The following is a 55,389-nucleotide window of genomic DNA, read 5'->3' as shown; positions in this document are numbered from 1 at the left end:
CGACAAGACCGCCGAGTCCTACCAAGCAGCCGTCACCCTCGCATCGCTCCTGATGTGGGCCTGACATTTGAAGACAACTCCTAGGCGTCGCGCTGCTTCAGGACGATCCAGCCCGCGATGAGCGCGGCCAGCGTCCAGGCGACCATGATGGCCAGCCCCTCGTAGGGCCCGTACGGGCGGTTCAGCGACTCGGGCACGACGGCCGTCACCGTCTTCCCCGCCTGGTCCGGCAGGTACTGCGCGTACTTCTTCGTCGCCTCGACGGTCCCCAGGATGTTGGAGATGAGGAAGAAGAACGGCATCAGGATGGCGAACGCCAGGAGCGGGCTGCGCAGCACGAAGCTCAGTCCCATCGCGAACAGCGCGATGAGCGTCATGTAGACCCCGCCGCCGAGCACCGCCCGCAGCACGCCTTCGTCCTCGATCGAGACGCTTCGCTCCCCGAGGAGCGCCTGCCCGATGAAGAACGCCAGGAAGCTCGTCGCCATGCCCACCACGAGGACGAGCGTCCCGGCGACGAACACCTTCGAGAGGAGGAAGACGGTGCGCTGCGGCACGGCGGCGAGCGAGCTGCGGATCATGCCGGTGCTGTACTCGCCGGCGACGACCATCACGCCGAACGCGATCATCGCGAGCTGTCCCAGGCCGGAGCCCGAGAAGCTCGTCTGCACGGCGTCGAACGTGAGTTGCTCCTGCTTGGTCAGCTTGTCGAACTGGGAGGCGGTGAACGCGCAGATGAGGGCGGAGAGGCCGACCGTGACCGTCAGGGCCGTCGCCAGCGTCCACAGCGTGGAGCGCACGGAGCGGATCTTGGTCCACTCCGACCGTAGAACCCGGGTGGTGTGCGGCATGGTTAGCGCCTCCTCCTGCCGGCCTGGCCGTTCCGCCCGTCGGGCGTGGGGCCCTGCTCATGCGCGTGATATTCCACGGACCCCGCCGTCAGCTGCATGAACGCCTCTTCCAACGACGCCTTCTGCGGGCTCAGTTCATGCAGGACGACCCTGTACCAGGCGGCCATCTCGCCGATCTGGGCGGGCGCCATCCCCTCCACCTGCATCGCACCGTCCTGCTCGAAGACGGGCCTGATGCCGACGCTCGCCAGGACGTCCCGCATCCGCTCCGGCTCCGGCGTGCGCACCCGTACGAAGGTGCGCGAGTTCTCGGCGATGAAGTCGGCCATCGAGGTGTCCGCGAGCAGCTTGCCGCGGCCGATGACCACCAGATGCTCGGCGGTCAGCGACATCTCGCTCATCAAGTGCGACGAGACGAAGACGGTGCGCCCCTCGGAGGCGAGGTGCTTCATCAGATTGCGGATCCAGTGGATGCCCTCGGGGTCGAGCCCGTTGACGGGTTCGTCGAACATCAGGATCTTCGGATCTCCGAGCAGCGCGGCCGCGATGCCCAGGCGCTGCCCCATGCCGAGCGAGAAGCCCTTGGGGCGCTTCTTGGCGACCTCCTTCAGGCCGACCAGGTCCAGCACGGCGTCGATGCGCTTCTTCGGGACGTTGTTGGACTGCGCCATGCACAGAAGGTGGTTGTAGGCGGTACGGCCGCCGTGCACCGCCTTCGCCTCCAGCAGGGCCCCGATGTACTGAAGAGGGTCGCGCAGTTGGTCGTAGCGCTTGCCGTTGATACGGACGTCCCCGCTGGTGGGCTTGTCCAGGCCGAGCATCATGCGCATCGTCGTCGACTTGCCCGCTCCGTTGGGCCCCAGGAAGCCGGTGACGATGCCGGGGCGCACGCTGAACGTGAGACGGTCGACCGCTGTCTTGTCTCCGTACCTCTTCGTCAGCTCGCGCAGCTCAATCATGCACCGACGCTATGCGTGCGCACGCCCCTCCGCCAGTCCGTTTGACGGCTCCGTACGAATCGTTTCCCGCAGACCAGGGGCGCTTCCACACGTTACGGGCCCTCCCGGCGAGGAGCCCGTACAGGGACGGAAACGCGCGATACAGGACGGGCGGTGGCAGCCGCGGCCCGGCCACACTCCGGAGGCATAAGTTCCGCATGTGGGCCGCGCAGCCCGGGGCCTGCGGCGGACGCGTCCCCGGACGGTGCTCCCGGGGCCCAACGGGAAGGGCCCGGCACCCCTGGGTGCCGGGCCCTGAACCCTGCCGCTGTGGCGGACGCGTCGCCCGGTCACAAGGGACGGGCGGCGCCCGTCAGCGGGACTGCTGCGCGGGAACGCCGCGCGTGGCGGAGTCCTCGTCGGTCTCCGTGTCGTCCGCGCCCTGGCCCGCGGCCGCGACCGCGGCACCGGTGAGGGTGGCCAGCATCTCGCGCACGTTGGTGAGCTGCGCGTTGATGCTGTCACGGCGGTTGGTGAGGGCGGCGAGCTCGCGCTCCGACTCGCTGCGGACGCGGTCGGCCTTGGCGTTGGCGTCGGCCACGATGTCCTCGGCCTGGCGCTGGGCGGTCTCCACCGTCTGACGGGCACGGCGCTCCGCGTCCGTCCGCAGCTTCTCCGCCTCCAGGCGCAGCTGCTCGGCACGGTGCTCGATCTCCGCCAGCCGCTTCTCCGCCTTCGCCTGACGGGACGCGAGGTCACGCTCGGACTGCTCGCGGCGCTTGGCGAGGTTCGTCTCGAAGTCGGCCGCCGCCTGGGCGGCCTTGGCGCGGGTGTCCTCGAACAGCGAGTCGGCTTCCTCGCGCTTGGACTGCGCGTCCTTCTCCGCCTCCGAACGGAGAACGCCCGCCTCGCCCTTGGCCTTCTCGACGATGCGTGCGCCCTCGTCCTCGGCCTTGGCCTTGCGGTCGGAAGCGAACGCCTCGGCGTCGTTGCGCACCTGCTGCGCGGCGGCCTCGGCGAGCTCGCGGTGCTGGTCGGCGGCCTTACGGGCCTCGTCCCGCAGGTCCTTGGCCTCCTCCTCGGCGAGGCGGAGGATCTTCTCGACACGGGCGCCGAGCCCCGCGTAGGACGGCTCGGCGTCGTTTACCTGTGCCTGGGCGTTCTGCGTCTCGAGGTGGAGCTCCTCGATGCGCTTTTCCAGAGAGGTGATGCGGGCCAGTGCGCTGTCACGGTCGGCGACGAGCTTCGTGATGCGGTCGTCCACCTGCCCGCGGTCGTAGCCACGCCGCACGAGCTCGAAGCCGAAGGGGGAGGAAGTGTCGCTCATGGGGTTCCTGTCGAGTCAGACGGGTTATCAGACGGGGAGTGTTAGGGGAATCCTAGGGGCCAAGACGGCGTGTCATCGAGCCATTGCGGGTTTGATCTGGAGAATGTGCGCTCGTTCGAGTGGCTAGCTCCCGGAATCCTTGCCACCGGACCGAGTCGTACCTGCACCAACTCCCGCCGCAACGCCGTTGGTTGATCCGGCATCGCCGGCGCCCTTCTTGCCGCCGCCTTCACCGCCGGCCCCGGGAGTCTCGAATGACTCCAGCGCCTCCAGGACGTCCTGCACGCGGGAGATCTCGGCGTTGATGTTCTCCTGACGCCGCTCCAGCACCTCCAGTTCGCGCTGGCCGGACTCCACCGTACGCTCCGCCTCGGCTTCGGCCTCCGCCCGGACCTGTTCGGCCTCGCGCAGGATGTCGGACTTGCGCGCCTCGGCGTCCTTCAGCAGTCCCTCGGCCTTCTTCACCGCGGCGATACGGACGTTGCTCGCCTCGTTGTCAGCCTCCCGCACCATCCGGGACGCCTTCTCCTCGGCGTCCCGCAGCTGCTCCTGGGCGGCCTTGACCAGCTTGTCGCAGCGCTCGCCAGCCGTCTGCAGAGCCTCCGAGGACTCCCGGCGGGCACGCTCGTGCAGGTTCTCGATGTCGCGTTCGACGCGGACGCGCTGCTCCTCCGTCCGCTCCCGGATCGCGGCGGCGTCGCTGCGGGCCTCCTCCAGCATGGTGTTGGAGTCCGTGCGCGCCCTCTCCACCAGGTCGCGGCTCTCGTCGCGCGCCTCGCTGATCAGGCGGTCCGACTCGCGGCGGGCGGCGCCCACCATGCTGTCGGCCTGCTCCTCGGCGCTGGTCTGCGTACGGCGGGCCTCTTCGCGGGCCTCCGCCAGCAGCCGGTCGGCCTGCGCGGCGGCGTCGTTCCGCCGGCGGGAAGCCTCCTCGCGCGCCTCGTCGAGGAGCCGGTCGGACTCGGCACGCGCACGCTCCGACTCCTCCAATGCCTCCGCGACCGTCGTCTCCGCCATCGCCTTGGCGGCCTCGGTCTCCTCCTGCGCCTCCTGGCGCAGCTCCGCGGCCGCCCGCTCCGCCGAGAGGCGCTTGCGCGCGATGTCCTCCTCGGCGCGCTCGTGCAGCCCGGCGACCGAGTCGCGTACCTGCTGGGCCGTCTCCTCGGCGGCGGCGACCATGTCCGACGCGCGCCGCTCCGCCTCGTCCACGAGGCGGGCCGCCTCGGTCTGGGCGTCCTCGACGCGCTGACGGGCCGCGGCCAGCAACTCGTCGCTCTGCTCGCGTGCTTCGCGGCGCTCGCGGTGCGCCTCCTCGCGGGCCTCCGAGAGGAGCTGCGCGGCCTCGCGGCGCCGGCGCTCCGCCTCCTCCCGCGCGGCGGAGAGAGCCTCCGCGGCCTCCGCGTTCGTACGCTCCGCCGCCGCGTTGGCCTCCGACCTGATGCGGTCGGCGGTGTCCTGCGCCTCGGCACGGAGTCGCTCGGCCTCGGACGCCGCGTCGCTGCGCAGCTGCACGGCCAGGGCCTCGCCCTCGGCCCGGGCCTGCGAGGCGTCCGCGTGCGCTTCGGAGCGCAGCCGCTCCGCGTCCTCCTCGGCCTGCGCCTGCAGGGCGCGGAGGCGTTCCGCGGACTCCGTCCGCAGCCGCTCGGTCTCGGTACGGGCCTCCTCGCGGAGCCGCTCCGCCTCGGCGCGGGCCTCGGACAGCTCGCGCTCGGCGTTGCGGAGCTTCGCCTCGGCCTCCTCGTGGAGCCGCTCCAGCTCGTCGGCGGCCTCCGCCTTGCGGTCGCGGGCCGCCTGCTCGGCCTCCTCGCGGATGCGGCGCCCCGCCTCGTCGGCGTCCGTACGCGTCTGGTGCGCCTGCTCCTCGGCGGTGGAACGCAGCTCCTCCGCCTCGGAGTTGGCGCGCTCCAGCGCCTCGTCCGCCTGGCGGCGCAGCGTCGTCGCCCGCTCGATGGCCTCCGTGCGGACCCGCTCGCTCTCGGTGGCGGCGTCGCTGCGGGTGTCCTCCGCGTCGGCCTTCGCCTTGATCAGCAGCTCTTCCGCGCGGTTCGCGGCCTCCTCGATCTGCTGGACGGCGTCGCGGCGGGCCTCGCTGCGGATGCGCTCGCCCTCTTCGATCGCCTCCGCACGGAGCTGCTCCGCCTCGTCCCGCAGCCGCCGGGCCTCCTCCTGGAGCTCGACGGTCTTCTCGCGGTACTCCTTCGTGTCGTCCTTGGCGGCGCCCTCGAGCTCCTCGACGAGCCTGCTCGCCTCGTTGCGCAGCCGGGCGGCCTCCTCCTCGGCTTCGTGCCGGACGCGTTCGGCCTCCTCGGTGGCCGAACGCGTCGTGGCCTTCGCCTCCTCGGACGCCTTGTCCAGTACGTCCTCGGCCGTGCGGGCCGCCTCCGCGAGCCTGTTGGCGGACTCCTCGGCCGACCTCGACCTGGCTTCCTCCTTGGCCTCGGCGATGAGCTGCTCCGCCTCGGCCTTGGCCTCCTCGCGCAGCCGCTCGGCCTCGGCCTTGATGGCCTCGGAGTCCTTGGTGGCCTCGCTGACCATCCGGGCGACTTCGCCCTTCGCGGTCCGGGTGCGCTGCTCGGTGTCCGCTTCGGCGTCGGCGATCTGCTTCGCCGCGGCGTCCGCCGCCTCGTTGAGCTTGCGGTCCGCCTCGGCGCGCGCCTCGCGCAGCGCGGCCTCGGCCTCCTGCATCCGCTCGCCGGCGCGCCGTACCAGGTCGGCGGCCTCGCGGCGGGACGACTCGGACTCGCTGGTGGTCGAGCTGCGGATCTGCTCGGCGTGCTCGCTTGCCTCCTGCGCCTGCGTGGACGCGGCGCTGAGGAGCCGCTCGGCCTCCGCGCGGGCCCGGCGCAGGATCGCGTCGGCCTCGGTGCGGGCCTGGTCGGCCTCGGAGGTGAGCCTGTTGCGGGTCTCCTCCGCGTGGCGCTGGGCCTCCTCGCGGGCCTGGGCGAGGGCGCGCTCCGTCTCGGCGCGCGTCTCCTCCATGAGCCGCTGCGCCTGCTGTTCGGTACGGGCGCGGAGCTGCTCCGCCCAGGCGACGTTCTCGTTGACGTGGGACTCGACGGTGGAGCGGCGCTCCGAGAGCTCCTGGTCGAGCTGCTGCCGGCGGCGTACGGCTTCGGCGTGCAGCTCCGACTCCAGCCGGGACTGCTGCTCGGCGCGCTCCTGCAGGAGCCGCTGCGTCTCCAGCCGGGCGTCCCGCAGCTCGCGTTCGGCGTCCGCGCGCATCTGGTCGGCCTGCAACTGGGCGTTGCGGAGGAGCGCCTCGGCCTGCTGGGAGAGGTTGTCGTATCCGGCTGGGCGCGTGGCAAGAGCGCGGCGCGCCTCGTGCAGCTTGGCGCGCAGCACTTCGACCTGATAGCCGAGGTCGTCGGCATGGTCGACGGCCTTCTCCCGCTCCTTCTTCAGCCGCTCCATCTCGGCCTCGAACTGCGAGAGGTGGTCGTCAGCCTCGTAGCGGTCGTAGCCCCGCACTGCGCGGTCCCATCCGTCCCCTGGTCGTCTTGGTGAACTGACCCCTCGTGGAATGGTGTCAGATCATCGGCGGAAAAAGGGCCGGACTGCCAGCCCGATCCTCCCGCGGGAGGCGTGAAGGCCCCGCCCCGGCCGAGTGGTCACTCTACCGGGCTGAGAAGCGGGCGTCAGTGGTCCGTGGATGCCGGGGGGACGGAGGAGGCGGATGAGCCCGCAGCGGTCACCAACTCCGTGAGGACTCCGTGGCAGTCCTTCGGGTGCAGGAAGGTGATGCGGGAGCCCATCGAACCCGTGCGCGGCTCGTCGTACAGGACGCGGACGCCGCGTTCCCGTGCCGCCTCCGCGTCGGCGTCCACATCCGCGGTGCCGAAGGCGATGTGGTGGACGCCCTCGCCGTTCTTCGCCAGCCACTTGGCGACGGCCGAGTCCTCCCGCACCGGCTCCAGGAGCTGGATGTAGGAGGAGCCGCCGTCGTCCGTACCGTTGATGCGGAGCATGGCCTCACGCACGCCCTGCTCCTCGTTGACCTCGGTGTGGAAGACCTCGAAGCCGTACGTGGCACGGTAGAAGTCGACGGTCCGGTCAAGGTCGAAGCAGGCGATCCCGATGTGGTCGATACGCGTCAGCATTTCCCCAGTGCAGCGCCTCACCGCATGGTTACGCAACGTGCGCACGGTCACACCCGCAGACCGGTGACCGGGGACAGTACCGCTCAGTACATTGGCGGTGGCCCCTTAACCCTCGTTAACTTCCCCCTCTGCACACGGCGATCCGGGGGACTCGCCCCGGGAGCCACGGGCCCCGGAGGGACCCTCAGGAAGGGATCTGAACTTCATGACTGGTACGGCAGCACGTACGTCCGGCACCTCCGTGATCGTCGCCGGCGCGCGCACGCCCATGGGGCGGCTGCTCGGCTCCCTCAAGTCCTTCTCGGGCGCCGACCTCGGCGGGTTCGCCATCAAGGCGGCCCTGGACCGCGCGGGGATCAGCGGCGACCAGGTCGAGTACGTGATCATGGGACAGGTGCTCCAGGCCGGGGCCGGGCAGATCCCGGCGCGCCAGGCCGCGGTGAAGGCCGGCATCCCGATGAACGTGCCGGCTCTGACCGTCAACAAGGTCTGCCTCTCGGGCCTCGACGCGATCGCGCTGGCCGACCAGCTCGTCCGCGCCGGGGAGTTCGACATCGTGGTCGCCGGCGGCCAGGAGTCGATGACGAACGCCCCGCACCTGCTGCCGAAGTCCCGTGAGGGGTACAAGTACGGCGCCGTCCAGATGCTCGACGCCATGGCCCACGACGGGCTGACCGACTCCTTCGAGAACGTCGCCATGGGTGAGTCCACCGAGAAGCACAACACCAGGCTCGGCATCGCCCGCCCCGAGCAGGACGAGATCGCGGCGCTGTCCCACCAGCGCGCCGCCGCCGCGCAGAAGAACGGCCTCTTCGACGCCGAGATCACCCCCGTCGAGATCCCGCAGCGCAAGGGCGACCCGGTGGTCTTCAGCCAGGACGAGGGCATCCGGGGCGAGACGACCACCGAGTCGTTGGGCAAGCTGCGTCCCGCGTTCGCCAAGGACGGCACCATCACGGCCGGTTCGGCCTCCCAGATCTCCGACGGCGCCGCCGCCGTCGTCGTCATGAGCAAGGCCAAGGCCGAGGAGCTGGGCCTGGAGTGGCTCGCCGAGATCGGGGCGCACGGGAACGTGGCCGGTCCGGACAACTCGCTCCAGTCGCAGCCCTCCAGGGCGATCCAGCACGCACTCTCGAAGGAGGAGGGCGGACTGGGCGCCGCGGACCTCGACCTGATCGAGATCAACGAGGCCTTCGCCGCCGTCGCGGTGCAGTCAATGAAGGACCTCGGCGTGAGCACCGAAAAGGTGAACGTCAACGGCGGCGCGATCGCTCTCGGGCACCCCATCGGCATGTCCGGCGCCCGTATCGTCCTCCACCTGGCGCTGGAACTGCGCCGCAGGGGCGGCGGAACCGGCGCCGCGGCGCTGTGCGGCGGAGGCGGCCAGGGCGACGCGCTGGTGATCCGGGTCCCCCGCAGGTAAGCGAGACGGAAGGCGGCCCGGCGGCCCGCCCCTGAAGGGGCGCGGCAGCCGGGCGCCCGGCCGGGACACGGCAGCCGGGAACCGCGGGTCGCGGCACGGGTCTCACGGATGGCGGCACGAGAAGCGAGGAGCGCGAACGGCATGGCGGCAGACGTCCCCACGCTGGTGGAGCAGGCGAGAGAGGGAAGACCGCGGGCGGTGGCCCGGCTGATCTCCCTCGTGGAGGGGGCGTCGCCGCAGCTGCGCGAGGTGATGGCGGCGCTGGCTCCGCTCTGCGGCAACGCCTACGTCGTGGGCCTCACCGGTTCGCCCGGCGTCGGCAAGTCCACGTCGACGTCGGCGCTGGTCGGCGCGTACCGGCGGGCGGGGAAGCGGGTGGGCATCCTCGCCGTCGACCCCTCGTCGCCCTTCTCCGGCGGTGCGCTGCTAGGCGACCGGGTGCGGATGGGCGAGCACGCCTCCGACCCGGGCGTCTACATCCGCTCGATGGCCACGCGCGGCCACCTGGGCGGACTCGCCTGGGCGGCGCCGCAGGCCATCCGCGTACTGGACGCGGCAGGGTGCGACGTCGTCCTCGTCGAGACGGTCGGCGTGGGCCAGAGCGAGGTGGAGATCGCGGCTCAGGCCGACACGAGCGTCGTGCTGCTGGCCCCGGGGATGGGGGACGGGATCCAGGCCGCGAAGGCGGGCATCCTCGAGATCGGCGACGTGTACGTCGTCAACAAAGCGGACCGCGACGGCGCCGACGCCACGGTCCGCGAGCTCAACCACATGCTGGGCCTGGGAGAGGCGCGGTCGCCCGGCGACTGGCGTCCGCCCATCGTCCGGACGGTCGCGGCGCGGGGCGAGGGCGTGGACGAGGTCGTCGAGGCCCTGGAGAAGCACCGCGCGTGGATGGAAGAGCGCGGCGTGCTGGCGGAGCGGCGTTCGCGGCGCGCGGCGCACGAGATCGAGACGATCGCGGTGACGGCGCTGCGGGAGCGGATGGGGGAACTCCGCGGAGGGCAGCGGCTCGACGCGCTGGCCGAGAGGGTCGTCGGGGGCTCCCTCGACCCGTACGCGGCCGCGGACGAGCTGGTCGCCGGTGTGGCGGGCGCCGCGGAGGGCGGCGACGGCTGACCCGCGGGGCGTGCGCGCCGGAGCGAGCGCGCGGGATCGACGGAAGGCGCCGGGGCTGTCGCAGCCCCGGCGCCTTTCACTTGGGAGCTCCCAAGTGCGCGGACTCCCGGCCGCCGCAGCGGACGGCCGCACGGACGGTCAGTCCTCGTCGCCGTCCTTGTCGTCCTTGTCGTCGCGGTCGTCGTCCTGGTCATCACGGTCGTCGTCGGCGTCGTCGTCCGACTTCTGCTGGGTGACCTCGCCCGACTGCGCGTCGACGGCCAGTTCGGCCTCCTTCCCGTCCTTGCCGGTCACCTCGACCTCCCAGGAACGGTCGCCGTCGTCGTCGAAGTCCACAGAGGTGACGGTGCCCTGGGCGGCGGCCTTCTCCGCCGCGTCGGCAGCGGAGAGCTTCAGGCCGGAGGGAACGGTGTCGTCCGTGCTCTCCTCGCCGTCCTTGCTGTCGTCGAGCACCTTCCCGTTCCTGGCGTCGAGCGTGACCTCGTGGGAGGAGCCCTTCCCGGCGACGTCGACCTCCCAGACCGGGCCGTTCCTGCCGTCGTCCAGGTCGATACCTGTCACGGCGCCGGGCGCGGACTTCAGGGCCGCGGCCGCCGCTTCCGCGGCGTCGACGCGAGCGGAGGCGGCCTCACGCCTGTCGTCGTCCTTGCCGTCCTTGTCGTCCCGGTCGTCGCGGTCGTCGTCCTTGCCGTCCCGGTCGTCCTTGTCGTCCCGGTCCTGGACCTGGACGGTGCTCGCGGAGCGCTGCTGCTCGCCGTCGTCCGCGATGGCCGCGGCGGAGAGCGTGCCCGTACCGATGAGGGCGGCGGCGGTGACCGTGGCGATGGCGATCTTGCGCTTCATGGCTGTTCCTCCCGAGTGGGTTCCGATGTGAGTCCCACAGTGGGGTGCGGACCCTGAACGCAGCCTGAAGCCACCTGAAGATCACTTCAGGTGGCATGGGGGAGAGTGGACCCATGCGCTTGCTGATCGTGGAGGACGAGCAGCGGCTCGCCCGGTCGCTCGCCAAGGGGCTCACTGCCGAGGGTTTCGCCGTCGACGTCGTGCACGACGGCGCCGAAGGGCTGCACATCGCCACTCAGGGCGAGTACGACCTGATCGTGCTCGACATCATGCTTCCCGGCATGAACGGCTACCGCGTCTGCGGCGCGCTGCGCGCGGCGGGCGACGAGACCCCCGTACTGATGCTGACCGCCAAGGACGGCGAGTACGACGAGGCCGAGGGGCTGGACACCGGAGCCGACGACTACCTGACCAAGCCCTTCTCCTACGTCGTGCTGCTCGCCCGGGTACGGGCCCTGCTGCGCAGGCGCACGCGGGGCGCGCGGACCGTCCTGCGGCTGGGCTCCCTGACCGTCGACCCCGGAAGCCGGCAGGTCGCGGTGGGCGAGCGGCACGTGGAGGTCACCGCGAAGGAGTTCGCCGTGCTCGAGCATCTCGCCGTACGTGCGGGGGAGGTCGTCTCGAAGGCGGAGATCCTGGAGCACGTCTGGGACTTCGCCTACGAGGGCGACGTCAACATCGTCGAGGTCTACATCAGCGCGCTGCGCCGCAAACTCGGACCGGCGTGGATCACCACGGTGCGCGGCGCCGGATACCGGCTGGTGGACGCCGGTGCGTAGGGGATCGGTGCGGACGCGTGCGGCGCTGGGCGCGACCCTCGTGGTCGCGGTCGCGCTGGTGGCCGCGGGCGTCGCCGTGGTGGCGGTGCTGCGCGGCGGGCTCGCCGACAACGCCCGTCTGCAGGCCGAATCCAGGGCACGCCAGGTCGCGGCGCAGGTCTCGGGCGTCGACGCCCGGCAGGTGCGCGAACTCGACGGGCTCGACGACGAGAAGGACGAGCCGGTGCAGGTCGTCGCGCCGGGCGGGAAGGTCCTCGGGGCGGGCGAGACGCTCCAGGGGCGCGGCCCGGTGGCCGGCTTCGACCGCCCCGAGGCCGACGACGCCGAGGACGCGGAAGACGCCGGAACCGACGGCGACGTCGAGGAGCGGACGCTGCGGCTCCCCGTCGACGAGGACACCTCGGAGACGGGGGAGTTCACCGTCGTCGCCGTACAGACCCTCACCCGGGACCGCACGCCCGTCACGGTGTACGCCGGCTCGTCCCTCAAGGACCAGCAGGAGGCCGTCTCGTCCGTCACGCAGTCGATGCTCCTCGGGCTGCCCGGGCTGCTGCTCGTCGTCGGCGGCGTGACGTGGCTGGTGACGAGGCGCGCGCTGCGTCCCGTCGAGGGCATCCGCAAGGAGATGGCCGGGATCACCGCCAGCACGGACCTCTCCCGCCGGGTTCCGGAACCGGACACCGGCGACGAGGTGGCCCGGCTGGCCCGTACCACGAACGAGACGCTCGCCGCCCTGGAGTCGTCGGTGGAGCGCCAGCGCCAGTTCGTCGCCGACGTGTCGCACGAGCTGCGCAGCCCCATCGCCTCGCTCCGCACGCAGCTCGAGGTGGGCGCGGCGCACCCCGATCTGCTGGACGTCGACGGCGCGGTCCAGGACACCGTGCGGCTGCAGGACCTGGCGACCGACCTGCTGCTGCTGGCCCGCCTCGACGCCGGGGAGCGCCCGGGCGACCACCGGATCGCGCTGGACGCACTCGTACGGGAGGAGCTGGCGCAGCAGGGGCACGGGCCGCACCCCGTCCGGCTGGAGGAGACGGCCGAGGGCGAAGTCGTCGGTTCGCGCGGCCAGTTGACGCGGGTCGTCGTCAACCTCCTGCAGAACGCGCAGCGCCACGCCGCTTCACAGGTGTCCGTGGCCGTGCGGGAGACGCGGCGGGACGGGCGCCGCTGGATGGAGCTGGAGGTCTCCGACGACGGGCCCGGCGTCCCCGAGTCCGAACGGGAGCGGATCTTCGAGCGGTTCGTGCGGCTGGACGACGCCCGCAGCCGCGACGAGGGCGGCGCCGGCCTCGGCCTCGCCATCGCCCGCGACGTGGCGACCCGGCACGGGGGAACCCTCACCGTCTCCGGGGGCTCCCGTTTCGTGCTGCGGCTCCCGGCGGCCGGGAGCTGAGGCCGGCCGGCCGTGCCCGGCTCGTGACAGCCCGCGCCGGCCGCGCAGACGATCGACAACGCAGTGAGGACGCGTGCCGGACACCGCCAACCAGGCGGGATTTGTCAGACAGAGCCTAGGGACGGCCCCGCTCGTTGCGCAGCTTCTCGGCGACCGGGCGCAGGGTCTCGTAGAGGTGCTCCAGGTCCGCGGGGGCCATCTGGTCGATGAAGTGCCGCCGCACCGAGGCGACATGGTGGGGGGCGACGCCGCGCATCGTCTCCCAACCCTCCTCGGTGAGCACGGCGAACAGCCCGCGCTTGTCCGACTCGCAGCTCTCCCGGCGCACCAGGTTCGCTTTCTCCATGCGCGTGATCTGGTGGGACAGCCGGCTCTTGGACTGGAGCGTCGCGGCCGCCAGGTCGCTCATCCTCATCCGGTGCTCGTCGGACTCGGAGAGGTTGACCAGAATCTCGTAGTCGTTCATGGTCAGGCCGAACGGCTGGAGGTCGCGCTCCAGCTGGTACATGAGCAGGCGGCTGACGTCCAGGTGGATGCGCCACGCACGCTGCTCGTCCCCGGTGAGCCAACGGGTGCCGTTGTCGGTGTCCATACCAGGAGACTTTACCCAGGGCTTGTCCGAAGACCGCACGGATGTGCTCATAGCCCGAACCTTCTCTGCAGGTTGCCGAGCTGGCCCGGCATCTGCGGGCTCTGGCCGCCCTGCCCTCCGCCGTGCTGACCGCCGCCCGGCACGCCCGCCTCGTGCGGGACGGCGCCCGTGGCCTGCTCGGCCATCAGCACCTCGGTGGACTGGATCAGCACCGTGCCCGCCCCCACGAACTCGAACTGGTGCTCCTCGCCGGACGCGCCGCCGATGCCGGTCATGGCGCGGATGCCGCCGAGTACGCCCTTGAGGTAGCCGTGGTCGTAGTGGTGGCAGGGGGAGGGGCAGTCGGCCCAGCCGACGAGGGCCTGCGGATCGACGCGCACCGGCGGTTCGACGAAGTGCACCTCGCCGTTGGACGCGGCCACGAACTTCCCCGTGCCGATGAGCGTGACGAACCCCGGGATGATCGACTGCTTCAGGGACAGCGACGGCTCGAAGGCCAGCAGGTTCCCGGAGCGCACGGTCAGGTTGCCGTCTTCCAGGTCGTAGGAGTTGACGTCGAAGGCACGGTCGGCGAGCAGCATCTTGCCGTTGCCCTCGGCGACGACCCACTCCCCGGCGTGCAGCGGCGAGTGGAAGCTGGTGGCGACGAGCCGGTCGAGGTGGCCGTGGCCGACGCCGTTGAAGTCGATCTGCCCGTAGTAGGCGATCATCTTGCCCTTCTGCAGGAACCACTGCCCGTCGAGGTCGACGCAGAAGGTGTAGCTGTTGACGTTGTCGTTGGAAGGCAGCGTGGTGACGTCCAGGACCTGCGGTGCGGTGGTCACAGCTTCTCCTCACTCGCCTGTACGAACACTGCCCCGTTTCCGGACAGTTCGAGCTGGAAGGCCTCGCCGGAGCCGCGGCCCACCATGTCGCGCCAGCCCAGCGCGGTCGACAGCTTGTTGCGTACGTCGCCGTGGTGCGCGACGTACGCCTGCGGGTCGACGTGGACGGATGCCCCGGGGGTGACGGGGAGCTGGATGATGCCGCCGTGTGCCATCACCGCCACGGCGCCCTTGCCCTTGAGCGTCGTCGTGAACAGGCCCTGGCCGCTGACCTGGCCGCGGACCATGCCCATCACGCCGCCGTCGGAGCCGAGGAAGAGCGTGCCCTGCTCCAGGGTGCCGTCGAAGGCCAGCAGCCTGTCGGCCTCGACGCAGAGGGTGTCGCCGTCGAGTTCGATCACCTCGACGTGGTGCCCGCCGTGGCCGAACATGACGGTGCCCTGTCCTTCGACGGTCATCAGCGGTGTCGCCTCGTTGGCCACGCGCCGGCCGATCATGCTCATCAGCCCGCCCTGCCCGCCCTGCATGTTGGGGGTGAAGCGGACGTCCCCCTTGTAGGCGATCATGGCGCCGCGCTGGCTGAACATCCGCTGCCCGGGCATCACCTGGGCCTCGACCATCTTCGAGCTGATCTCGCGGAACGGCATCAGACTTCTCCTCCCAGCGTGTTGCGCTCGCTGGGCTGCACGTAGACCAGCCCGTCTCCCTCGAAGCGGATCTGGAAGGACTCCCCGGAGCCCTCGCCCATGAGGGTGCGGAAGTTGACACCGGTCTGGAAGTCCTGCCGCAGGTTGCCCTGGTGCGCGATGTACGCCCCGGGGTCGACCTGCAGCGGCATCCCCTGTGCGACGCGCAGCACGACCGCGGTGCCGTCGGACATCAGCGCCGCCTGGCCCGTGCCCTCGACCGTCGTCGTGAACAGCCCGTTGCCCTGGGAGGCGCCGCGGAGCCCGGTGAAGCTCGTGCCGGTCCGCAGGCCGGAGTCCGTGGCGAGCAGGTTGCTGGCCTCCACGTGCAGGGTCTCGCCGTCGAGCTGGACCAGGTTGATGTCGGCGGCGCGGTCCGCGAAGTAACAGGTGCCCTGCCCCTTCACCTCCATGAGCGTCATCTGCTCACCGGTGAGACGCCGGGTCACCATCCCGCGCAGCCCCTCGCCGCCGCCGGACAGTTTCTTGAAGGCCATCTGGCCGTCGTAGGCGACCATCGACCCGTTCTTTGCCTTTACGGCATCGCCGTTCATCGTCACGGCGAGCACCTTGGCGCTGTGAAGTCGGAACTGAGCCACAGGCGAAACCTACCCTGGGCTGGGCGGGTGAGGGCAGGGGCTGCCACAATGGCGAGCGCTTGTGCTTCCCTTCACAAACGATCGAGGATCTGCCGTGGCCATCCTGGAAAACCCCACCGGTCTCCCGCCCAAGTCGGTCTCCGCCCTGCGCCGCCTCCGCCTGGTATCGACGCCCGAGGCGATCTCCTTCCTGCTGCTCCTCGTGGCTTCGGTGGTCAAGCGGATCCCCGAACTGGGCCTCAACCCCGTACCGGTCCTCGGGGCCGTGCACGGTGCGCTCTTCGTCCTGTACATGCTGTTCTGGGCGGACGCGTGGAACCGCGTGCGCTGGCCGCTCGGCCGCGCCGCCTGGATGTTCCTCATGGCCGTGCTGCCGACCGGCGGCTTCTTCGCGGAGAAGCAGCTCCGCCGCGAGGAGGAGGCCGGCGTCATCGCCGCCCGCGCCCGCAAGGAGCAGGACGCGGGTGCGGCCGAGTCATGATCGTCGCTTTCTCCGTGACACCGATAGGGGTGGGCGAGGACGTGGGCGAGTACGTCGCCGACGCCGTCCGCGTCGTCCGCGAGTCCGGCCTTCCGCACCGCACCGACGCCATGTTCACGTCGCTGGAAGGCGACTGGGACGAGTGCATGGAGGTCGTGCGGAAGGCGGTCGCGGTCGTGGAGGAGCGCGCGCCGCGGGTGTCGCTCGTGCTCAAGGCCGACATCCGGCAGGGCGTGACGGACGGGCTCACCTCGAAGGTGGACTCCGTGGAGCGTCATCTCTCGGGCTGAGCCCTCCCCGTCACCCCTCGGGTTCCGCGCCCCCGGAGAGGAGCGCGATGCCCAGCGCCGTGCGCTCGTACAGCACTTGGTGACGTACGCGGCGCGACGTCAGCAGCCCGGCGTCGCGCAGTGACGTGAGGTGCGCGGAGACGGACGAGGGCGCGAGCCCGAGGCGGGCGGCCAGTGCCGTCGTCGACGCGGGGCCGTCCAGCGCGCCCAGTACGGCGGCGCGGTTGGCGCCGAGCAGCCGCGACAGGGCCTGCTCGGCGCCCGCGGTGGGCCGCTGCCACAGATTGCCCACGCCGCGGGCGGGGTAGAGCACGGCCGGCTGCCAGGGCGGGGAGAACCCGCTCGCCACGTCCGGCCAGACGAAGACGCTGGGCGTCAGCAGTACCCCGCGTCCCCGCAGCTCCTGCACTTGCTGCGCCTCCTGCCCGACGCCGCCGCGCACGGACAGCGTGCCCCGGCTCCACGAGAGCCGCGGATGCAGGTCCGCGAACAGCCGCTCCAGGCCTCCTTCGGCCAGCTGCTGGGCGCGGTGGGCGATGTCGGCCTCCAGCAGGCTGCGCAGCCGGGACCAGTCCGGGGCGATCAGGGCGTGCCACGCGCGTTCGGTCAGGTCGGCCAGCTCCCGCACTGCTCGGGCGGGGTCGTCCAGCATGGCCCGCCCGGCGGCGGACGCGGCGGCGCCGGGCGTGCACGCCAGCGAGCGGCGCAGCTCCGCGCCGACGAGGGAAGGGTCGGTGCCGCGGACGCGCTCCAGCTCGTCCGCGATGTCCGCCGGGGCGCCGCCGGACTCCGGGGCGGGCGGGCTGAGGAAGTCCGGGGTGTAGCCGCCGTGCCGCGGCATCAGCAGCCACAGCGGCGAGAGGTCGAGTTCGCGTACGGCGGAGTGGATTCTGCGGAGCCACGGCAGGTGGCAGGCGTGCGCGTCGGCGCGCCTCAGCGTCCGCACCGCCCCGTGCGTCTCGCACAGGGGTGAGAAGGCGAACCGGCAGCGCAGCAGGTCGTCGGTGCCGAACCGGAGATGCACTGGCATGACGTCCCCCGGGAGCCGTGATCCGCCCAGTGCCGAAAGGCCAGGGCGGGTCGTTTGGATCTTCGTAGCCGGCGTCGTGGGCCCACGGAGAAGCACACGACACGGCCTGGAGGGGCGTGGCAGGCGGCGACAGGCTTCCGGCACGCCCTCCCCGTGAACAGCGTTCGCGTCCCACCCCGCTACCGCGCTACCCCGGCTGCCCCGTCATCCGGCCATCCCGGCCTCAGACCGGCCGTATTGTCCGCCGCGCACGGAAGAACGGGAAAGGGGCCCTGACTCAACGGGCCGGAGCGGCGGGCAGGGTCGTCTCCCACGTTTCGGCGGAGAAGTGGAGCGTCATCCCGTGGGCGGCGTAGAGGCGCAGCGCGCCCGTCGCGTTTCCGGTGTCCACGCCGAGGCCGATCCTCTCCCGGCCGCGGGCCGCGTAGACGCCGAAGGCGTGCCGCAGCAGACGACCGCCGAGGCCCTGACCCCTGGCGGAGTCCCGGACGCCCAGGTTGTGGATCCAGGCCGTGGCCGAGCGGTCGTCGCGGGTGAGGAGCACGGCCACGCCCCCCCCCGGCCCTCCAGCGCGGCGATCCACACGAGCGACCAGTCCATGCCCTGTCCCAGGTCGTCCAGCCAGTCCTCGTAGCGGCGCGGATGGTGGTCGTAGTGGTCGGCGAAGGTCTCCTCGACGAGTTCGTGGGCGCGGCGACGGTCGGCCTCGTCCCGGCAGTCTCGGAGAGCCAGCCCGCCGAGGGGAGGGGGAGGGGTGTCCTCGGTGGCGGACAGGACGCGGGTGAGGACGTCGTGGCGGCGTACGGTCCGCCAGCCGCGGCTCCTCAGCTCGCCGGTGTCCACGGTGGTGCGGCTCGCCAGAGTCAGATGGACGACGGCACGGTCCGAGCCCGCCTCCGCCGCGTTCTCCGCGGCACGCGCCTCCATCAGCGGGAGGAGCCGCCCGCCGGCGTCCTCGTGGCCAGGCTGGACGTAGAGGTCGACGTCGACGCGTTCGGCCCCGGAGTCGTTCCACAGCAGCCCGTACGCGACCAGCTCGCCGCTCCGGAACGCGAGCCAGGAGTTGCGGGCCAGGTCCGCCTGCGGGTGTTCGAGGTCGCTCGCGACCGTGTGCGGATCGGTCCCGGTGCTGCCGGTCTCGGCGGCGTAGGCGGTGTTGAGCAGCTCGCATACCCCAGCCGCGTCCCCCGGGGCGGCCGGTCTCACATGGAGAGGCGTGGGCATGGCGTAACTCTCCGTGCGGCCGTGAGCAGGCACAAGTGCTTTTCGCCGCGGCACGGAGTGCGGTGAGCGGCCCGTCTTGTGAGACGGCTATGGCCGCCATGTGGGCGCAGACTAGGGTCTATGGCGTGTCCAAGCCGCTCAGCCTGACGTTCGATCCCATCGCCCGCGCCGACGAGCTGTGGAAGCAGCGGTGGGGGTCGGTCCCGTCCATGGCCGCGATCACCTCGATCATGCGTGCCCAGCAGATCCTGCTCGCGCAGGTCGACGCGGTCGTCAAGCCGTACGGACTGACCTTCGCCCGCTACGAGGCGCTCGTGCTGCTGACCTTCTCCCGGGCGGGAGAGCTGCCGATGTCCAAGATCGGCGAGCGTCTGATGGTGCACCCCACCTCGGTCACCAACACCGTCGACCGGCTGCAGAAGTCGGGCCTCGTCGCGAAGCGCCCCAACCCGGAGGACGGCCGCGGGATCCTCGCCTCCATCACGGACAGGGGCCGCGAGGTGTGCGAGGCGGCGACGCGCGAACTCATGGCCGTGGACTTCGGGCTGAGCGTGTACGACGCGGAGGAGTGCGGCGAGATCTTCTCGATGCTCAGGCCGCTGCGGATCGCCGCCGAGGATTTCTCCAGCGGGACCGGCGGGACCGGCGAGAGCTCCGGAGGCCGCCGCGCCGCCGACCGCCCCTCCGGCTCCGCCGGGGAGTAGGGCTCAGCACCCGGCGGGGGAGCGGGACCGGGGCGCCGTGAGGACCCGGCGGGCCCACCGCTACGCTCGTCCCATGAAGAAGTCCGTGCTGACCCGCTACCGCGTGATGGCGTACGTCACCGCCGTCATGCTGCTCGTCCTGTGCACCTGCATGATCTTCAAGTACGGCTTCGGCACCGGCGAGGAGATCACGTTCATGGTCTCCCAGGCGCACGGCCTGCTGTACATCCTGTACCTGGTCTTCGCCTTCGACCTGGGACAGAAGGCCCGGTGGCCGTTCGGCAAGCTGCTCTGGATCCTGCTCTCCGGGACGATTCCGACCGCTGCCTTCTTCGTCGAGCGCAAGGTCGTGCGCGAGGTCGCGCCGCTGGTCGAGGAGGACCGGGACGGGCGCACGTCCCCCGCGAAGGCGTAGGGCGGCAAGCCCGCACGGCGCCCTCCCCGGCGGTCTCAGCTGCCCCCCTTGTCCCACCTGTCAGCCTGAGCGGTCGGTCGACAATTACTAGGACGTCCAAGTAAATTCGAAGACATGGACGCACACGAGATTGAAGAGGGCCGGCGCCGCTGGCAGTCCCGGTACGACGCCGCCCGGAAGCGGGACGCCGACTTCACCACGCTGAGCGGCGACCCCGTCGACCCCGTGTACGGTCCGCGCTCCGGCGACGCGGTCGAGGGCTTCGAGCGGATCGGCTGGCCCGGCGAGTATCCGTTCACGCGCGGTCTGTATCCGACCGGATACCGCGGACGCACCTGGACGATCCGCCAGTTCGCCGGGTTCGGGAACGCCGAGCAGACCAACGAGCGCTACAAGATGATCCTGGAGGCGGGCGGCGGCGGCCTGTCCGTCGCGTTCGACATGCCGACGCTCATGGGCCGCGACTCCGACGACCCCCGCTCGCTCGGCGAGGTCGGGCACTGCGGTGTCGCCATCGACTCCGCCGCCGACATGGACGTGCTCTTCTCCGGTATCCCCCTGGGCGACGTCACCACGTCGATGACGATCTCCGGCCCGGCGGTGCCCGTCTTCTGCATGTACCTCGTGGCCGCCGAGCGGCAGGGCGTCGACCCGGGCGTGCTCAACGGCACCCTGCAGACGGACATCTTCAAGGAGTACATCGCGCAGAAGGAGTGGCTCTTCCAGCCCGAGCCCCATCTGCGGCTGATCGGCGACCTGATGGAGCACTGCAGCCGCGACATCCCCGCGTACAAGCCGCTTTCGGTCTCCGGCTACCACATCCGCGAGGCGGGTTCCACGGCCGCGCAGGAGCTGGCGTACACCCTCGCGGACGGCTTCGGCTACGTCGAACTCGGCCTCAGCCGCGGCCTGGACGTCGACACCTTCGCGCCCGGTCTGTCCTTCTTCTTCGACGCCCACGTCGACTTCTTCGAGGAGATCGCCAAGTTCCGCGCCGCGCGCAGGATCTGGGCGCGCTGGATGCGCGACGAGTACGGCGCGGTGACCGAGAAGGCGCAGTGGCTGCGCTTCCACACCCAGACCGCCGGTGTCTCGCTCACCGCGCAGCAGCCGTACAACAACGTCGTCCGCACCGCGGTCGAGGCACTGGCGGCCGTGCTGGGCGGCACCAACTCCCTGCACACCAACGCGCTGGACGAGACGCTGGCCCTGCCCAGCGAGCAGGCCGCGGAAATCGCCCTGCGCACCCAGCAGGTGCTCATGGAGGAGACCGGCGTCACCAACGTCGCCGACCCGCTGGGCGGTTCCTGGTACATCGAGGCGCTGACCGACCGTATCGAGGCCGACGCGGAGAAGATCTTCGAGCAGATCAAGGAGCGCGGCCGTCGGGCCGTCCCGGACGGCAACCACGCCATCGGCCCCATCACTTCGGGCATCCTGCGCGGCATCGAGGACGGGTGGTTCACAGGCGAGATCGCCGAGGCCGCCTTCACCTACCAGCGTGCGCTGGAGAAGGAGGACAAGAAGGTCGTCGGGGTCAACTGCCACCACGGCTCGGTCACCGGCGACCTGGAGATCCTGCGGGTGAGCCACGAGGTGGAGCACGAGCAGGTGCGCGCGCTCACCGCCCGCCGCGAGAAGCGCGACGACGCCGCCGTCTCCGCGGCGCTCGGCAGGATGATGGAGGCGGCGCGCGGCGACGCCAACATGATCGAGCCGATGCTCGACGCGGTGCGGGCCGAGGCCACTCTCGGAGAGATCTGCGACGCGCTGCGCGACGAGTGGGGCGTCTACACGGAGCCGCCGGTCTTCTGACCGAGGGCCCTGCTCCCTCCCGATCCGCCGCCCCCACCGCGGCCGCTCCGGCCCGGGGGCGGCCTCCGCGAGCGGTGCTCCCCGTCAGAATGGCCGGGAGCACCGCCGATCTGTATGCGTGAGGAGCGGCCATGAGGGACTCGTCGGGCGGCTCCGAGCGGGGAGAGCCGCGGCTGCGGCGGGAGTTGGGCGTTCTCGACGCCGTCGTGGTCGGCCTGGGGGCCATGCTCGGCGCGGGGATCTTCGCCGTGCTCTCTCCCGCGTCCGCCGCCGCGGGGTCCGGTCTGCTGTGGGGCCTGGCGGCGGCCGCGCTGGTGGCGTACTGCAACGCGACGTCCTCGGCGCGGCTGGCGGCGCGCTATCCGGCCGCGGGCGGTACGTACGTCTACGGCCGGGAGCGGCTCGGGGAGTTCTGGGGCTATCTGGCGGGGTGCGCGTTCGTCGTGGGCAAGTCGGCGTCGTGCGCGGCGATGGCGCTGACCGTCGGCTACTACGCCTGGCCCGGCCAGGCGCCCGCGGTCGCCTGCGGCGTCGTGGTCGCCGTGACCGCGGTGAACTACGCGGGCGTACAGAAGTCCGCCTGGTTCATCCGTGCCGTCGTCGCCGTCGTCCTCGCCGTGCTCGCGGCGGTCGTGGCCGCTTCGCTCGCCTCCGGGCAGGCCGACGCGGCACGGCTGGGCGGCGGCACCGACGGCGGTCCCGCCGGCGTCCTCCAGGCCGCCGGACTCCTCTTCTTCGCCTTCGGGGGGTACGCCCGGATCACCACACTCGGTGAGGAGGTCCGCGACCCCGCGCGCACCATCCCGCGCGCCGTTCCGCTGGCGCTGGGCATCGCGCTCGGCGTCTACGCGGCCGTCGCCCTGACCGTGCTGGCGGTGCTGGGGCCCGCGGAGGCGGCCCGTACGGCCGCGCCGCTCGGCGAGGCGGCCCTCGCGTCGGGAGTGCCGGGGCTGCCGCAGGCCGTACGCGCCGGCGCCGTGGTGGCCGCGCTCGGTGCGCTGCTCGCTCTGGTCCTGGGCGTCTCGCGGACAGTGATGGCGATGGCCCGCGACGGGCATCTGCCGCGGGCGCTGGCCGCGGTGCACCCGCGCTTCCGGGTACCGCACCGCGCGGACCTGGTCGTCGGGGCGGTGGTGGCCGTGCTCGCGGCGACGGTGGACGTGCGGGGCGCGATCGCGCTGTCGTCGTTCGGGGTGCTCGTCTATTACGCGGTCGCCAACGCCTCTGCCTGGACGCTCACTTCCGCGGAGGGACGCCCCCGCCGTGCCGTCCCCGCCGTGGGCCTGGCCGGATGCCTGCTGCTGGCCTTCTCCCTGCCATGGCCCGCGATCGTCGCGGGGAGCGCCGTCCTGGCCCTGCTCGCCGCCGTGCACGGAGCGCGGCGCGCACTGGCGGACCGCGGCTGAGAAGGCCGGACGTGGCCGCACGGGCCCGTCCCGGAGGCCGGACCGAGGGCGAGGACCCTCAGCCGGGGCCGCCGCCCTCCGCGTGTCCGCCGGAGCCGGACGAAGGATCGGAGCCGGGACCGGAACCGTCCTCCGCGTCGGGCCCGGGAGCGGAGACGGCGACCAGACCGTGCAGCAGGAGCGTCGTGAACGCCTCCGCCCACTGCTGGTCCACCGGCTCGGCGCTGACCAGCGTCCGGTGCACCACCGCTCCTGCGACGGCGTCGAAGATCAGGTCGACGAACCGCTCGTTCTCCTCCGGGTCCGCGGAGTCAGGCGGCAGTTCCCCGCGCGCCTGCGCCCGCTCGCGCCCCTGCACGACGAGGAGCTTCTGCCGGTCGACGATCGCTTCCCTGATGAGGTCCCGCAGCAGCGGGTCGTGGGTGGACTCGGCGACGACGGCCATCAGCGAGGCGTTGGTCTCGGGCCGCTGGAGCATCTTGGCGAAGGAGACCACGACGCCCTGGATGTCCGCGCGCAGGCTGCCCCGGTCCGGCAGCTCCAGCTCGTCGAAGAGGGCGGCGACCGCGTGCACGACGAGCTCGCCCTTGCTCTGCCAGCGCCGGTAGAGGGTGGTCTTGGCGACTCCGGCACGTGCGGCGACGTACCCCATGGTGAGCTTGCCCCACCCGACCTCGACGAGCGCCGCACGCGTGGCGTCCATGATGGCGGCGTCTGCCTGCGCGCTGCGCGGCCTGCCGACGCGGCGGGGTGTGGGGGCGGAGGACGGCATGCCGACAGACCATATCGGCCGGAATTGCCGCGGGGGACAACGGGAGCCTCCAGGGGGACTTGCATCACCCGGGGGCGCAACCGATACGCTACGGAACGTATCGGAACGGGGAACTTCCGGTGCGACGACCAGCCGCCGGGTGGGGACCCGGCACACAGCACCGCGCGGAAGGGGGAGACTGGACTCATGCAGCCACGCAACATGTCCATGAGCGGAGCGGTCGACCTCTCCGCGGTGAAGGCGGCCGGTGAGGCCAAGCAGAAGGCGGAGCAGGCGAGGGCCGCTGCCGCCGAACGGGGCGGAGCCGACGCCCCGGCGAGTCTGGTGATCGACGTCGACGAGGCGGGTTTCGAGGCGGAGGTGCTGCAGCGCTCCGCCGAGGTTCCCGTCGTCATCGACTTCTGGGCCGAGTGGTGCGAGCCGTGCAAGCAGCTCTCGCCCGTGCTGGAGCGGCTGACGCGGGAGTACGCGGGGCGCGTGCTGCTCGCGAAGATCGACGCCGACAAGAACCAGATGCTGATGCAGCAGTTCGGCGTCCAGGGCATTCCCGCGGTCTTCGCCGTGGTCGCCGGCCAGGCGCTGCCCCTCTTCCAGGGCGCCGCTCCGGAGGCCCAGATCCGCCAGACGCTCGACCAGTTGATCCAGGTCTCCGAGCAGCGCTTCGGCATCACCGGCCTGCAAGGAGTCGCCGAGGGCGACGGGGAGCAGGCGGCCGAGGAGCCCGCCGCGCCGGAGGACCCCGCGCTCGTCGCTGCCCAGCAGGCCCTGGACACCGGCGACTTGAACGGCGCCGTCCAGGCGTACCGGAACGTCCTGGCGGACGACCCCGGCAACGTCGAGGCGCGGGTCGGTCTGGCCATGGCCGAACTGCTGGGCCGGGTGCAGGGGCTGGACGCGCAGCAGGTGCGCAAGGACGCTGCCGACCGCCCCGGCGACGTCGAGGCCCAACTGCGCGCGGCGGACCTGGACATGGCGGGCGGTCACGTCGAGGACGCGTTCGGCCGCCTCGTCGAGACGGTGAAGAGGACGGCGGGTGACGACCGGGAGGCCGCGCGAGTCCGCCTTCTTGACTTGTTCGAGGTGATCGGTGCGGAAGACCCGCGTGTGGTCACTGCGCGTAGCGCACTGGCCCGCGTGCTGTTCTGAACGGCACGCCCCGTCACATACGCACCGTCACGACACATGGTTTTAGCGACATCAGCGGCTGTGTTTTACCAAGTTTTGGTAATCGCAGCCGCTGTTACTCGTAGTAAGTGATCAGGCGGCCTTTGGTCGTTGATGTCCGGGTTGATTCCAGGCCAGGCGCCCAGAGGGTGACGACCCTGTGTGTCTGCTCTATGCTGATCGGCCGCCGTCCGGTTATCTGGCCGTTACTCGCTGGTAACGCACCCCCTTGTGCGCAGCCTTCGGATGGACCACGATCGGCCAAGCTCGGTCCATTGCCCGCAGCCCGGCAACCATTCGGCGCACCGCTGGCATTGGATCCCCACCGAGCAGACCGGCAAGCAAGCTTGAGCCCCATCCAGTACCACCGCCGGTCTTCCGGGCAGGGGGGTCTCCGCCGAACTGGCGGAGCCTGTCCGAACAAAGCAGGTTGCGCGTGAGCGTGGCCAGTGGTTGTCGCTCGGGGGTGATCGCCGACAGCTCGGACATGGCGTACCCGGTACGCCAGTCGATGACGGCGCTCTCCTTCCCGAGGACGTAGCACTTCTCCCATCCCAGGTCAGGGAGCGGGCCGTTTCAGGAGCGGTCCGTCCAGGCCGGAGATGTACGTCCGAGAAGGAGGAAAGTCATGGAGTCCCTGGCTCGTGGCGGGACCAGATGGAAGCGGTTCGCCGTCGTCATGGTGCCGAGTGTCGCTGCGACCGCAGCGATAGGCGTCGCCCTCTCGCAGGGCGCGCTGGCGGCGTCGTTCAGCGTTTCGGGGCAGCAGTTCAAGATTGCTGCCGACAAGCTCGAAGGCACCGGGTTCGTTCAGTACGGAGCCGTCGACTCGACGAAGGCCGGTAAGAAGGCCGTCGCGGTTGTCGGTTTCAACTCGGCGAAGATCAGGAACCTTTGCCAGTCCGTCGTCGTGCCGGTCCCGGCGTTCGGCGACGTGACGATGAAGCTGGGCGCCGGTGCTGCCGGCGGCCCGGAGGTCGAGGCGAAGAAGCTCTACGTCGACGCCGACGACATAGCCGCCAACGCGGAGTTCAAGAACGTCGACATCGGCGTCGCCGCGGACGAGACCACCAAGGGTCCCGGTCCGAACAAGGGCGACAAGTACCTGCCCGGCTCGTTCGCGCAGCAGGCCGACACTGCGACATTCACGGATGTCAAGCAGCGCGCCTGGGCGACGACTGCCGGCACGTTCAAGCTCAGCGGCCTGAAGATGAACGTGAAGAAGGGCAAGAACGAGTGCTACTGACGGGCACTCACTGACCGCACGAGTGCGGAGCGGCTGCTCCTTGCCGCTCCGCGCCCGTCGGTCGGCTCCACCACCGCAAGCTTTGTGCCAGTCCCGAGGAGCTGTACGACATGAGCGCCGAGACGCGACAAAGGCCGACTTCCGGATTCGGCCAGAAGCGCAGTTCGTTCCGGGCGTGGCGTGGACAGCGCCCGTTCTGGGGCGGGTTGCTGACGCTCCTCGCCGGTATCCCCATCATGTACATCCCGTACCAGAACTTCACTCTGGGTTCGCTGACCATCCGGATGTCCACGACGGCAGGCGCCGGCTCGCTGATCATCGGTGTGCTGCTGGTCGTACTCGGGCTGACGATGTGGTTCCAGCCGCAGTCGCGGGTGTTCGCCGGGATCGCGGCGATCCTGCTGTCGCTGGTCTCTCTGGTCGTGTCGAACGTGGGCGCCTTCATGATCGGCTTCCTGCTGGGGCTGCTCGGCGGCGCCCTGGGAGTCGCGTGGGCGCCGGGGAAACCGCCGGCCGGGCGTGAGAGCGCCGCGGAAGGACCCCAGGGCGCGGGCACGACGGAGACGGGGCTCACGGGCCCCGCAGCCTCCTCGGAGTCCGGTTCAGCAGGCGGGGAGGGCAAGGAGACGGGCTCGGGCGCACGCCTTACGGGCACGGCCCAGGACGACCTTTCAGTCTTTGGAACGGCTCCCTCGTCCGGAGCCGATGCGAACCACGGGAACGGGAGGCACCGTGCCGGGTGACGAGGTGCATGAGGAGGCGGGTTCGTCGGCGCAAGCAGCGCCCGACGCCGGCCGCGGGAGAACCGGACCGCGCCACGCGGCTCCGAGGAAGCCGCTGCTGACCCGTCTGCATGTCCCCGCGGGCAAGGCGATAGCCATCGCGGCGATGCCGTCCGCGGTCCTTATGGGCATGGGGCTCACCCCCCAGCTGGCGAACGCCAAGCCGCTGCCCAAGAACCCCTTCAAGCCCGGCCCCTGCGTCTCCCAGCCCGACAAGGACGACGCCGAGGACGAGAAGAAGGACGAGGCCGGCAAGGGCCAGGACCAGGACGGCGGCGCGGACGCGCCCGGCGGCGACGCCGGCACGGACGAGCCCGGTTCGGGTTCCGGGTCCGAGAAGCCTGAGCCCGATCCGTCCGAGCCTCCCGCCTCCGGCGGTGGCAGCGGTGGCAGCGGCGGCGGCTCCGAGGAGCCCGAGCCCTCGCCGAGCCCGTCGGACCCCGAGGAAGGGGACGACGAGGACGAGGGCGAGGACGACGGCGGTTTCCTCGGCGGCATCGGCGACGCGATCGGCGACATCCTCAGCCCCAAGGAGAAGAAGGAGAAGGAGAAGGAGGAGGCCGAGAAGGAGAAGGCCGAGAAGGAGGCGGAGGAGAAGGCTGCGAGCCCCTCGCCGTCCGACTCGGGATCCTCCTCGTCCAAGTCCGGCTCCAAGCCCGTCGAGGACACCGTCGGCAAGGTGGGCGACGGGCTGAAGGACACGACCGACAAGCTGGGCGAGGCCGCGAAGGGTGCCGAGGACGGGCTGTCCGGCGGCAAGGCGGAGTCCGGCAAGGCGGGCGCGGACGGCAAGAAGGCCTTCCCCTGCGTCGAGGCGAAGAAGGACAAGGGCGAGGACGAGCAGACCCCCGCCACGCTGCCCAACGACCCCTGGACGCTGGAGGCGAGCTCCCTCGGGCTGCACGGCCTCGACTACAAGGGCGTGGTCAACCTCCGTACCGCGAACGGCAAGACGAAGCAGGCCCTGAAGTTCACGGCCGAGAGCGTCGACATCGGCGACCTGCACCAGATCGTCGAGGCTGCCGACGGCACGACGTACCACGTCCGCGCGGCCAAGGGCTCGACGTCCACCATCCGCGACGGCCAGGTGACGATGTACACGGAGCGGCTGAAGGGGAACCTCTTCGGGCTGATCCCGATCACCTTCGACCCGGAGCACCCGCCGCCGCTGAACATCCCGGAGGCGTACTTCACCAACGTCGAGGTCAGCCAGGCCGGCCAGTTCGGCGGCAACCTGACCGTTCCGGGGCTGAAGCAGAGCATCGACTGACCGGAGCGCCGGCGAAGCCCGGCGGCACCGGCAGGCAGACGAAAGGGCCCGCGACCTCACCGAGGTCGCGGGCACTTTCGTCGCTGCGGGAAGGTGCCGCCGCGCCGGGTGCCGCGGGCGTGCGGCACCCGGGGCGGGCGTCAGTCCTGCGTGCCGCCGAGGTGGTGGACCCGCACCATGTTGGTGGTGCCGGGTACGCCGGGGGGCGAGCCGGCGGTGATGAGCATGGTGTCGCCGGCGTCGTACCGCTGGAGCTTCAGCAGCTCCGCGTCGACGAGTTCGACCATCTCGTCGGTGTGCTCCACGTGCGGAACGACGTAGGTCTCGACGCCCCAGCTGAGCGTGAGCTGGTTGCGCGTCTCGGGCTCCGTGGTGAAGGCGAGGATGGGCTGGCAGGCCCGGTAGCGGGAGAGCCGCCGCGCGGTGTCGCCGGACTTCGTGAAGGCCACCAGAGCCTTGCCGTTGAGGAAGTCCGCCATCTCCGCGGCGGCGCGTGCCACCGAACCGCCCTGCGTGCGGGGCTTCTTGCCCGGCACGAGCGGCTGGAGGCCGCGGCTGAGCAGCTCCTCCTCGGCGGCCTCGACGATCTTCGACATCGTCTTGACCGTCTCGACGGGGTACTGCCCGACCGAGGACTCGGCGGAGAGCATCACCGCGTCCGCCCCGTCGAGGATCGCGTTGGCCACGTCGGACGCCTCGGCGCGCGTGGGACGGGAGTTGGTGATCATCGACTCCATCATCTGCGTCGCCACGATCACCGGCTTGGCGTTGCGGCGGCACATCTCGATGAGGCGCTTCTGCACCATCGGCACCCGCTCCAGCGGATACTCGACCGCCAGGTCGCCGCGCGCGACCATCACGCCGTCGAAGGCCATGACGACGTCTTCCATGTTCGCGACGGCCTGGGGCTTCTCCACCTTGGCGATCAGCGGGACCCGGCGCCCGACCTCGTCCATGATGCGGTGTACGTCGCGGACGTCCGTCGCGTCCCGGACGAAGGACAGCGCGACCATGTCGCAGCCCATCCGCAGGGCGAACTTCAGGTCCTCGACGTCCTTGTCGGACAGGGCGGGGACGTTGACGGCGGCGCCCGGCAGGTTGATGCCCTTGTGATCGGAGATCACGCCGCCCTCGATGACGATGGTGCGCACGTTCGAGCCGTCGACCTCAGTGACCTGGAGCGCGACGTTCCCGTCGTTGATGAGGACCGGGTCGCCCTTGGTGACGTCGCCCGGGAGCCCCTTGTAGGTGGTGCCGCAGATCGTCTTGTCACCGGGGACGTCCTCGGTGGTGATCGTGAACTCCTCGCCGCGGACGAGCTCCACGGGCCCCTCGGCGAAGGTCTCCAGACGGATCTTGGGGCCCTGCAGGTCGGCGAGGACGCCGACGGCCCGGCCGGTCTCCTCGGCCGCCTTGCGGACGCGGTCGTACCGCTCCTCGTGCTCCGGGTGGGTCCCGTGGCTCATGTTGAAGCGGGCCACGTTCATACCGGCCTCGATCAGCGTCTTCAGCTGGTCGTAGGAGTCGACGGCTGGGCCCAGGGTGCAGACGATTTTGGAACGGCGCATAGGACGATCCTAACGGTTTGTTCAAACGCGGAACGTATCGGGGGTGAAGTGGATCACGCGGTCAGGCGGTGCGGTGCGCGTCCGCTCCGGTGACCAGCGCGTACGTCTGGTGTGCGATCTCCAGCTCCTCGTCGGTCGGTACCACTGCCGCCGCGACCCGCGCGCCCCGGGGCGAGATCAGCCGAGGGCCCTCGGCGGCGGGACCCTCCGCGGCGTTCGCAGCCGGGTCGACGGCCAGGCCGAGGCCTTCGAGGCCCGCGAGCGCCGCCTCGCGCACCGGGGGCGAATTCTCGCCCACTCCCGCGGTGAAGGCCACGGCGTCGACACGGCCGAGCACGGCGCAGTACGCCCCGATGTACTTCCTGATCCGGTGGATGTAGATGTCGAAGGCGAGCCGTGCCCGCTCGTCGCCTTCCTCGATACGGCGGCGGATCTCCCGCATGTCGTTGTCCCCGCACAGTCCGACGAGTCCGCTCCGCTTGTTCAGCAGCTCGTCCACCTCGTCCACCGTCATGCCGGCCACCCGCACGAGGTGGAAGACCACGGCCGGGTCGACGTCTCCGGAACGGGTACCCATCACCAGGCCTTCAAGCGGGGTCAGCCCCATCGAGGTGTCCACGCACCTGCCGCCCCGCACCGCGGACACGGACGCCCCGTTGCCCAGGTGCAGCACGATCACGTTGACGTCCGCGGGGTCCGCGCCGAGCAGCTCGGCGGTGCGGCGGGAGACGTACGCGTGCGAGGTGCCGTGGAAGCCGTAGCGCCGCACCCGGTGCGCGTCCGCGGTCTCGACGTCGATGGCGTAGCGGGCGGCGTGCTCCGGCATCGTCGTGTGGAACGTGGTGTCGAAGACCGCGACCTGCGGCAGCCCGGGGTTGAGGACCTGCGCCGTGGTGATCCCCGTCAGGTTGGCCGGGTTGTGCAGCGGCGCCACCGGGACGAGCCGGCGGATCTCGGCGAGCACGTCGTCGTCGACGAGCGTGGGGCGGGTGAACGACCGTCCGCCGTGCACCACGCGGTGCCCGATGGCGGCCAGCTCGGGTGCGTCCAGGCCGAGGCCGTCGGCCTCCAGCTCCTCCGCGGCGGCACGCAGCGCGGCTTCGTGGTCCGCGAACTCCTCGACGCGCTCCCGCCGTTCCCCTCCCGTCGCGAGGGGGGTGTGCGTCAGCCTCGACTGACGCTCGCCGATGCGCTCCACCAGGCCGGCGGCGAGTCTCGACTCGTCGGTCATCTCCAGGAGCTGGTACTTCACCGAGGAGGAACCGGAGTTGAGGACGAGGACGCGGGTGGCGGTCACTTGGGGCTCCGCTTTCTGGGAGGGGACGGACGGCTGCGGACGAGGGGGCCGGTGACCGCGGCGGCGGACGGCGTCACCGCCGTATCGGCGAACCGCTCTGCTGGGCCTGCACGGCGGTGATCGCCACGGTGTTGATGATGTCGGAGACCATCGCACCGCGCGAGAGATCGTTCACGGGCTTGCGCAGCCCCTGCAGGACGGGGCCCACGGCCACGGCCCCCGCGCTGCGCTGCACCGCCTTGTAGGTGTTGTTGCCGGTGTTGAGGTCCGGGAAGACCAGCACCGTCGCCCTGCCCGCGACCTCCGAGCCGGGGAGCTTGGCCGCCGCGACCGACGGGTCCACGGCCGCGTCGTACTGAATGGGGCCCTCCACCAGCAGCTCCGGCTGCCGCTGCCGGACGAGCGCGGTCGCCTCCCGCACCTTGTCGACGTCCGTACCCGAGCCCGAGGTGCCCGTCGAGTACGACAGCATGGCGATGCGGGGCTCCACGCCGAACTGCCGAGCCGTCGCCGCCGACTGGACGGCGATGTCGGCGAGCTGCCGCGCGTCCGGGTCGGGGACGACGGCGCAGTCGCCGTAGACGAGCACGCGGTCGGCGAGGCACATGAAGAAGACGGAGGAGACGGTCGACGCGTCCTCACGCGTCTTGATCACCTCGAAGGCGGGGCGGATCGTCGCCGCCGTGGAGTGGGCGGCACCGGAGACCATGCCGTCCGCGAGGCCCTCGCGCACCATCAGCGTCCCGAAGTACGACACGTCCGCGACGACGTCGTGGGCGAGCTCGAAGGTGACGCCTTTGTGGGAGCGCAGCTCCGCGTACACCTCGGCGAAGCGCTCCCGGAGCGGCGACGTCTGGGGGTCCACGATCCGCGCGGACGCCTGCGCCGCCGGCGGCAGCTCGCCGTCGGCGAGAAGGGCCAGGTCCACGCCCAGTTCGGCCGCGCGCCTGCGGACGGCGTCCGGCTCGCCGAGCAGCGTCAGATCGCAGATGTCGCGCCGCAGCAGGACCTCCGCGGCACGCAGCACCCGCTCCTCGCCGCCCTCCGGCAGGACGATGTGGCGCCTGTCCGAGCGGGACCGCTCGACGAGTTCGCGCTCGAACATCATCGGGGTGATCCGGGCGCCCCGCTCCACGGCGAGCTGCTGCGTCAACTGCGCGGTGTCGACGTGCCGTTCGAAGAGGCCGAGGGCGACCTCCGCCTTGCGGGGCGTGGCCGCCGTGAGCTTCCCCTCCAGGGCGAACAGCTCCGCCGCCGTCGGGAACGAGCCGCCGGGTACGGCCAGTACGGGCGTGCCCGGGGCGAGACGGCTTGCCAGTGCCATGGTCTCCGCGCCGGGCCGCTCGCCGAGGGTGAGCACCACGCCCGCGATGGCGGGGGAGCCCGCCGCGTGGGCCGCCAGCGCGCCGACGACGAGGTCGGCCCGGTCGCCCGGAGTGATGACCATGCAGCCCTCGGTCAGCGCCGGCAGGAAGACCGGCAGGTGGGCGCCGCCGAAGACGAAGTCGCGGACGTCACGGCCCAGGGCCTCCGGAACCCCCAGCAGCAGCTCCGCCCCGAGCCTGTCCCGTACCTGGGCGACGGTCGGCGCTGACAGGGCGGGCTCCTCCGGCAGCACGTACACCGGCTCCGGGAGCTGCCCGTCGAGCAGCCGGGACGTCTCACGTGCCTCGGATCCGCTGACCCGGTTCGCGATCGTCGCCACGACGTGGGAGCCGAGGGAGGCGAAGGCGTGGTGGGCGTTGCGCACCTCCGAGGCGACGGACTCGGCGCTCTGGCCCTTGCCCGAGACGACGGGCAGCACCGGCGCCCCGAACTCGTTGGCGAGCCGTGCGTTGAGGGCGAGCTCCGCGGGGAGCTGGGTGTCGGCGTAGTCCGTGCCGAGGACGAGCACCGCCTCGTGGTCCGCGGCGACCGCGTGGAACCGTTCGACGAGGCGGGCGACCAGCTCCTCCACGCCCTTCTCCGCCTGGAGCGCCGCGCCTTCCTCGTAGCTCATCCCGAAGACGGTCTCCGGAGGCTGGGTGAGGCGGTAGCGGCTGCGCAGCAGCTGGTAGAGGCGGTCCCCGGACGGGGTGTTCTCGTGCACCAGCGGACGGAACAGCCCCACCCGGTCCACCTGCCTGGTCAGGAGCTCCATGACTCCGAGCTCCACGACCTGGCGGCCGTCGCCGCGGCCGATGCCCGTCACGTACACGCTGCGCGTCACGCGTGGTCAACCTCTCGTCGTTGGCCGGACGGCCGGGGGAGCCGGCCGTGGAATAGTGGGTTCCCGGAGGGACTCCCCGCATTCCGCACGGAGAACGCACGCCCGCGCTCGTCCGTGCCCGTCGCGGCCGGACCGCCGCAGCGCCCGGGCGGAGGCGCGGTGCGGAGCGAGTCCGGTGGGCGGACGGGCAGTGCGGCCCGCGTTCAACACATGAAACACTCCCCTCGGCTCCCTTCGGGACCGAGCAGCCCGGCCCGTACACGCGGGTCACTCACCGATCAGGAGATAGAACCCCCATGCGCATCGGAGTCCTCACGGCAGGCGGCGACTGCCCCGGTCTGAACGCCGTGATCCGTTCCGTAGTCCACCGGGCCGTGCACGACCGCGGTGACGAAGTCATCGGCTTCGAAGACGGGTTCACGGGACTCCTCGACGGCCGCTACCGCCCGCTCGACACCAACGACGTCGCGGGCATCCTCGCGCGCGGCGGGACGATCCTGGGCTCCGCGCGCCTGGAGCGCGACCGGCTCCGCGAGGCCTGCGACAACTCCGAGGAGCTCATCGACCGCCTCGGCCTGGACGCGCTCATCCCCATCGGCGGCGAGGGCACGCTCACCGCGGCGCGGATGCTGGCGGACGCGGGGCTGCCCGTCGTCGGCGTGCCCAAGACCATCGACAACGACATCTCCGCGACCGACCGCACCTTCGGGTTCGACACGGCCGTCGGCGTCGCCACCGAGGCCATGGACCGGCTGAAGACCACCGCGGAGTCGCACCAGCGCGTCATGGTCGTCGAGGTCATGGGACGGCACGCCGGCTGGATCGCCCTGGAGGCCGGCATGGCGGCCGGCGCGCACGGGATCTGCATCCCGGAGCGGCCCTTCGAGGTCGACGACCTGGTGAAGATGGTCGAGGAGCGCTTCGCCCGCGAGAAGAAGTTCGCGCTGATCTGCGTCGCCGAGGGCGCGCACCCCGCGGAGGGGTCGATGCCCTACGAGAAGGGCGTCATCGACCAGTACGGCCACGAGCGTTTCGTGGGAATCGGCAACCGCCTCGCCAGCGAGCTCGAGCACCGCCTGGGCAAGGAGGCCAAGCCGGTCATTCTCGGCCACGTGCAGCGCGGCGGCACGCCCACGGCGTACGACCGCGTCCTCGCCACCCGCTTCGGCTGGCACGCCGTCGAGGCGGCGCACCGCGGGGACTTCGGCCAGATGACGGCGCTGCGCGGCACGGAGATCGTCATGACCCCGCTGGCCAACGCGGTGAGCGAGCTCAAGCGCGTCCCGCAGGACCGCATGGACGAGGCCGAGTCGGTGTACTGACGCCCGGGCCGGTCCGCTGACGCCGCCTGGCGCGGCCCGGCCGTCCGGCTGCGGGCCTTGAGCGGCTCGCCGCGAAGGAGGCCGGCCGCGCCGTCCGCGGCCGGCCTTTCCGCTGCCCGGCACCGGCTGCGACGGCGCGCAGGATGGCCGAAACCGATCTGTGACGTGCGCGGACTACACAAGCGTCCGCATCGTGCGGTGCACTACGGCCATGGCGAACGACGGCGGATTCGTACGCGTACTGGGACGTGCCGACGTGCTGGCCCTGGCCTTCGGCGCGATGATCGGCTTCGGCTGGATCGTCCTGACCTCCGACTTCATCACCGAGGCCGGTCCGGGCGGCGCGGCACTCGCGTTCGTGCTCGGCGGCTTCGTGATCATGCTGGTGGGCCTGTGCTACGCCGAGCTGGTCTCCGCGATGCCCCACGCGGGCGGCGAGCACCACTACGGGCTGCGGGCCCTCGGCGGGCGCGGCGCGTTCGTCGTCTCCTGGGCGATGCTGCTCGGCTACGTCTCGGTCGCCGCCTTCGAGGCGGTGGCGCTGCCGGAGACGGTGCTCTACCTCTTCCCCGACATGCTCTCCGTCCATCTGTGGTCGGTCGCGGGATACGACGTCTACCTGAGCTGGGTGGCGGTCGGCGCCGGCTCCGCCGTGGTGGTCACCGCGCTGAACTACTTCGGTATCCGCCCCGCCAGCGTCTTCCAGACCGTCGCGGTCCTCTTCCTGCTCGGCGCGGGGGCGCTGCTGCTGGTGGGCTCCCTCACGAACGGCTCGGCCGGGAAGATGGAGCCGCTGTTCACAGGCGGGGTCTCCGGGCTCTTCGTGGTGCTGGTGGCCGTGCCGTTCCTCTTCGTCGGCTTCGACGTGATCCCGCAGTCGGCCTCCGAGGTGAACCTGCCCCACCGGCAGGTGGGCAAGCTGCTGGTGGTCTCCGTGGCATGCGCGGCGGGCTGGTACGCGATGATCATGCTGACCGTCGGCTCGGGCCTGGGCCCCGCCGAACTCGCCGACGCGGACCTGGCGTCGGCCGACGGCATGGCGAAGCTGTGGGACAGCCCCGCGATGGGCGACCTGCTGATCCTCGGCGGCATCGCGGGCATCTTCACGAGCTGGAACGCCTTCCTCATCGGCGCCAGCCGGCTCGTGTACGCGATGGCCGAGTCGCGGATGCTGCCGGCCTGGCTGGGCAAGCTGCACCCCCGCTACCGCACGCCCAGCAACGCGGTCCTGGCGATCGGCCTGCTCACCGTGCTGGCGCCGCTGTTCGGCGAGCCGATGCTGACATGGCTCGTCAACGCGGGCGGCATCAACATCGTGGTCGCCTACACGGCGGTCGTCCTCTGCTTCCTCATCCTCCGCCGCCGCGAGCCGGCGATGGAACGCCCGTTCACCACGCCCGCCGGTCCGGTCGTCGGATGGACGGCGCTGGCGCTCAGCCTCGGCCTGGGGGTGCTGTACCTGCCGGGCATGCCCGCCGCGCTCGACTTCCCGTCCGAGTGGGCCATCGTCGGCGGGTGGTGGCTGGCCGGTGCGCTGCTGGTGTGGCGGCTGCCGAAGATCACGCCGGGCGCGGACGCCGAGGAACGCCTCGTCGCGAGCGTCGCAGCGCGTGGCGGCGAGCCGCCGGCCGGCGACCGCGACGCCGGGGACTCCAGCGGGCACCTGACCGGCCGGGAACCCCGGTGACGTGCTGAAGAAGGGGTAGGGACGCGCCCCCTCCCGGTACGGCGAGATCCGTCGGGACAGGCCCTACGGGGCGGGCAGGCGGACGACCGCCGTGCCGCTGCCGAGATCGACGACGGTGCGGTCCGGCGGTGCGCCGTCCTCCTCGTCGTCCCGCAGCAGCATCTGGTCCACGGCGACTGCCGCGAGGAGCAGCATGGCCAGGCCGGGCAGTGTCACGAGTGGTCAAGCCCATGCGTCAGTGTGCCCGTGGCTTTCCGGCCGCGGTGGATTCCTACCGCGCGAACACCGGGCGCCGCGCGGCCGGCCGTACGGCCCCGGCCCGCGCCACCGTTCAGCCCTTGACGGCGCCGCCCAGGGTGAAGCCGCCGCCCAGGCGCTTGGAGATGAGGATGTAGAGCAGCAGCACGGGCGTGGAGTACAGGATCGAGAACGCAGCCAGCTCGCCGTAGGCGATGGAGCCGAAGTTACCGAAGAACGTGAAGATGCTGACGGACGCCGGGAGTTGCTCCGGGCTGATGAGGAGCATGAAGGGGACGAAGAAGTTCCCCCACATCATGATGAAGCTGTACACGGTCACGACCGCGAAGCCGGGGCCCATCAGCGGGAGGATGACGCGGACCAGGGCCTGGAGCCAGCTCGCTCCGTCCGTCCACGCGGCCTCCTCCAGCGCCACGGGAACGCCGTCCATGAAGTTCTTCATCAGCCAGATGGCGAACGGCAGTTGGGACGTCGCGAGGAAGAACGATGTGCCGTGCATCGTGTCGATGAGGTTCGTCTGCACGAACAGGCCGTAGACCGGGACCATGACGGCCGTGATGGGCAGGCACGTCGTGAAGAGGATGGTCAGCAGGTACGGGCGTGCGAAGCGGGCCCGGTAGCGGGAGAGCGGGTAGGCGGCGAGGGCCGCCGCCGTGACGGTCATCAGCGTCGCCCCGCCGCACAGCAGCAGGCTGTTGAGCATCGGCGTGAAGGTGATCTCGTCCGTCAGCACGGCTGAGAAGTTGTCCGTGGTGAGGGAGCTGGGCGGGTTCACCGTCATCCCGGGCTGCTTGTCCACCGACGCGAACAGCAGCCACAGCAGCGGCAGTACGAACGAGGCGACGATGACGAGCAGCCCGACGTCGGCGGCGAGCCGCTGCCGAACGGGCCTGCTGAGCCTGCGGCCGGGGGAGGGACGGCGGCCCGTCGCGGCCGAGGGGTTCCGGCTTCCGCTGGTGCCGGGTACGGAGTCGTGGATCGCGGTCATCGCCGGCCTCAGACCTCCTCGCGCATCAGGCGCAGATAGACGACCGAGAACAGCGCGCCGACCACGAGCAGGAGCAGCGCCACCGCGGTGCCGTAACCGATGAGGGACTTGTTGAACGCCTGGTCGTACATGAAGATCGGCAGGGTCTCGCTGCGGCCTCCCGGGCCGCCGCGTGTCATCGCCCAGATCAGCCCGAACACCGAGAGCGTCTGCAGGGTGTTGAGCATCAGGTTGGTGCCGATGGAGCGGCGGATCATCGGGAGCGTGATGTGCCACAGGCGCTGCCACGCGCCCGCCCCGTCGACCTCGGCGGACTCGGTGACCTCCTTGGGGATCTCCGAGAGCGCCGCCGAGTACACGAGCATCGAGAACGCCGTCCCGCGCCAGACGTTGGCGAAGGAGACCGCGACGATCGGCAGCGTGTAGAGCCAGTTCTGGGACGGCAGGTTCAGGAAGCCGAGCACGGCGTTGAGCGTGCCCTCCTTGTTGAAGAACGTGTAGAGCAGGAAGCCCGCGACGATCTCCGGCAGCACCCAGGCGCTGATGACGACCGCCCCGGTCACGGACCGTACGGTCTTCGACGCTCTCGCCATCAGGGCCGCCAGCGTCAGCCCGAGGGTGTTCTGGCCGAGGATGCTGGAGATGAGCGTGAAGATCAGGGTCAGGACGACGGCGTTGATGAACTTCGCGTCACCGAAGGCCCGTTCGAAGTTGTCGAAGCCCACGAAGGACGCCGACGCCTGGCCCGTCAGCTGCATGTCGGTGAACGCGATGTAGACGCAGTACGCGATCGGCCCGGCAAGGAACAGCAGGAGCAGGAGCGTGGCGGGGGCGATCGGCAGCCAGCGCAGGGCGCGCGTGCCCTTGCCGCGTGGATCGCCGGGGGAGGTGCCGCCCCCGCCGGGGCGCCCCTTGCTGACGGGCGAGGCGATTCCGGTGGTGCTCACTTCGTCGTGACCGCTCCGTCGGTGATCGATTCCAGTTGCTCGTCATAGGACTTGGCCGCCTCGCCGACGGAGCCGTCGCCCGTGGTCACCGTCTCCATGGCCTCGGTTATCGCGGTGGAGACCTGCGGGTAGACGGGCAGAGCGGGACGGTACTGGCTGTGCTCGACGCGGTCGGTGAAGAACTTGATGCCGGGAAGCGAGTTCAGGTACCGCTCCTCGGCCGCCACGTCCTTGCGCACCGCGATCTGCGAGCCGCGCACGCACCACTCGACGGCGTTCTTCTTGGTCTGGAAGGTCTTGATCATCTCCCAGGCGAGGTCCGGGTTCTGCGACTTGGCCGGGACGGACCACGTCCAGCCGCCGGACATGCTGACCTCGCCGGGCTCCTCGCCGTTCTGCGTCGGCATCGGGGCCATGCCCATGGTCTCGTCCCACTCGGGCCACGGGCTGCCGCCCGTCTTGATCCAGTTGTTGCTGAGGAACGAGCCGTCGATTCCGATGGCCAGCTTCCCCTTGGGGAAGAGGTCGGTGCCGACCTTCGTCTGGATGTTGGGGTTGAGGGCCGCGTCGACGTCGGGGCCGAGGCCGTCGCCGTAGACCGTCTCGACGAACTTCAGACTGTCCTTGAAGCCCTTGCTGCCCTTGACCCACTTCTTCGACTTCGTGTCGTAGAGCGGGTCCTCGCCCGTGCCGTAGAGCAGCATCTCGAAGCCCTGCATCGCGGCTGCCTCGCCCGCCGCCTTGCCGGTGAAGACGTTGAGAGGGATCTTGCCGGGGACTTCCTTCTTGACCGTGCGGGCGGCGTCCAGCACTTCGTCCCAGGTCTTGGGCTTCCAGTCCTCCGGCAGCCCGGCCTTCTTGAAGATCTTCTTGTTGAACCAGATGGCGCGGGTGTCGGTTCCGTCCGGCACGCCGTAGGTCTTGCCGTCCTCGGCCTTCGCGGCGGTCTTGGCGCTGGGCTCGAACTGGTCCCAGGCCTTCCACTTCTTGAGCTTGTCGTCGAGCGGGCGCAGGTAGCCGCTCTTGATGTCGGAGTTGATGAGGAAGGTGTCCTCGTAGACGAGGTCGGGCGCGGTCTTGGGCGAGCGCATCATCTGCTGGATCTTGGAGTAGTAGTCCTGCTGCGACGCCTGGATCGGGATGATCTCGACCTTCTTGCCCTTGTGCTTCTTCTCGAACTCCTCGGCCACGTCCTTGACGAAGTCGTCCCGCACCGTGACTTTCTTGTCGGTGTCCTTGGGGAAGGCGATCTTGATCGTGTTCGGATCGCTCGCCGAACCCCCGCCGCAGGCGGTGAGGGTGCCTGCGGCGAGGACTGCGGCGATGCTGAGGGCCAGCGGGGTGGCGGGGCGCACGGGCATGACGGGCCTGACCTCCTTGGGCCACGGCCCGGCGGCCCGGAGGGGCCGCAGGCCGCGTCGGACGGCTTTGTCCGTACAATCACCCGGCCGTCGTGTTCAGGTCAATGGCCGTGCGGACATGCAGTTCAACACCGTGACAACGTTGTTATGAACCTCCCGGGCCGTCTGACCGGCGCCGTTGCCGCCATGCCGGTACCGCGAAACCGGTACCGCACCGCTCAACCCGTGTACCCGGCAAGGGTTTTGGAGAATTCCCAGGGCTGCTGGTCGACGCCGCTGCACGAGTCGGCGCCGCCGCCGGTGCAGGGGCGGTCCCGGTTGACGGACCAGAAACTCACGCGCGCCAGGTGGTGTTCCTTCGCGTAGTCGACCATCGAGCGGAAGTCGGCCGGTGAGACGGATTCGCCCTGCACGTCGGTGACGCCGTTCATCGAGGAGAAGCCGGACTTGCGGTACGCCTCGTCGGTGGAGATGCCGTAAGCCGCGCCCACTGTCTGCGCCAGTCCGTCCACCGCGGAGCGGGTCGCCGCGGCCAGGTCCGTGGTGCCGTCGCCGAAGTCGAAGGGCATGACGGTCCAGCCGTCCACGTCCAGTCCGGCGGCGGCGCCCTTCTGGATGAGGTCCTTCCCGTTGGCGTTGGGGCCCTGCGTGGTGGTGCCGAAGGTCAGGTAGACCTTGATGCCGGCGTTGCCGTCCTTGACGATCTTCAGCGCGTCGACGACGCGCTGCCGGGCGGCCTCGCTCTCGAACTCGGTCGACTCGATGTCGACGTCGATGGACTTCAGGCCGTAGGCGTCGATCACCTTCTGGTAGGCACCGGCCAACTCCGCGGCGCTGGAGCACACTTCGCCCAGCTTGCTGCCGCTCCAGCCTCCGATGGAGGGGGTGATGTCGCCTCCGGCGGCCTGTACCGCTTCGATGGTCTGCTCGTCCTGGCCCCCGGCCAGGGGCCTGCTGCCGTCCCAGGCGGGCGAGCAGCCGCCGTCGGAGAGGATGAAGGCCATGGTGAGCTGGGTGAGTCCGGTCTCCTGCATCAGGTCCACGGCGTTCGGCGGGTTGCCCCAACCGAGGTAGAGGTAGGGGCCGTTGAGTCCGCTCGGCGCTGCGGCCGCCAGGGCTCCAGCGGTGGGTTCGGCTGCGGATTCGGTGGCGGGTCCGGTGGCGGGTTCGGCGGCTTGCGGCCGGTGCGGAGTGCCGTCCGGTGCGGCCTGTGCCTGGCCCGCGAGTGCGCACGAGGCGACGAGAGTCGCGGCCAGGGCGAGGCCCAGGCGGTGCCGACTACCTGTCGTGGCTCGCTTGTTGCTCTTCGTAGTGGTGTGGGGGCGCACGTCAAGCTCCCGTCTACGGGGTGGGGAAAGGGACTTGGGTCATGCGGAATGCGGAGTGGTGCGGCCCGCACGCTAGCGCGGGAGCATTGGTCCAGACAATAGAACGGTAAGGAAAGGTTCCAGTCGATCGATCCGCCGGGCACGCGCCCCTGCTGCCCCGGCTCGACTTGAGCTGCTGGTTCCGTTCAACTGCCCTGTGTCGGCCCGGCGTTGGACGTCGAAGCCGGTGTCACTCGCTGTCTCCTCGCACGACCGCGGCGTAGCGCTTGCCCAACTTGCGGCGTAAAAGCTGGAGTTCACCCGCGGCGGTGGCCAGAACGCCCATTGAGGGCGGGCCAGGCGCAGTCGTGTGCCACCACTCCGAATCGGACTGGCCTTCGAGCGCCTGGGCGCGGATCAGGGTGTCGATCTCCGTCACGTGCTGCGCGAAAGCCTGTGCCCACTCCTGCTCGTCCGGGCGGAGGAAAGGTGAGCGGCGGAGAAGGAGGAGATTGACCTGCGTCAACCTCGAGTCGGCAACGGCGGGGCCCCGCGTGAGGGACGTCCTCTGGGCCTCCTCAAGGTCGGACAGCGCCTCCCAGACCTCCTTCAGGGCCTCGACCCGCTGGGTGCGGAACTGTGCTCTCGCCTCGCGGGCCTGGGCTCGCTGCCATTGCCACAGACCGGCCGCCGTGGCCGTTCCCGTCCCCAGGAAGGTGAGAACGCCCACGGCGACAGTGTCCGAGATCATGGTTCTCAGGCTACTTAAGTATGCGAAGTCCGCCCAGAGCGAGCCACGTTGGGGATACGGAGGCCCATGGGAGCCGCATCGGCCGTACGCTGCCGGTCATGCCTGCCGACGAGCCCACGATCCTTGCCACCTCAGGCGGCCACCGGCTGGGAGGCCGCACCATGGTCGAGTTCGACGCGCTCGTGCACCACGCGGTCGAACTGTCCGGGGCGCACGGCCGGCGGCCCCGCGTCCTGTACGTCGGCACGGCCATCGGAGACGCCGAGCATTTCACCGCCCGCATGACCGAAGCTGCCCGCGTGGCCGGATTCGACCTGACGCCGCTGCACGTCTTCCCCAGACCCAACGTCGAGGACGTGGCGGGCACGGTGCTCGAGCAGGACGTGGTCTGGGTGATGGGCGGTTCGGTCGCGAACCTGCTTGCGGTGTGGCGCGTCCACGGGCTCGACGCCGTCTTCCGCAGTGCCTGGGAGGCGGGCGTCGTGCTCAGCGGTGTCAGCGCCGGTTCGATCTGTTGGTTCCGCGGCGGCACGACGGACTCCTTCGGACCCGAACTGCGGCCCGTCACCGACGCGTTGGGCTACCTGCCGTACGGCAACGGCGTGCACTACGACAGCGACGCCGGGCGCCGCCCGCTCGTGCACCGGCTGGTCGCGGACGGAACCCTGCCGGAGACGCACTGCACCGACGACGGCGTGGGTCTCGTCTACCGCGGCACCCGCCTCGCCGAAGCCGTCTCGGAGAGTGCGGGCAAGGGCGCCTACGTCGTCGTGCGGGAGAACGGGAGCGCCGTCGAGGAGCGCATCGAGCCGCGGCGGCTCCCGGAGCCCTGAGCGCGCCGGGCCAGGGCGCCGGCCGTTCAGTCGCGCCAGCGGTAGCACAGTTCGGGACGCCCGACCTGGCCGTACTGCGGACTGCGGTCAGCCGTCCCGCCGTCGACGAGGTGCTCGAGGTAGCGGCGCGCGGTGATCCGGTTGACGCCGAGCCGGTCCGCCGCCGCGCTCGCCGTCAGCCCGGTGCGGCCCGCGTCACGCAGCGCCGCCGTCACCGCCTCCAGCGTCGCGGCGCTCAGCCCCTTGGGCAGCTTGGGCACTTCGGGAGCGGTACGGAGCACCGACAGCGCCCTGTCCACCTCCGCCTGGCTGCCGGCCTCGCCGCCGGTGCCGGCGGTCGTGCTGCGGAACTGCGCGTACCGCTGCAGCCGGTCGCGCAGCGTCGGGAAGGTGAACGGCTTCAGCACGTGCTGCACGACGCCGAGGGAGACGCCCTCCCTGATGACGGTCAGGTCGCGTGCCGACGTCACCGCGAAGACGTCCGTCGTCCGGCCCGCGGCGCGCAGCGCCCGCAGCAGCGCCATGCCGTGCCCGTCCGGGAGGTACAGATCGAGCAGGATCAGATCGACGGGCGACCTCTCCAGCGCCCGCAGCGCCTCGGCGCGGGAGTGGACGACGGCGGCCACGGCGAAACCGGGGACGCGCGAGACGTACAGCGCGTGCGCGTCGGCGGCCAGGGGATCGTCCTCGACGACGAGCACCTGTATCGGCCCGGGGGCGCTGCTGCCGCTCATCCGTCCTCCCGGTGCCGGTCCCCATGCGGGCCTTCGCCGGGCGGAGCGTCCTTCTGCAGCGGCAGCCGCACCGAGAACTCCGCGCCGCCCTCCGCCGACGCCCCGACGTGGACTCTGCCGCCGTGGCGGTCCACCGCCTGCCGGACGAGGGCGAGCCCGAGTCCCCGTCCCCGCTCCCCGCCGGAGGCGGGCTTGGTCGACCAGCCGCGCTCGAACACGGTCTCGGCCTCCTCGGGCCGAACGCCGGGGCCGGTGTCGGCGACGCGGACGAGCAGCACGGCCGGGTCTCCCCCCACGCTCTCGGTGCGCAGGGTGACCCGCACGCGCGGGGTCACGGCGGAGCCGAGGGGGAGCGTCGCGACCGCCCCGCCACGGCCGGTCCCCTCCGCCTCCGGGGCCTCCGCAGGCCGTTCCCCCGCGGCGGGCTCCGCCTCCGCGGGGGACGTTCCGGCGCCGCGTCCGCCCGCGGAGCCGGGGACGGGGCCGGCCGCCGCGGCCGCGTCCACCGCGTTGTCGACGAGGTTGCCGAGGACGGTGACCAGGTCGCGCTGCGGCAGCTCCGGCGGCAGCAGCCCGTCGCCGATGTAGCTGTCGGGGGTGAGCGACAGCTCGACGCCCCGCTCGTTCGCCTGCGCCGCCTTGCCGAGCAGCAGCGCCGCCACGACCGGCTCGGCGACGGCGGAGACGACCTCGTCGGTGAGGGCCTGGGCCAGCCGGAGCTCCTCGGTGGCGAAATCCAGCGCCTCGCCGGTACGTCCCAGCTCGATCAGGGAGATCACGGTGTGCAGGCGGTTCGCGGACTCGTGGGCCTGCGAGCGCAGCGCCTCGGTGAAGCCGCGCACCGAGTCCAGCTCCCCGGCGAGCGACTGGATCTCCGTGTGGTCGCGCAGGGTCACCACGGTGCCGCGGTGCTCGCCGCCGTCCACGGGCGAGGTGTTGACGACGACCACGCTGTCGCCGGTGAGGTGCACCTCGTCCACGTGCGGTTCCCCGGAGAGCAGCGCCTCCGTCAGTGCGCGCGGCAGCCCGAGCTCCTCCACGCCGCGGCCCACCGCGCCGTCGCCGCTCCCGTTTCCGCCCGGGCCGGGCGAGGCTCCCGCCCGTCCCCGTCCGACGCCGAGGAGTTCGCGCGCCCCGTCGTTCATGAGGGCCACGCGCTTCTGCCCGTCCAGCATGACGAGCCCCTCCCGCACGGCGTGCAGGACGGCCTGGTGGTAGTCGTGCATGCGGCTCAGCTCCGCGGCGTTCATGCCGTGCGTGTGCCTGCGCAGCCGGGCGTTGATGAGGTACGTGCCGAGGCCGCCCAGCGCCAGCGCGCCGCCCGCGACGCAGAGCAGGACCGTCAGCTCCCGCCGCAGCTCCTCGGTGATGGCCTCCACCGCGATGCCCGCGCTGACGAGCCCCACCACGCGCCCCTCGTCCCAGACTGGGGTCACGACGCGGACGGACGGCCCGAGCGTCCCCGTATAGGTCTCGTGGAAGGTGCGGCCGCGCGCCGCCTCCCCGATGTGGCCCACGAAGCGGCCGCCGATCCTCGACGAGTCGGGGTGCGTCCAGCGCACGCCCTCCGTGTCCATGATCGTGACGAACGTGACGCCCGTGTCGTGCCGCACCCGCTCCGCGTACGGCTGGAGCTGCTCCTCGGGACGCGGGGTGCGGATCGCCTCCACCACGGAGGGGGAGTCGGCCGTCGCCTTGGCCGTCGCGGCGGCCCTCTGCCGCGCGGACTCCTCGGCCTGCGCACGGTCCGTGACGTAGCCGTACACGGCGCATCCCGCGACCAGCACGGCGACGAGGACGGCCTGCATCACGAAGAGCTGGCCGGCCAGGCTTCGTGGCCGCCGGGGTGGACGGGGAGCGCGCATGCGGCCAGTCTGCCTGGTGGAATTTCCGTGCACGTAATGCACGCAACGGTGACGGCCGTCACTGCCGGGGTGCATAGTCGCCGGGACCCGGCAGCGACCCGGCGCGAGGACGAGCCGTACGGATCCGGTGCGTATCAGGGCACCGGGCCCGGTCACAGCCCGTCCGGCCCGCTTCCGGTCGTGGCAGTCAGAGCCGCAGTGAACGTACAACGAGGAGCCCGACGTGTCCCAGCAGACACCTCCGCAGACGGAGCCGCCCGCACGGACGAAGCGGGACCGCACGAAGTATCTGTACCTGGCCGTGATCGCCGCCGTCGTGCTCGGTGTGATCGTCGGCTTCGCCGCGCCGGATGCGGCCAAGGAGCTCAAGCCCGTGGGCGAGGGCTTCGTCAACCTCATCAAGATGATGATCTCGCCGGTCATCTTCTGCACGATCGTGCTGGGCGTGGGGTCGGTCCGCAAGGCCGCGAAGGTCGGCGCCGTCGGCGGTCTGGCCCTCGGCTACTTCATGGTGATGTCGACCGTGGCGCTGGGCATCGGCCTGGTCGTCGGCAACATGCTCGACCCGGGCAGCGGTCTCCAGTTGACGGAGGCCGCCAAGGAGGCCGGTGCGGCCGAGGCGGGCGGCAGCGAGACCACCAGCGAGTTCCTGGTCGGCATCATCCCGACCACGCTGGTGTCCGCCTTCACCGAGGGCGAGGTCCTGCAGACGCTGCTGGTCGCCCTGCTCGTCGGGTTCGCGCTGCAGGCGATGGGACGCGCGGGCGAGCCGGTCCTGCGCGGCATCGGGCACATCCAGAAGCTCGTGTTCCGCGTCCTCGCGATGGTCATGTGGGCCGCTCCCGTCGGCGCGTTCGGGGCCATCGCGGCAGTGGTCGGCGAGACGGGCCTCGACGCCCTCAAGGCCCTCGCCGTCATCATGGTCGGCTTCTACGTGACCTGCGCGCTCTTCGTCTTCGTGGTGCTCGGCGTGCTGCTGCAGGCGGTCTCCGGGGTGAACATCTTCTCCCTGCTGAAGTACCTCGGCCGGGAGTTCCTGCTGATCCTCTCGACGTCCTCCTCGGAGTCCGCGCTGCCCCGCCTCATCGCGAAGATGGAGCACATGGGCGTCAGCCGGCCCGTCGTCGGCATCACCGTCCCCACCGGGTACTCCTTCAACCTGGACGGGACGGCCATCTACCTGACGATGGCCTCCCTCTTCATCGCCGAGGCGATGGGCGACCCGCTCTCGATCGGCCAGCAGATCTCCCTCCTGATCTTCATGATCATCGCCTCCAAGGGCGCCGCGGGCGTCACCGGCGCGGGGCTCGCCACGCTCGCCGGCGGCCTCCAGTCCCACAGGCCCGAACTGGTCGACGGAGTCGGCCTGATCGTCGGCATCGACCGCTTCATGAGCGAGGCCCGCGCCCTCACCAACTTCGCGGGCAACTCGGTGGCCACCGTCCTCGTCGGCACGTGGACCAAGGAGATCGACAAGGCCCGGGTCAAGCAGGTGCTCGCCGGAGAGCTGCCCTTCGACGAGACGACGCTCCTCGACGACCACCTTCCGGAGGACAGCTCCGACGCCTCCGGAGCCACCGGGGACAGCGGGGTGCCCCAGCAATCCTCGGGAGCACCGGAGAAGGTCTCGACCGAGAAGTCCGGAAGCTGACCCGGCGGCGCCCGCCCCGGGGCGCCCACGGTGACGATCACGCGGCCGCGGCCGCACCCCGTCGTGTACGGGAGTGCGGCCGCGGCCGCGTGACGTGGGGCTGCGGAGCCGAGCCCCGCCGCGTCACCAGTCGCGCACCGGCCCGGTGTACGGGCGCAGCCACACGGTGGTCAGCGGCGGAAGCGTCAGGGTCACCGACGTGGGACGGCCGTGTGCCTTGACCGGCCCTGCGGCCAGCGGGCCGGAGCCGGTGGTGACGCCGCTGCCGCCGTAGCGCAGTTCGTCGGTGCTGAGGACCTCGCTCCACGCCGCATGCGTGTCGGGCAGGCCCAGCCGGTAGCCGGTGCGGAGGACGTCTGAGAAGTTGCAGACGGCGGCGAGGGGATCGCCCTCACCGTCGAACCGGAGGAACGCGACGACGTTCTCCGTGTCCGGCCCGCCCGAGCCGTCGTGGATCCAGGCGAATCCGCCGGGCTGCGTGTCGAGTTGCCACAGCGCCGGGGTCCGCAGGTACTCCTCGTTGAGGTCGCGCACCAGGGTGCGCACACCGCGGTGCCGGGGCTCGGCGGGGGAGGAGGGGTCGAGAAGCCACCAGTCGGGGCCGTGAGACTGGCCCCACTCCGTCGTCTGGGCGAACTCCTGCCCCATGAACAGCAGTTGCTTGCCGGGGTGCGCCCACATGAACGCGAGGAAGGCGCGGTGGTTCGCGAACTGCTCCGCCCGGTCGCCGGGCATCCGGGAGACCAGCGGCCCCTTGCCGGCCGTGACCTGGGTGTGCGGGACGGGAAGCAGGCGGCTCTCCGCGTAGGCCGACGACATGGAGGACGTCAGCTCGGCGAGGTGCCCGGAACGCTGCCCGGGCTCCCTGCCCGCGTACGTCAGCGATCCGCGCATCCACGCCGTGTCCCAGGTGAAGTCGAAGCCGAGCCCCCCGTATCCGCTCTCGCCCACGTGGTGTGTCGCCCGCGTCACGCCGTCCCACGGCGCGGGCACCTCCGCGAACGTCATCACGCCGGGGCACCGGCGGTGCAGGAGCGCGTTCAGTTCCTGCAGCAGCGAGACCGCCTCGGGAGCGGGCCGCGTAAAAGCGCCGGAGGCCGGCCGCTCCGGTGCGGGCGGGGAGCCCGCCGCGAGCAGGGAGGCCACGCCGTCGACGCGGATGCCGTCCAGGTGGAACGTCTCGCACCAGTAGACGGCGCTGCTCGACAGCAGGCAGCGCATCCCCGGTCCCAGCGGCTCCCGAGGCGAGGCGAGGGCGGGCATCGGAGCCCAGGCCATGATCACGCCGATGCCGGCGCGGTGGAGCGCGTCGACGAGGCACTTGAGGCCGTCGGGGTCGCCGATGCCCGGGACGGGTGCGAAGAGCCCCTGCACGCCGTGCCCCGGAGCCCCGGTGGCGCGGGGTTCCGCGCACGGCATCAGCTCGACGTGTGTGAACCCCAGGTCCCGTACGTACGCGGGCAGTTGCTCCGCGAGTTCGCGGCAGGCCAGTCCCGGACGCCACGAGGGCAGATGCACCTCGTAGACGGAGACGGGCGCCGCCTGCGCCTTCCCGGCCCCGCGCCTGTCGAGCCAGTCGCCGTCGCGCCACCGGTGGGCGGAGGTGCGGACCACGGAGCCGTCGCCGGGCGGCACTTCGGCGAGACGGGCCATCGGGTCGGCGAAGAGCGTCCGGGAGCCGTCGTCCCGCACCGCCTCGAACTTGTAGACGTCGCCGTCACCGACGCCCGGCAGGAACAGCTCCCACACGTCGGAGGAGCCCAGCGCCCTCATCGAAGTGCCTCTGCCGTCCCAGCAGTTGAAGTCGCCGACGACCCGGACCCCGCCGACGCCGGGCGCCCACACCGTGAACCGGGTGCCCGTCACTCCGCGATGCGTCATCTCCCGGGCACCGAGGGCCTGCCAGAGCTGCTCGTGCCGTCCCTCGACGGCCGTCCGCACGTCCGACTCGCCGAGGGCGGGAGGGAACCGGTACGGATCGGCGACGCGCGCCAGCTCCCGCCGGCCGGCCTCCCCGTACTCGACGAGCAGCTCGTAGGCGGGCAACCGGCCTGCGGCCACCGCGACTTCGCCGGCGAAGAGCCCGTCCCCCTCGTCGGGCAGCCGCGCCCGCAGGCCGCCCTCCCCGGCGACCACCGTGACGGAGTGCGCGGCGGGCTGAAGGGTCCTGAAGCGGACCCTGCCGTCCGGCACGGTGCGGGCGCCGAGCACGGAGTGCGGATCGCGGTGGGTGCCCGCGAGGAGCCTGCCGCGGTCCTCCCCGGACAGGGCGGGTGCGGGACGGACGGACGTCGCCTTCGACGCGGCGGTCCCCCTGTCGTCGCCCGCCGCCCGCACCGTCCCGCCGGAACGGGGCGTCCGCGCACGGTGCGGAGCGCGGGTTGCGGGCGCGGGCGGGGGAGCGGGCGTCAGCTCGGTACCCCTCGGGTTCAGCGGGGACGTGCCGCGCCGGCCGGGCCCGCGTGTCGCCGGCTTCCCGCCGGGACCGCCCACCGGTGCGGCGATCGGGCCGGTCAGGGCCCCCAGCGACCAGCCGCCGGGGCGGTCGCCGTCGTGGCCGGCGTCGCCGCCGGCGAGGAAGGTCGCGGGGACGGCGGGCTGCGAGCGCCCCTGGCGGTCGGGTGACGAAGGCACGGTCACGGTCGGAACCTCCTGTAGACGTCGTTCGACGGGTTGCGGAGCGGCGGGGCGGCCCGGCCGGCACGCGCGGGCAGGACGCGTGCGGGGGCGGTGCGGGCGGATGGATCCGCGAGTCCGGGGGAAGCGGCACCGGCCGGGCCCGGATGCGCCGGGGCGCCGTCCGGACGGTGGGGAGGGCGGTCCTCAAGGGCGGTGCGGGACGCGGACCTTAGCGACATGGCGTCCGGCGTCCTTTCCCCGACGGTATGGAAAGCACGCAGATTGTCCCGAATCATGACTGCGTCTGTCCGTTTGTGCCCGACGTGTCGGGGATCTTCACGGGTGTGGCCCCCCCCGTCGCCGCTCCGGGACGCGCGACCCGGGCGCCGCTCACCGGCCGGTGAACGGCGCCCGGGATGCCTCAGGGGATCGGTTACTCAGGGGACCGGAGCCTCAGGGGAGCAGCGTGACGATCCGTGCCGCGGGTGAACCGCCGCCCACTTCGAGACGCAGGTGGTTCTCCCGGCCCCACTGGAGCGTGGCGCCGGTCAGCTCGTCGCGTACCGGGAACGTCTCGGCTCCCGCGGCCTGCGCGGCGCCCAGTCCGAACGCGGACAGGGCGTCCTCCTCCAACGTCAGCGTCGTCTCACGCGTGTTGTGCGGGTCGAGGTTGACCACGACGAGGACGGTGTCGGCCCGCGGAGCGTCGCAGTGCTTGGAGAACGCGATGACGTCCGGGCTGTCGCAGTGGTGGAAGCGGAGCGAACGCAGCTCCTGGAGCGCGGGGTGACGGCGGCGCAGCCTGTTGAGCCGGCCGATCAGCGGTGCGATCGACTCGCCGGCCGCCTCCGCGGACCCCCAGTCGCGGGGGCGCAGTTCGTACTTCTCCGCGTGCAGGTACTCCTCGCTGCCCGGACGGGACGGCGCGGCCTCGCACAGCTCGTATCCCGCGTAGAGACCCCAGGACGGAGACAGCGTCGCCGCCAGGACGGCGCGCGTCTGGAACGCGGCGCGGCCGCCCTCCTGGAGATAGGTGCTCAGGACGTCGGGCGTGTTGACGAAGAAGCTGGGCCGCAGGTAGTTGGCGGTCTCGCCTGCCAACTCAGTGAGGTGGTCGGTCAGTTCCTGCTTCTTGTTCCGCCACGGGAAAGGCGTGCAGGACTGCTGGAAGCCCGCCTTGGCGAGGGTGCGCATCACCGCCGGGCGGGTGAACGCGCCGGCGAGGAAGACCACATCCGGGTCGGAGCGGTTGATGTCGCCGAGGACTTTCTCCCAGAAGGCCACGGGCTTGGCGTGCGCGTCGTCCACGCGGAAGACGCGGACGCCGCGCGCCATCCACAGGCGCAGCAGCCGCACCGTCTCACGCACCAGGGCCCCGTAAGCGTCGGGGCCCTGGTCGAAGGAGAGCTGGTGGACGTCCTGGTGGGCGGGGGGCGGGTCCCCGGCGTGGACGGCCGCGCCGTCGGGGCCGTGGGCGAACCACTCCGGGTGCTCCTTGATCCAGGGATGGTCCGGGGAGCACTGGAGCGCGAAGTCGAGGGCGACCTCCATGCCGAGGGAACGGGCGCGCTCCACGAAGTAGGCGAAGTCCTCCTCGGTTCCGAGGTCCGGGTGCAGGGCGTCGTGGCCCCCGGCGGACGATCCCACCGCCCAGGGAGAGCCGACGCCGTGCGGGCCGGCGGACATCGCGTTGCCCGGACCCTTGCGGGACGTCTCCCCGACGGGATGCACGGGCGGCAGGCACACGACGTCGAAGCCCATCTCCGCGACGGCGTCCAGCCGCCGGGCGGCCGTGCGGAAGGTCCCGGACACCGGGGGCTCGTCCTCGGCCTCCGGGAGCACCGCGCCCTCGGAGCGGGGGAAGAGCCCGTACCACGAGGCGAACCGGGCCCGCTCGCGCTCCACTTGGAGGGCCATCGGACGCGTCGCGGTGACGAGTTCACGCAGCGGGAAACGGTCCAGGACGGCCTGCACCTGGGGTGTCAGCGCCGCCGAGAGGCGGGACGCGACAGGGCGGTTGGCGTCGCGCAGGGCCTCGGCCGCCGCGAGCAGGGTGTCCCGTCCGGCGCTCCTGGGCACCTGCGGGGCGGCGCGTTCGTGCAGGAGCGCGCCCTCCTCCAGGGTCTCCTCGGCGTCCGTGCCCGCGGGGACCTTCACCCGGGCCAGCTGCCGCCAGGTCGCGATCGGATCGGCCCACGCCTCTACGGCGTAGGTCCATCTCCCTTCCCTGTCGGGGGTGATCTCCGCTCCCCAGCGGTCGGTGCCGGGTTCGAGTTCGCGCATGGGCGTCCAGGGGCCGCAGCGGCCGGTGGAGTCTCGGAGTACGACGTTGGCGCCGATCACGCCCGGGCCTTCGCGGAAGACCGTCGCGGAGACGAGGAAGGACTCGCCCGGTACGGCTTTGGCGGGGTGCCGTCCGCAGTCGACGAGAGGCCGGACGTCGAGGACGGGGATGCGACCGATCATGTCTTCACCTGGGTGCATTGCGGGAAGATGGGCGGTCTGCGTGGCTCGCAGACTTCCGCCTGTTCTATCTGTTCCGCCTGCTCGTTCCCTGGTGCGGACATGGGCGCGGGGGGCAGCGTTCACCCGGCCGGGCCTGGGGTGCGCGGGCGCGGCAAGGGCGGCCCGGCCGCACCCGCGGCGGGCGAACTGCCGTGCGGCCGCACAGTCTCAGCGGCTCCGCTCAGCCGTGCGGTCCAGGGGCTCCCTCCCGGTCGTGAGGCCGCAGTCGCCCCGCCAACGTCGCCCGGCCCCGCCCACGTCGCCCGGCCCCGGCCGTAAAGCCCCGGCCCTGCAGCCTCAGTCGTGCAGCCTCACCGGGAACGACTGCAGGTCGTTCTGCGTGAGGACCGGCTGGTTGAGGATCTCTTCGACCGGAACGGCCAGTCGCAGTTTCGGGAAACGGGAGAACAGCGCGGGCAGCGCGATGCTCGCCTCCAGCCGCGACAGGGCCGCTCCGGGGCAGATGTGCGGCCCGTGCCCGAAGGTGATGTGGCGGGCGGGGGAGGGGCGGGCGATGTCGAACTCGTCCGCGTCGGGGCCGTGCTGCTCGGGGTCGCGGCCGATGGCGCGGTACGAGATGACCAGGCCCTCGCCCTTGCGGACGACTCCGTCACCCACCTCGACGTCCTCGGTGGCGAAACGCATCAGCAGATGCGTCGAAGGGGTGTCCCAGCGCAGCGTCTCCTCGATGACCGCGTCCCAGCCCACCTCGCCGTCGAGGACCATGCGCAACTGGGCGGGGTGGGTGAGCAGCGCCCGCACGGCGTTGAGGATGAGGCCGATCGTCGTCTCGTGCCCCGCCGCGACCATCGCCTTCAGATTGCCGACGACCTCCTCCTCGGTGAGGGGTTCGCCGCCCTGGTCCGCGAGGATCAGCGCGCTCGTCAGGTCGTCCCTGGGTTCGGCGGTGCGGGCCCTGACCATGTCGGTGAAGATGCCGTCGAGTTCGGCCATCACCGCGAGCCGCTCGTCCTGCGGCGTCAGCATCGAGAAGAACGCCTTGTAGAGGGTGTGCAGCCGCGGGTGCAACGCGGCGTCCACGCCCATCAGTTCGCTGATCACCGACATCGGCAGCGGCAGCGCGAAGACGGACTTCAGGTCCACCGCGTCGTACGCGCCCTTGCCGGCCAGCTCGTCCAGCAGCCGGTGGGTGATGCTCTCGATGACGGGGCGCATGGCCTCCAGACGCCGCGGCGTGATCGCCTGCGCGGTCTTCGTACGCAGCCTCCGGTGCTCAGCGCCGTCCACCGTGAACATCGAGCGACCGGAGTCGATCATGCCGATCAGCGGCCACTCCTGGGTCACTTCGCCCGTCCGGTACAGCGTCCACTGGTTGATGTCCTTCACCAGACGCTGGTCCGTCAGCAGGCGACGGGCCTCGGCGTGGCTGGTGACGGACCAGGCCGGGACGCCCATCAGCTCGATGCGGACGAGCGGGCCGGACTCGCGGAGGCGGCGCGTCTCCTCGTTCAGGTTCCGCACCAGGGGGTCGATGACGAAGGGGCACTGCGCGGCCGGGACGCCGCTCGCGGCGGGCCCGGCCTGGTCACGGTGCTCCGGTGAGTGGGGTGAGGGAGCGCTCATCGTGTGCCTTTGATGGGAGGGGTGGGGGTGAAGTGCACGGGCAGGGCCGTCACCCCCTGCTGGAACGCCGAGGGCCGCCTGGTCAGGGACTCGGCGGGGACGGTGAGGTCGATCTCCGGCAGCCTGTCGAGCAGGACTTCGATGCCGACCCGGACGATGGTCTCGGCGATCTCCTGCGCCTGGAACGGGCACTGGAACTCGCCGTGGCTGAACGCGAAATGGGCGCTGTTGCCGCCCCGCAGGCCGGTGTCCGCCCCCGCCGAGGTGACGTGGACCTTGGGGTCGGCGTTGGCGCCCGCGAGACCGAGCAGCAGCAGGTCGCCGGTGCGGATGTGCTGCCCCGCGAGCCAGGTGTCCCAGGCGGCCCAGCGTCCCGGCAGGATCTGCGTGGGTGTCTCCTCCCAGAGGACCTCGTTCATGGCCTCGGGGATGCTGCGGCGGCCGCCGGTCAGGGAGGCGGCGAAGCGGTCGTCGGTCAGCATCAGGCGGACGGAGTTGCCGATCCAGTCCGACGTCGGCAGGTGGCCCGCGGCCGTGATGGCCATCAGGTCAAGCGCGTACTCCTCGTCGGTGAACGGCTCCGGGTGCGCCATCATCCAGGAGGTGACGTCCGGGCCGGGCTGCTCCCGCTTGGCCGCGACCAGTTCGTTCATCATGCGGCCGAACGTCGCGAAGCCCTCCAGGGCGTCGGCGCCGCCGTCGGCGAGGGCGCTCATCGCCTTGCTGAGCACCGGTGACTCCTCGTCGGTGAAGCCGAGGATGCGGGCGAGCACCAGGAGGGGCAGCGGCTTGGCGTACTCGGTGATGATGTCCGCCTCACCCCGCCCGCAGAAGCCGTCGAGCAGCTTGTCGGCCAACTCCTCGCAGTGCTTGTTCAGTTCGAGGGGGCTGATGTTGTCCATGGCGCTCTGCACCATTTCGAGGTGGCGCCTGTGCTCGTCTCCGACGGTGTAGTAGATCGACGGTCGGCGCTCGCCGATCATCGGCCGCAGCGGCCAGTCGTCGGGAAGGTTGTCCCACTGGTTCCACAGGCCGGAGTCGCGGGGGAAGGCCGCGGAGTCGCTCGTGACCTGGTACATCTCCTGGTACCCGATGACGAGCCAGGCCGGGATGCCGGCGGGCAGCACCACCGGTACGACGGGACCGTGGTCGCGCCGCATCTCGCGGTACAGCTCGGTCGGTGCCGTCTCGAAGCGGGGGCCGAACAGCGGCACCGCGTCGGAGTGCGCGGGGCACTGGGGCGGCGGGGTGGTCGCCGCGCTGAGGGCGTCCTGATGCGCCGTCACGGGAAAAACCTTCCATGTGGGGGATCGCGACCGGTTCGTGCGGGGGCCGGAACGAGCGACCTGAGTACGCTTCCGGCGGCGTCGCGGGAGGGAGCTGGTCAGGAACCCTCCGCGGGTGCGCCTCACGCTCGCCGCTGTCGGGTGCGAGCGTGCCCCTGGGCCCGGACCGGGCCCGGCCCTTGCTCTCCGTTCACCTCCGCTTTTGCCGCCTGGCGCGGTACTTCAGCGCCTGCGAAGTCGCGCCCCCGGACGCGCAGATGACCCTGCCGTCCCGCCTGCCCCCAGGACCCCAGGGTCCCTGAGCCCCAGCAGCTTAGGGCTGGAGTGGGGAACGGGTCGAGAGCAGGAGCAGGTCCATTCACCGGCGGCTCCACTTCGCGTGGGTAGCACGCCGTATGTGCCGGAATCGTGCTGGATGTGCGTGCGGCCTGGGCCGTGGGGAGGCGCCCGTCCGTGCGGCGGTCCGCGACGGGGGGGGTGCCTCTATGTGTTTCGTCAAGCGGTGGTTGGGGTGCGTGGTTCGTAGAAGGTGCCGTCTCTGAGCATG

At 71.4% G+C, this 55,389-nt stretch carries 46 protein-coding genes; 18 read left to right on the top strand and 28 right to left on the bottom strand.

Annotated elements, in window-relative coordinates:
- Positions 1 to 80 precede the first annotated feature (80 nt).
- The 5 genes from IEY56_RS27435 to mce form a co-directional block, all read right to left on the bottom strand.
- Positions 81 to 851 (bottom strand): ABC transporter permease, encoded by a 771-nt coding sequence (locus tag IEY56_RS27435; RefSeq protein WP_189039983.1) that lies wholly within the window; start codon positions 849 to 851, stop codon positions 81 to 83.
- Between the two features lie 2 nt (positions 852 to 853).
- Positions 854 to 1,810, bottom strand: a complete 957-nt coding sequence (locus IEY56_RS27430) for an ABC transporter ATP-binding protein (RefSeq protein ID WP_189039982.1) — start codon at positions 1,808 to 1,810, stop codon at positions 854 to 856.
- Between the two features lie 352 nt (positions 1,811 to 2,162).
- Positions 2,163 to 3,116: a coiled-coil domain-containing protein gene (locus tag IEY56_RS27425; protein WP_189039981.1), complete on the bottom strand. Its 954-nt coding sequence runs from the start codon at positions 3,114 to 3,116 to the stop codon at positions 2,163 to 2,165.
- A 123-nt stretch (positions 3,117 to 3,239) separates the two neighbouring features.
- The gene (gene scy / locus IEY56_RS27420) at positions 3,240 to 6,584 is read right to left on the bottom strand and encodes a polarized growth protein Scy (protein WP_189039980.1); all 3,345 of its coding nucleotides are present in this window, start codon (positions 6,582 to 6,584) and stop codon (positions 3,240 to 3,242) included.
- A gap of 167 nt (positions 6,585 to 6,751) precedes the next feature.
- On the bottom strand, positions 6,752 to 7,213 hold the full coding sequence (gene mce, locus IEY56_RS27415; RefSeq protein WP_189039979.1) for a methylmalonyl-CoA epimerase: 462 nt from the start codon (positions 7,211 to 7,213) through the stop codon (positions 6,752 to 6,754).
- A gap of 205 nt (positions 7,214 to 7,418) precedes the next feature.
- On the opposite strand from mce, the gene IEY56_RS27410 reads away from it, so the two are divergent.
- The gene (locus tag IEY56_RS27410) at positions 7,419 to 8,636 is read left to right on the top strand and encodes an acetyl-CoA C-acetyltransferase (protein WP_189039978.1); all 1,218 of its coding nucleotides are present in this window, start codon (positions 7,419 to 7,421) and stop codon (positions 8,634 to 8,636) included.
- A gap of 141 nt (positions 8,637 to 8,777) precedes the next feature.
- Complete coding sequence (gene meaB / locus IEY56_RS27405; RefSeq protein WP_189039977.1) at positions 8,778 to 9,755, top strand: methylmalonyl Co-A mutase-associated GTPase MeaB; 978 nt, start codon at positions 8,778 to 8,780, stop codon at positions 9,753 to 9,755.
- 138 nt (positions 9,756 to 9,893) lie between these two features.
- Here meaB and IEY56_RS27400 read toward each other — a convergent pair whose 3' ends face one another.
- Positions 9,894 to 10,598 (bottom strand): PepSY domain-containing protein, encoded by a 705-nt coding sequence (locus IEY56_RS27400; RefSeq protein WP_189039976.1) that lies wholly within the window; start codon positions 10,596 to 10,598, stop codon positions 9,894 to 9,896.
- 113 nt (positions 10,599 to 10,711) lie between these two features.
- On the opposite strand from IEY56_RS27400, the gene IEY56_RS27395 reads away from it, so the two are divergent.
- On the top strand, positions 10,712 to 11,377 hold the full coding sequence (locus IEY56_RS27395; RefSeq protein WP_189039975.1) for a response regulator transcription factor: 666 nt from the start codon (positions 10,712 to 10,714) through the stop codon (positions 11,375 to 11,377).
- The gene (locus IEY56_RS27390; RefSeq protein ID WP_189039974.1) at positions 11,370 to 12,770 is read left to right on the top strand and encodes a sensor histidine kinase; all 1,401 of its coding nucleotides are present in this window, start codon (positions 11,370 to 11,372) and stop codon (positions 12,768 to 12,770) included. Before IEY56_RS27395 ends, IEY56_RS27390 begins: the two co-directional genes overlap by 8 nt.
- Before the next feature lie 115 nt (positions 12,771 to 12,885).
- Here the strand turns inward: IEY56_RS27390 and IEY56_RS27385 are convergent, their stop codons facing one another.
- The 4 genes from IEY56_RS27385 to IEY56_RS27370 are packed head-to-tail and all read right to left on the bottom strand — an operon-like array spanning position 12,886 to position 15,471.
- Positions 12,886 to 13,362 (bottom strand): MarR family winged helix-turn-helix transcriptional regulator, encoded by a 477-nt coding sequence (locus IEY56_RS27385; RefSeq protein ID WP_189039973.1) that lies wholly within the window; start codon positions 13,360 to 13,362, stop codon positions 12,886 to 12,888.
- Between the two features lie 47 nt (positions 13,363 to 13,409).
- Positions 13,410 to 14,186, bottom strand: coding sequence for an AIM24 family protein (locus tag IEY56_RS27380; protein ID WP_189039972.1), 777 nt, complete (start codon positions 14,184 to 14,186; stop codon positions 13,410 to 13,412).
- Positions 14,183 to 14,833, bottom strand: coding sequence for an AIM24 family protein (locus IEY56_RS27375; protein WP_189039971.1), 651 nt, complete (start codon positions 14,831 to 14,833; stop codon positions 14,183 to 14,185). The genes IEY56_RS27380 and IEY56_RS27375 overlap by 4 nt, the downstream gene beginning before the upstream one ends.
- Positions 14,833 to 15,471, bottom strand: coding sequence for an AIM24 family protein (locus tag IEY56_RS27370; RefSeq protein ID WP_189039970.1), 639 nt, complete (start codon positions 15,469 to 15,471; stop codon positions 14,833 to 14,835). The genes IEY56_RS27375 and IEY56_RS27370 overlap by 1 nt, the downstream gene beginning before the upstream one ends.
- Before the next feature lie 94 nt (positions 15,472 to 15,565).
- Between IEY56_RS27370 and IEY56_RS27365 the strand changes: the two genes are divergently transcribed.
- Complete coding sequence (locus tag IEY56_RS27365; RefSeq protein ID WP_189039969.1) at positions 15,566 to 15,952, top strand: DUF3817 domain-containing protein; 387 nt, start codon at positions 15,566 to 15,568, stop codon at positions 15,950 to 15,952.
- On the top strand, positions 15,949 to 16,242 hold the full coding sequence (locus IEY56_RS27360) for an MTH1187 family thiamine-binding protein (RefSeq protein ID WP_189039968.1): 294 nt from the start codon (positions 15,949 to 15,951) through the stop codon (positions 16,240 to 16,242). Before IEY56_RS27365 ends, IEY56_RS27360 begins: the two co-directional genes overlap by 4 nt.
- Before the next feature lie 10 nt (positions 16,243 to 16,252).
- Here the strand turns inward: IEY56_RS27360 and IEY56_RS27355 are convergent, their stop codons facing one another.
- Together IEY56_RS27355 and IEY56_RS27350 are read right to left on the bottom strand one after the other, a co-directional pair.
- Positions 16,253 to 17,272 (bottom strand): ArsR/SmtB family transcription factor, encoded by a 1,020-nt coding sequence (locus tag IEY56_RS27355; protein ID WP_189039967.1) that lies wholly within the window; start codon positions 17,270 to 17,272, stop codon positions 16,253 to 16,255.
- A gap of 277 nt (positions 17,273 to 17,549) precedes the next feature.
- Entirely contained in the window at positions 17,550 to 18,443 is an 894-nt protein-coding gene (locus tag IEY56_RS27350; RefSeq protein ID WP_308424182.1) for a GNAT family N-acetyltransferase, read from the bottom strand.
- A gap of 178 nt (positions 18,444 to 18,621) precedes the next feature.
- On the opposite strand from IEY56_RS27350, the gene IEY56_RS27345 reads away from it, so the two are divergent.
- The 4 genes from IEY56_RS27345 to IEY56_RS27330 all read left to right on the top strand — a co-directional run bounded on the left by IEY56_RS27345 (position 18,622) and on the right by IEY56_RS27330 (position 22,836).
- On the top strand, positions 18,622 to 19,200 hold the full coding sequence (locus IEY56_RS27345) for a MarR family transcriptional regulator (protein ID WP_189039966.1): 579 nt from the start codon (positions 18,622 to 18,624) through the stop codon (positions 19,198 to 19,200).
- 73 nt (positions 19,201 to 19,273) lie between these two features.
- Entirely contained in the window at positions 19,274 to 19,615 is a 342-nt protein-coding gene (locus tag IEY56_RS27340) for a DUF3817 domain-containing protein (protein WP_189039965.1), read from the top strand.
- A gap of 114 nt (positions 19,616 to 19,729) precedes the next feature.
- Entirely contained in the window at positions 19,730 to 21,430 is a 1,701-nt protein-coding gene (gene icmA, locus IEY56_RS27335; RefSeq protein WP_189039964.1) for a coenzyme B12-dependent isobutyryl-CoA mutase large subunit, read from the top strand.
- Between the two features lie 131 nt (positions 21,431 to 21,561).
- Positions 21,562 to 22,836, top strand: a complete 1,275-nt coding sequence (locus tag IEY56_RS27330) for an APC family permease (protein WP_189039963.1) — start codon at positions 21,562 to 21,564, stop codon at positions 22,834 to 22,836.
- 58 nt (positions 22,837 to 22,894) lie between these two features.
- Here the strand turns inward: IEY56_RS27330 and IEY56_RS27325 are convergent, their stop codons facing one another.
- The gene (locus tag IEY56_RS27325) at positions 22,895 to 23,608 is read right to left on the bottom strand and encodes a TetR/AcrR family transcriptional regulator (RefSeq protein WP_189039962.1); all 714 of its coding nucleotides are present in this window, start codon (positions 23,606 to 23,608) and stop codon (positions 22,895 to 22,897) included.
- Positions 23,609 to 23,794: 186 nt separating this feature from the next.
- Here IEY56_RS27325 and IEY56_RS27320 point away from each other — a divergent pair, with 186 nt between their 5' ends.
- The 4 genes from IEY56_RS27320 to IEY56_RS27305 all read left to right on the top strand — a co-directional run bounded on the left by IEY56_RS27320 (position 23,795) and on the right by IEY56_RS27305 (position 28,070).
- On the top strand, positions 23,795 to 24,754 hold the full coding sequence (locus IEY56_RS27320; protein WP_189039961.1) for a tetratricopeptide repeat protein: 960 nt from the start codon (positions 23,795 to 23,797) through the stop codon (positions 24,752 to 24,754).
- Positions 24,755 to 25,400: 646 nt separating this feature from the next.
- Entirely contained in the window at positions 25,401 to 26,018 is a 618-nt protein-coding gene (locus IEY56_RS27315; protein WP_189039960.1) for a DUF6230 family protein, read from the top strand.
- Between the two features lie 110 nt (positions 26,019 to 26,128).
- Positions 26,129 to 26,761, top strand: coding sequence for a DUF6114 domain-containing protein (locus IEY56_RS27310; protein WP_189039959.1), 633 nt, complete (start codon positions 26,129 to 26,131; stop codon positions 26,759 to 26,761).
- A complete protein-coding gene (locus IEY56_RS27305) occupies positions 26,724 to 28,070 on the top strand; it encodes a hypothetical protein (protein WP_229712247.1) in 1,347 nt (448 codons plus the stop codon). The genes IEY56_RS27310 and IEY56_RS27305 overlap by 38 nt, the downstream gene beginning before the upstream one ends.
- A 140-nt stretch (positions 28,071 to 28,210) precedes the next feature.
- Here the strand turns inward: IEY56_RS27305 and pyk are convergent, their stop codons facing one another.
- From pyk to pta, 3 genes are all read right to left on the bottom strand, one after another.
- Positions 28,211 to 29,638: a pyruvate kinase gene (pyk, locus tag IEY56_RS27300; protein WP_189039957.1), complete on the bottom strand. Its 1,428-nt coding sequence runs from the start codon at positions 29,636 to 29,638 to the stop codon at positions 28,211 to 28,213.
- 61 nt (positions 29,639 to 29,699) lie between these two features.
- Complete coding sequence (locus IEY56_RS27295) at positions 29,700 to 30,935, bottom strand: acetate kinase (RefSeq protein WP_189039956.1); 1,236 nt, start codon at positions 30,933 to 30,935, stop codon at positions 29,700 to 29,702.
- A gap of 73 nt (positions 30,936 to 31,008) precedes the next feature.
- Complete coding sequence (pta, locus tag IEY56_RS27290) at positions 31,009 to 33,144, bottom strand: phosphate acetyltransferase (RefSeq protein ID WP_189039955.1); 2,136 nt, start codon at positions 33,142 to 33,144, stop codon at positions 31,009 to 31,011.
- 296 nt (positions 33,145 to 33,440) lie between these two features.
- Between pta and IEY56_RS27285 the strand changes: the two genes are divergently transcribed.
- Both IEY56_RS27285 and IEY56_RS27280 read left to right on the top strand, forming a co-directional pair.
- Positions 33,441 to 34,466: an ATP-dependent 6-phosphofructokinase gene (locus tag IEY56_RS27285; protein WP_045864858.1), complete on the top strand. Its 1,026-nt coding sequence runs from the start codon at positions 33,441 to 33,443 to the stop codon at positions 34,464 to 34,466.
- 211 nt (positions 34,467 to 34,677) lie between these two features.
- Positions 34,678 to 36,153 carry an APC family permease gene (locus tag IEY56_RS27280; RefSeq protein WP_189039954.1) on the top strand — a complete coding sequence of 492 codons (1,476 nt, stop codon included), beginning with the start codon at positions 34,678 to 34,680 and terminating at the stop codon, positions 36,151 to 36,153.
- A 63-nt stretch (positions 36,154 to 36,216) separates the two neighbouring features.
- Here the strand turns inward: IEY56_RS27280 and IEY56_RS27275 are convergent, their stop codons facing one another.
- The 6 genes from IEY56_RS27275 to IEY56_RS27250 all read right to left on the bottom strand — a co-directional run bounded on the left by IEY56_RS27275 (position 36,217) and on the right by IEY56_RS27250 (position 41,765).
- Positions 36,217 to 36,369, bottom strand: coding sequence for a DUF6191 domain-containing protein (locus tag IEY56_RS27275; protein WP_189039986.1), 153 nt, complete (start codon positions 36,367 to 36,369; stop codon positions 36,217 to 36,219).
- Positions 36,370 to 36,484: 115 nt separating this feature from the next.
- A complete protein-coding gene (locus IEY56_RS27270) occupies positions 36,485 to 37,399 on the bottom strand; it encodes a carbohydrate ABC transporter permease (RefSeq protein WP_189039953.1) in 915 nt (304 codons plus the stop codon).
- Between the two features lie 8 nt (positions 37,400 to 37,407).
- Positions 37,408 to 38,250 carry a carbohydrate ABC transporter permease gene (locus IEY56_RS27265; RefSeq protein ID WP_229712248.1) on the bottom strand — a complete coding sequence of 281 codons (843 nt, stop codon included), beginning with the start codon at positions 38,248 to 38,250 and terminating at the stop codon, positions 37,408 to 37,410.
- A gap of 92 nt (positions 38,251 to 38,342) precedes the next feature.
- Positions 38,343 to 39,707 carry an extracellular solute-binding protein gene (locus IEY56_RS27260; protein WP_189039952.1) on the bottom strand — a complete coding sequence of 455 codons (1,365 nt, stop codon included), beginning with the start codon at positions 39,705 to 39,707 and terminating at the stop codon, positions 38,343 to 38,345.
- Positions 39,708 to 39,925: 218 nt separating this feature from the next.
- A complete protein-coding gene (locus IEY56_RS27255) occupies positions 39,926 to 41,035 on the bottom strand; it encodes a chitinase (RefSeq protein WP_189039951.1) in 1,110 nt (369 codons plus the stop codon).
- Between the two features lie 229 nt (positions 41,036 to 41,264).
- A complete protein-coding gene (locus IEY56_RS27250; protein WP_189039950.1) occupies positions 41,265 to 41,765 on the bottom strand; it encodes a hypothetical protein in 501 nt (166 codons plus the stop codon).
- 98 nt (positions 41,766 to 41,863) lie between these two features.
- Between IEY56_RS27250 and IEY56_RS27245 the strand changes: the two genes are divergently transcribed.
- Entirely contained in the window at positions 41,864 to 42,598 is a 735-nt protein-coding gene (locus IEY56_RS27245) for a Type 1 glutamine amidotransferase-like domain-containing protein (protein ID WP_189039949.1), read from the top strand.
- A 26-nt stretch (positions 42,599 to 42,624) separates the two neighbouring features.
- Here the strand turns inward: IEY56_RS27245 and IEY56_RS27240 are convergent, their stop codons facing one another.
- Positions 42,625 to 43,332 carry a response regulator gene (locus IEY56_RS27240; RefSeq protein WP_189039948.1) on the bottom strand — a complete coding sequence of 236 codons (708 nt, stop codon included), beginning with the start codon at positions 43,330 to 43,332 and terminating at the stop codon, positions 42,625 to 42,627.
- Positions 43,329 to 45,197: a sensor histidine kinase gene (locus IEY56_RS27235; protein WP_189039947.1), complete on the bottom strand. Its 1,869-nt coding sequence runs from the start codon at positions 45,195 to 45,197 to the stop codon at positions 43,329 to 43,331. Before IEY56_RS27235 ends, IEY56_RS27240 begins: the two co-directional genes overlap by 4 nt.
- 223 nt (positions 45,198 to 45,420) lie before the next feature.
- Here IEY56_RS27235 and IEY56_RS27230 point away from each other — a divergent pair, with 223 nt between their 5' ends.
- Positions 45,421 to 46,848 (top strand): cation:dicarboxylate symporter family transporter, encoded by a 1,428-nt coding sequence (locus IEY56_RS27230; RefSeq protein ID WP_189039946.1) that lies wholly within the window; start codon positions 45,421 to 45,423, stop codon positions 46,846 to 46,848.
- Between the two features lie 123 nt (positions 46,849 to 46,971).
- Here the strand turns inward: IEY56_RS27230 and IEY56_RS27225 are convergent, their stop codons facing one another.
- From IEY56_RS27225 to IEY56_RS27210, 4 genes are all read right to left on the bottom strand, one after another.
- Positions 46,972 to 49,488 (bottom strand): alpha amylase C-terminal domain-containing protein, encoded by a 2,517-nt coding sequence (locus tag IEY56_RS27225; RefSeq protein WP_229712246.1) that lies wholly within the window; start codon positions 49,486 to 49,488, stop codon positions 46,972 to 46,974.
- A gap of 432 nt (positions 49,489 to 49,920) precedes the next feature.
- Positions 49,921 to 51,933: a maltotransferase domain-containing protein gene (locus tag IEY56_RS27220; protein ID WP_189039945.1), complete on the bottom strand. Its 2,013-nt coding sequence runs from the start codon at positions 51,931 to 51,933 to the stop codon at positions 49,921 to 49,923.
- Between the two features lie 336 nt (positions 51,934 to 52,269).
- Positions 52,270 to 53,556 (bottom strand): cytochrome P450 family protein, encoded by a 1,287-nt coding sequence (locus tag IEY56_RS27215; protein ID WP_189039944.1) that lies wholly within the window; start codon positions 53,554 to 53,556, stop codon positions 52,270 to 52,272.
- Positions 53,553 to 54,842 (bottom strand): cytochrome P450, encoded by a 1,290-nt coding sequence (locus IEY56_RS27210; protein WP_189039943.1) that lies wholly within the window; start codon positions 54,840 to 54,842, stop codon positions 53,553 to 53,555. Before IEY56_RS27210 ends, IEY56_RS27215 begins: the two co-directional genes overlap by 4 nt.
- Between the last annotated feature and the right edge of the window lie 547 nt (positions 54,843 to 55,389).

The sequence above is a fragment of the Streptomyces daqingensis genome (assembly GCF_014645895.1).
GTDB lineage: Bacteria > Actinomycetota > Actinomycetes > Streptomycetales > Streptomycetaceae > Streptomyces > Streptomyces daqingensis.
This window is presented reverse-complemented; position numbering and strand designations above follow the sequence as displayed.

Coding starts and splice junctions, on each gene's coding strand:
- IEY56_RS27435 (WP_189039983.1), bottom strand. CDS start 851: ATGCCGCACACCACCCGGGTTCTACGGTCGGAGTGGACCAAGATCCGC.
- IEY56_RS27430 (WP_189039982.1), bottom strand. CDS start 1,810: ATGATTGAGCTGCGCGAGCTGACGAAGAGGTACGGAGACAAGACAGCG.
- IEY56_RS27425 (WP_189039981.1), bottom strand. CDS start 3,116: ATGAGCGACACTTCCTCCCCCTTCGGCTTCGAGCTCGTGCGGCGTGGC.
- mce (WP_189039979.1), bottom strand. CDS start 7,213: ATGCTGACGCGTATCGACCACATCGGGATCGCCTGCTTCGACCTTGAC.
- IEY56_RS27410 (WP_189039978.1), top strand. CDS start 7,419: ATGACTGGTACGGCAGCACGTACGTCCGGCACCTCCGTGATCGTCGCC.
- meaB (WP_189039977.1), top strand. CDS start 8,778: ATGGCGGCAGACGTCCCCACGCTGGTGGAGCAGGCGAGAGAGGGAAGA.
- IEY56_RS27400 (WP_189039976.1), bottom strand. CDS start 10,598: ATGAAGCGCAAGATCGCCATCGCCACGGTCACCGCCGCCGCCCTCATC.
- IEY56_RS27395 (WP_189039975.1), top strand. CDS start 10,712: ATGCGCTTGCTGATCGTGGAGGACGAGCAGCGGCTCGCCCGGTCGCTC.
- IEY56_RS27385 (WP_189039973.1), bottom strand. CDS start 13,362: ATGGACACCGACAACGGCACCCGTTGGCTCACCGGGGACGAGCAGCGT.
- IEY56_RS27375 (WP_189039971.1), bottom strand. CDS start 14,833: ATGCCGTTCCGCGAGATCAGCTCGAAGATGGTCGAGGCCCAGGTGATG.
- IEY56_RS27360 (WP_189039968.1), top strand. CDS start 15,949: ATGATCGTCGCTTTCTCCGTGACACCGATAGGGGTGGGCGAGGACGTG.
- IEY56_RS27355 (WP_189039967.1), bottom strand. CDS start 17,272: ATGCCAGTGCATCTCCGGTTCGGCACCGACGACCTGCTGCGCTGCCGG.
- IEY56_RS27350 (WP_308424182.1), bottom strand. CDS start 18,443: ATGCGAGCTGCTCAACACCGCCTACGCCGCCGAGACCGGCAGCACCGG.
- IEY56_RS27340 (WP_189039965.1), top strand. CDS start 19,274: ATGAAGAAGTCCGTGCTGACCCGCTACCGCGTGATGGCGTACGTCACC.
- icmA (WP_189039964.1), top strand. CDS start 19,730: ATGGACGCACACGAGATTGAAGAGGGCCGGCGCCGCTGGCAGTCCCGG.
- IEY56_RS27330 (WP_189039963.1), top strand. CDS start 21,562: ATGAGGGACTCGTCGGGCGGCTCCGAGCGGGGAGAGCCGCGGCTGCGG.
- IEY56_RS27325 (WP_189039962.1), bottom strand. CDS start 23,608: ATGCCGTCCTCCGCCCCCACACCCCGCCGCGTCGGCAGGCCGCGCAGC.
- IEY56_RS27320 (WP_189039961.1), top strand. CDS start 23,795: ATGCAGCCACGCAACATGTCCATGAGCGGAGCGGTCGACCTCTCCGCG.
- IEY56_RS27315 (WP_189039960.1), top strand. CDS start 25,401: ATGGAGTCCCTGGCTCGTGGCGGGACCAGATGGAAGCGGTTCGCCGTC.
- IEY56_RS27310 (WP_189039959.1), top strand. CDS start 26,129: ATGAGCGCCGAGACGCGACAAAGGCCGACTTCCGGATTCGGCCAGAAG.
- IEY56_RS27305 (WP_229712247.1), top strand. CDS start 26,724: ATGCGAACCACGGGAACGGGAGGCACCGTGCCGGGTGACGAGGTGCAT.
- pyk (WP_189039957.1), bottom strand. CDS start 29,638: ATGCGCCGTTCCAAAATCGTCTGCACCCTGGGCCCAGCCGTCGACTCC.
- IEY56_RS27285 (WP_045864858.1), top strand. CDS start 33,441: ATGCGCATCGGAGTCCTCACGGCAGGCGGCGACTGCCCCGGTCTGAAC.
- IEY56_RS27280 (WP_189039954.1), top strand. CDS start 34,678: ATGGCGAACGACGGCGGATTCGTACGCGTACTGGGACGTGCCGACGTG.
- IEY56_RS27270 (WP_189039953.1), bottom strand. CDS start 37,399: ATGACCGCGATCCACGACTCCGTACCCGGCACCAGCGGAAGCCGGAAC.
- IEY56_RS27260 (WP_189039952.1), bottom strand. CDS start 39,707: ATGCCCGTGCGCCCCGCCACCCCGCTGGCCCTCAGCATCGCCGCAGTC.
- IEY56_RS27250 (WP_189039950.1), bottom strand. CDS start 41,765: ATGATCTCGGACACTGTCGCCGTGGGCGTTCTCACCTTCCTGGGGACG.
- IEY56_RS27245 (WP_189039949.1), top strand. CDS start 41,864: ATGCCTGCCGACGAGCCCACGATCCTTGCCACCTCAGGCGGCCACCGG.
- IEY56_RS27240 (WP_189039948.1), bottom strand. CDS start 43,332: ATGAGCGGCAGCAGCGCCCCCGGGCCGATACAGGTGCTCGTCGTCGAG.
- IEY56_RS27235 (WP_189039947.1), bottom strand. CDS start 45,197: ATGCGCGCTCCCCGTCCACCCCGGCGGCCACGAAGCCTGGCCGGCCAG.
- IEY56_RS27220 (WP_189039945.1), bottom strand. CDS start 51,933: ATGATCGGTCGCATCCCCGTCCTCGACGTCCGGCCTCTCGTCGACTGC.
- IEY56_RS27215 (WP_189039944.1), bottom strand. CDS start 53,556: ATGAGCGCTCCCTCACCCCACTCACCGGAGCACCGTGACCAGGCCGGG.